51 protein-coding genes and 1 pseudogene (2 of these 52 only partly in view) are annotated in these 55,579 nt (G+C 63.7%); 27 read left to right on the plus strand and 25 right to left on the minus strand.

The annotated features are described in order from the left end of the window. Window positions 1-686: the 3' portion of an acetate/propionate family kinase gene (locus tag AC0L3C_RS22925; protein ID WP_473409045.1), read on the plus strand. It extends 502 nt beyond the left edge of the window; 686 of the gene's 1,188 nt are visible here — the last part of the coding sequence; its start codon lies beyond the left edge, outside the window; its stop codon occupies window positions 684-686. A 231-nt stretch (window positions 687-917) separates the two neighbouring features. Here the strand turns inward: AC0L3C_RS22925 and AC0L3C_RS22930 are convergent, their stop codons facing one another. Continuing rightward, window positions 918-1,757, minus strand: a complete 840-nt coding sequence (locus AC0L3C_RS22930; protein ID WP_473262861.1) for an RMD1 family protein — start codon at window positions 1,755-1,757, stop codon at window positions 918-920. Window positions 1,758-2,086: 329 nt separating this feature from the next. On the opposite strand from AC0L3C_RS22930, the gene AC0L3C_RS22935 reads away from it, so the two are divergent. Continuing rightward, the gene (locus AC0L3C_RS22935; protein ID WP_007607113.1) at window positions 2,087-2,662 is read left to right on the plus strand and encodes a glycosyltransferase family protein; all 576 of its coding nucleotides are present in this window, start codon (window positions 2,087-2,089) and stop codon (window positions 2,660-2,662) included. 62 nt (window positions 2,663-2,724) lie between these two features. Beyond that, window positions 2,725-3,651 carry a bifunctional helix-turn-helix transcriptional regulator/GNAT family N-acetyltransferase gene (locus AC0L3C_RS22940; protein ID WP_473262860.1) on the plus strand — a complete coding sequence of 309 codons (927 nt, stop codon included), beginning with the start codon at window positions 2,725-2,727 and terminating at the stop codon, window positions 3,649-3,651. A gap of 270 nt (window positions 3,652-3,921) precedes the next feature. On the opposite strand, the gene moaB is transcribed toward AC0L3C_RS22940, so the two are convergent. After that, window positions 3,922-4,485, minus strand: a complete 564-nt coding sequence (gene moaB, locus AC0L3C_RS22945) for a molybdenum cofactor biosynthesis protein B (protein ID WP_473409046.1) — start codon at window positions 4,483-4,485, stop codon at window positions 3,922-3,924. Window positions 4,486-4,620: 135 nt separating this feature from the next. Further along, window positions 4,621-5,556, minus strand: a complete 936-nt coding sequence (gene ypfJ, locus AC0L3C_RS22950; protein WP_027516429.1) for a KPN_02809 family neutral zinc metallopeptidase — start codon at window positions 5,554-5,556, stop codon at window positions 4,621-4,623. Window positions 5,557-5,961: 405 nt separating this feature from the next. On the opposite strand from ypfJ, the gene AC0L3C_RS22955 reads away from it, so the two are divergent. From AC0L3C_RS22955 to AC0L3C_RS22965, 3 genes are all read left to right on the plus strand, one after another. Continuing rightward, window positions 5,962-7,092, plus strand: coding sequence for a site-specific DNA-methyltransferase (locus AC0L3C_RS22955; RefSeq protein WP_007607106.1), 1,131 nt, complete (start codon window positions 5,962-5,964; stop codon window positions 7,090-7,092). Window positions 7,093-7,212: 120 nt separating this feature from the next. Then, a complete protein-coding gene (locus AC0L3C_RS22960) occupies window positions 7,213-7,539 on the plus strand; it encodes a hypothetical protein (RefSeq protein WP_473262858.1) in 327 nt (108 codons plus the stop codon). 132 nt (window positions 7,540-7,671) lie between these two features. Continuing rightward, window positions 7,672-8,358 carry a glutathione S-transferase family protein gene (locus tag AC0L3C_RS22965; protein WP_473409047.1) on the plus strand — a complete coding sequence of 229 codons (687 nt, stop codon included), beginning with the start codon at window positions 7,672-7,674 and terminating at the stop codon, window positions 8,356-8,358. A 58-nt stretch (window positions 8,359-8,416) separates the two neighbouring features. On the opposite strand, the gene AC0L3C_RS22970 is transcribed toward AC0L3C_RS22965, so the two are convergent. Together AC0L3C_RS22970 and AC0L3C_RS22975 are read right to left on the minus strand one after the other, a co-directional pair. Further along, on the minus strand, window positions 8,417-10,426 hold the full coding sequence (locus tag AC0L3C_RS22970; protein ID WP_473262856.1) for a HAMP domain-containing methyl-accepting chemotaxis protein: 2,010 nt from the start codon (window positions 10,424-10,426) through the stop codon (window positions 8,417-8,419). A gap of 335 nt (window positions 10,427-10,761) precedes the next feature. Next, window positions 10,762-11,205 (minus strand): nuclear transport factor 2 family protein, encoded by a 444-nt coding sequence (locus tag AC0L3C_RS22975; protein WP_473278944.1) that lies wholly within the window; start codon window positions 11,203-11,205, stop codon window positions 10,762-10,764. A 91-nt stretch (window positions 11,206-11,296) separates the two neighbouring features. On the opposite strand from AC0L3C_RS22975, the gene AC0L3C_RS22980 reads away from it, so the two are divergent. Next, window positions 11,297-12,211 (plus strand): LysR family transcriptional regulator, encoded by a 915-nt coding sequence (locus AC0L3C_RS22980; RefSeq protein ID WP_473409048.1) that lies wholly within the window; start codon window positions 11,297-11,299, stop codon window positions 12,209-12,211. A 198-nt stretch (window positions 12,212-12,409) separates the two neighbouring features. Here AC0L3C_RS22980 and AC0L3C_RS22985 read toward each other — a convergent pair whose 3' ends face one another. After that, complete coding sequence (locus AC0L3C_RS22985; RefSeq protein ID WP_473409049.1) at window positions 12,410-13,030, minus strand: glutathione S-transferase family protein; 621 nt, start codon at window positions 13,028-13,030, stop codon at window positions 12,410-12,412. Window positions 13,031-13,170: 140 nt separating this feature from the next. On the opposite strand from AC0L3C_RS22985, the gene AC0L3C_RS22990 reads away from it, so the two are divergent. Further along, window positions 13,171-14,448: a flavin-dependent oxidoreductase gene (locus AC0L3C_RS22990; protein ID WP_473409050.1), complete on the plus strand. Its 1,278-nt coding sequence runs from the start codon at window positions 13,171-13,173 to the stop codon at window positions 14,446-14,448. A gap of 205 nt (window positions 14,449-14,653) precedes the next feature. Here AC0L3C_RS22990 and AC0L3C_RS22995 read toward each other — a convergent pair whose 3' ends face one another. Then, on the minus strand, window positions 14,654-15,076 hold the full coding sequence (locus tag AC0L3C_RS22995; protein ID WP_473262853.1) for a PaaI family thioesterase: 423 nt from the start codon (window positions 15,074-15,076) through the stop codon (window positions 14,654-14,656). Window positions 15,077-15,100: 24 nt separating this feature from the next. Beyond that, window positions 15,101-16,246: an A/G-specific adenine glycosylase gene (gene mutY / locus AC0L3C_RS23000; protein WP_473409051.1), complete on the minus strand. Its 1,146-nt coding sequence runs from the start codon at window positions 16,244-16,246 to the stop codon at window positions 15,101-15,103. Window positions 16,247-16,368: 122 nt separating this feature from the next. Between mutY and AC0L3C_RS23005 the strand changes: the two genes are divergently transcribed. The 8 genes from AC0L3C_RS23005 to AC0L3C_RS23040 all read left to right on the plus strand — a co-directional run bounded on the left by AC0L3C_RS23005 (window position 16,369) and on the right by AC0L3C_RS23040 (window position 26,036). After that, complete coding sequence (locus tag AC0L3C_RS23005) at window positions 16,369-16,863, plus strand: DUF721 domain-containing protein (protein WP_473262851.1); 495 nt, start codon at window positions 16,369-16,371, stop codon at window positions 16,861-16,863. 127 nt (window positions 16,864-16,990) lie between these two features. Further along, a complete protein-coding gene (locus tag AC0L3C_RS23010) occupies window positions 16,991-17,647 on the plus strand; it encodes a DsbA family protein (RefSeq protein ID WP_007607089.1) in 657 nt (218 codons plus the stop codon). 217 nt (window positions 17,648-17,864) lie between these two features. Continuing rightward, window positions 17,865-21,329, plus strand: a complete 3,465-nt coding sequence (gene smc / locus AC0L3C_RS23015; protein ID WP_473409052.1) for a chromosome segregation protein SMC — start codon at window positions 17,865-17,867, stop codon at window positions 21,327-21,329. A gap of 57 nt (window positions 21,330-21,386) precedes the next feature. Then, the gene (locus AC0L3C_RS23020) at window positions 21,387-22,364 is read left to right on the plus strand and encodes a small ribosomal subunit Rsm22 family protein (protein WP_473409053.1); all 978 of its coding nucleotides are present in this window, start codon (window positions 21,387-21,389) and stop codon (window positions 22,362-22,364) included. A 139-nt stretch (window positions 22,365-22,503) separates the two neighbouring features. Then, window positions 22,504-23,064, plus strand: a complete 561-nt coding sequence (locus AC0L3C_RS23025) for a LemA family protein (protein WP_007595027.1) — start codon at window positions 22,504-22,506, stop codon at window positions 23,062-23,064. A gap of 32 nt (window positions 23,065-23,096) precedes the next feature. Next, complete coding sequence (locus AC0L3C_RS23030; protein WP_473409054.1) at window positions 23,097-24,347, plus strand: M48 family metallopeptidase; 1,251 nt, start codon at window positions 23,097-23,099, stop codon at window positions 24,345-24,347. Between the two features lie 204 nt (window positions 24,348-24,551). Beyond that, window positions 24,552-25,307 carry a P-loop NTPase family protein gene (locus tag AC0L3C_RS23035; protein ID WP_007607084.1) on the plus strand — a complete coding sequence of 252 codons (756 nt, stop codon included), beginning with the start codon at window positions 24,552-24,554 and terminating at the stop codon, window positions 25,305-25,307. Window positions 25,308-25,367: 60 nt separating this feature from the next. Continuing rightward, window positions 25,368-26,036, plus strand: a complete 669-nt coding sequence (locus AC0L3C_RS23040) for a hypothetical protein (RefSeq protein WP_473278937.1) — start codon at window positions 25,368-25,370, stop codon at window positions 26,034-26,036. Between the two features lie 39 nt (window positions 26,037-26,075). Here the strand turns inward: AC0L3C_RS23040 and AC0L3C_RS23045 are convergent, their stop codons facing one another. The 6 genes from AC0L3C_RS23045 to petA all read right to left on the minus strand — a co-directional run bounded on the left by AC0L3C_RS23045 (window position 26,076) and on the right by petA (window position 33,786). Beyond that, window positions 26,076-26,615 (minus strand): adenine phosphoribosyltransferase, encoded by a 540-nt coding sequence (locus AC0L3C_RS23045; RefSeq protein ID WP_007595035.1) that lies wholly within the window; start codon window positions 26,613-26,615, stop codon window positions 26,076-26,078. 8 nt (window positions 26,616-26,623) lie between these two features. Beyond that, complete coding sequence (locus AC0L3C_RS23050) at window positions 26,624-28,789, minus strand: anthranilate synthase component I (RefSeq protein WP_473409055.1); 2,166 nt, start codon at window positions 28,787-28,789, stop codon at window positions 26,624-26,626. 250 nt (window positions 28,790-29,039) lie between these two features. Continuing rightward, window positions 29,040-30,191: a DMP19 family protein gene (locus tag AC0L3C_RS23055; RefSeq protein ID WP_473409056.1), complete on the minus strand. Its 1,152-nt coding sequence runs from the start codon at window positions 30,189-30,191 to the stop codon at window positions 29,040-29,042. A gap of 116 nt (window positions 30,192-30,307) precedes the next feature. After that, on the minus strand, window positions 30,308-30,982 hold the full coding sequence (locus tag AC0L3C_RS23060) for a dienelactone hydrolase family protein (protein WP_473262842.1): 675 nt from the start codon (window positions 30,980-30,982) through the stop codon (window positions 30,308-30,310). 138 nt (window positions 30,983-31,120) lie between these two features. Then, window positions 31,121-33,193: a cytochrome b/c1 gene (fbcH, locus tag AC0L3C_RS23065; protein ID WP_473262841.1), complete on the minus strand. Its 2,073-nt coding sequence runs from the start codon at window positions 33,191-33,193 to the stop codon at window positions 31,121-31,123. A 62-nt stretch (window positions 33,194-33,255) separates the two neighbouring features. Then, a complete protein-coding gene (petA, locus tag AC0L3C_RS23070) occupies window positions 33,256-33,786 on the minus strand; it encodes a ubiquinol-cytochrome c reductase iron-sulfur subunit (RefSeq protein WP_007595042.1) in 531 nt (176 codons plus the stop codon). 289 nt (window positions 33,787-34,075) lie between these two features. Between petA and AC0L3C_RS23075 the strand changes: the two genes are divergently transcribed. The 6 genes from AC0L3C_RS23075 (at window position 34,076) to AC0L3C_RS23100 (ending at window position 37,783) form a co-directional block, all read left to right on the plus strand. Continuing rightward, the gene (locus AC0L3C_RS23075) at window positions 34,076-34,534 is read left to right on the plus strand and encodes a tRNA (cytidine(34)-2'-O)-methyltransferase (protein WP_007595044.1); all 459 of its coding nucleotides are present in this window, start codon (window positions 34,076-34,078) and stop codon (window positions 34,532-34,534) included. An 18-nt stretch (window positions 34,535-34,552) separates the two neighbouring features. Beyond that, window positions 34,553-35,185: a 7-carboxy-7-deazaguanine synthase gene (gene queE / locus AC0L3C_RS23080; RefSeq protein WP_473409057.1), complete on the plus strand. Its 633-nt coding sequence runs from the start codon at window positions 34,553-34,555 to the stop codon at window positions 35,183-35,185. A gap of 17 nt (window positions 35,186-35,202) precedes the next feature. Further along, a complete protein-coding gene (locus AC0L3C_RS23085; RefSeq protein ID WP_007607071.1) occupies window positions 35,203-35,568 on the plus strand; it encodes a 6-pyruvoyl trahydropterin synthase family protein in 366 nt (121 codons plus the stop codon). 16 nt (window positions 35,569-35,584) lie between these two features. Continuing rightward, a complete protein-coding gene (gene hemF, locus AC0L3C_RS23090) occupies window positions 35,585-36,472 on the plus strand; it encodes an oxygen-dependent coproporphyrinogen oxidase (protein WP_473278999.1) in 888 nt (295 codons plus the stop codon). Beyond that, complete coding sequence (locus AC0L3C_RS23095; protein ID WP_473409058.1) at window positions 36,469-37,215, plus strand: HAD family hydrolase; 747 nt, start codon at window positions 36,469-36,471, stop codon at window positions 37,213-37,215. The genes hemF and AC0L3C_RS23095 overlap by 4 nt, the downstream gene beginning before the upstream one ends. A 370-nt stretch (window positions 37,216-37,585) precedes the next feature. Next, window positions 37,586-37,783: a YodC family protein gene (locus AC0L3C_RS23100; protein ID WP_063993490.1), complete on the plus strand. Its 198-nt coding sequence runs from the start codon at window positions 37,586-37,588 to the stop codon at window positions 37,781-37,783. A 1,059-nt stretch (window positions 37,784-38,842) separates the two neighbouring features. Here the strand turns inward: AC0L3C_RS23100 and AC0L3C_RS23105 are convergent. Further along, window positions 38,843-39,148 (minus strand): annotated as a pseudogene (locus tag AC0L3C_RS23105) (winged helix-turn-helix domain-containing protein); the annotation flags it as partial. A gap of 277 nt (window positions 39,149-39,425) precedes the next feature. Between AC0L3C_RS23105 and AC0L3C_RS23110 the strand changes: the two are divergent. Beyond that, window positions 39,426-40,337, plus strand: coding sequence for a DUF1127 domain-containing protein (locus AC0L3C_RS23110; protein WP_473262837.1), 912 nt, complete (start codon window positions 39,426-39,428; stop codon window positions 40,335-40,337). Between the two features lie 183 nt (window positions 40,338-40,520). Here AC0L3C_RS23110 and AC0L3C_RS23115 read toward each other — a convergent pair whose 3' ends face one another. Further along, a complete protein-coding gene (locus AC0L3C_RS23115; protein ID WP_473409059.1) occupies window positions 40,521-41,594 on the minus strand; it encodes a TauD/TfdA family dioxygenase in 1,074 nt (357 codons plus the stop codon). Window positions 41,595-42,017: 423 nt separating this feature from the next. Between AC0L3C_RS23115 and AC0L3C_RS23120 the strand changes: the two genes are divergently transcribed. Further along, complete coding sequence (locus tag AC0L3C_RS23120) at window positions 42,018-42,233, plus strand: hypothetical protein (RefSeq protein WP_473262835.1); 216 nt, start codon at window positions 42,018-42,020, stop codon at window positions 42,231-42,233. A 95-nt stretch (window positions 42,234-42,328) separates the two neighbouring features. Here the strand turns inward: AC0L3C_RS23120 and AC0L3C_RS23125 are convergent, their stop codons facing one another. The 3 genes from AC0L3C_RS23125 to AC0L3C_RS23135 form a co-directional block, all read right to left on the minus strand. Then, window positions 42,329-43,411, minus strand: a complete 1,083-nt coding sequence (locus AC0L3C_RS23125; protein WP_473262834.1) for a two pore domain potassium channel family protein — start codon at window positions 43,409-43,411, stop codon at window positions 42,329-42,331. Between the two features lie 39 nt (window positions 43,412-43,450). Then, window positions 43,451-44,644, minus strand: a complete 1,194-nt coding sequence (locus AC0L3C_RS23130; protein ID WP_473262833.1) for an L-dopachrome tautomerase-related protein — start codon at window positions 44,642-44,644, stop codon at window positions 43,451-43,453. 169 nt (window positions 44,645-44,813) lie between these two features. Continuing rightward, complete coding sequence (locus AC0L3C_RS23135; protein ID WP_473409060.1) at window positions 44,814-48,596, minus strand: LuxR C-terminal-related transcriptional regulator; 3,783 nt, start codon at window positions 48,594-48,596, stop codon at window positions 44,814-44,816. 129 nt (window positions 48,597-48,725) lie between these two features. Here AC0L3C_RS23135 and AC0L3C_RS23140 point away from each other — a divergent pair, with 129 nt between their 5' ends. Further along, window positions 48,726-49,055 (plus strand): nuclear transport factor 2 family protein, encoded by a 330-nt coding sequence (locus AC0L3C_RS23140; RefSeq protein ID WP_473295099.1) that lies wholly within the window; start codon window positions 48,726-48,728, stop codon window positions 49,053-49,055. Between the two features lie 52 nt (window positions 49,056-49,107). Here AC0L3C_RS23140 and AC0L3C_RS23145 read toward each other — a convergent pair whose 3' ends face one another. Further along, window positions 49,108-49,875 (minus strand): sulfite exporter TauE/SafE family protein, encoded by a 768-nt coding sequence (locus AC0L3C_RS23145; RefSeq protein ID WP_473409061.1) that lies wholly within the window; start codon window positions 49,873-49,875, stop codon window positions 49,108-49,110. A gap of 139 nt (window positions 49,876-50,014) precedes the next feature. After that, window positions 50,015-50,908 (minus strand): outer membrane protein, encoded by an 894-nt coding sequence (locus AC0L3C_RS23150; protein ID WP_473262830.1) that lies wholly within the window; start codon window positions 50,906-50,908, stop codon window positions 50,015-50,017. Window positions 50,909-51,199: 291 nt separating this feature from the next. Here AC0L3C_RS23150 and AC0L3C_RS23155 point away from each other — a divergent pair, with 291 nt between their 5' ends. Further along, window positions 51,200-52,183 (plus strand): AraC family transcriptional regulator, encoded by a 984-nt coding sequence (locus AC0L3C_RS23155; RefSeq protein WP_473409062.1) that lies wholly within the window; start codon window positions 51,200-51,202, stop codon window positions 52,181-52,183. Window positions 52,184-52,191: 8 nt separating this feature from the next. On the opposite strand, the gene AC0L3C_RS23160 is transcribed toward AC0L3C_RS23155, so the two are convergent. The 4 genes from AC0L3C_RS23160 to AC0L3C_RS23175 are packed head-to-tail and all read right to left on the minus strand — an operon-like array spanning window position 52,192 to window position 54,997. Further along, a complete protein-coding gene (locus AC0L3C_RS23160; protein ID WP_473409063.1) occupies window positions 52,192-53,448 on the minus strand; it encodes a CCA tRNA nucleotidyltransferase in 1,257 nt (418 codons plus the stop codon). Between the two features lie 9 nt (window positions 53,449-53,457). After that, window positions 53,458-53,721: a DUF6111 family protein gene (locus AC0L3C_RS23165; protein ID WP_018454951.1), complete on the minus strand. Its 264-nt coding sequence runs from the start codon at window positions 53,719-53,721 to the stop codon at window positions 53,458-53,460. Further along, window positions 53,718-54,389, minus strand: a complete 672-nt coding sequence (locus AC0L3C_RS23170; protein WP_027568565.1) for a CoA pyrophosphatase — start codon at window positions 54,387-54,389, stop codon at window positions 53,718-53,720. Before AC0L3C_RS23170 ends, AC0L3C_RS23165 begins: the two co-directional genes overlap by 4 nt. Next, window positions 54,386-54,997, minus strand: coding sequence for a DUF1285 domain-containing protein (locus AC0L3C_RS23175; RefSeq protein ID WP_473409064.1), 612 nt, complete (start codon window positions 54,995-54,997; stop codon window positions 54,386-54,388). Before AC0L3C_RS23175 ends, AC0L3C_RS23170 begins: the two co-directional genes overlap by 4 nt. A gap of 280 nt (window positions 54,998-55,277) precedes the next feature. On the opposite strand from AC0L3C_RS23175, the gene AC0L3C_RS23180 reads away from it, so the two are divergent. After that, window positions 55,278-55,579: the beginning of an AAA family ATPase gene (locus AC0L3C_RS23180; RefSeq protein WP_473262825.1), read on the plus strand. 697 nt of this gene lie beyond the right edge of the window; only the first 302 of its 999 coding nucleotides appear in the window; it begins with the start codon at window positions 55,278-55,280; its stop codon lies off the right edge, out of view.

Raw genomic sequence — 55,579 nt, forward strand, 5'->3', positions numbered from 1 at the left:
GTTATGAAGAGCGCGGCGTCCGGCGCTACGGATTTCATGGCCTCTCGTTCGAATATGTCGCGGGACGGCTCGCCCGAATCGCGCCGCAGCTCGTACCGAAGCGCACTGTGATCGCGCATCTCGGCAACGGCGCGAGCCTGTGCGGCTTGCGCGACGGCCGCAGCATCGACACAACGATGGGGCTGACGCCGCTCGACGGGCTGGTGATGGGCACGCGCTGCGGCAGGATCGACCCGGGCGTGCTGCTCTATCTGCAACAGCACGAGAAGATGTCGGTCGAAGATGTCCAGCACCTGCTCTATCACGAATCGGGACTGCTCGGCGTCTCCCGCATCGCTTCGGACATGCGCACGCTGCTTGCAAGCAGCGAAGCTGCGGCACGGGAGGCGGTCGAGCTCTTCACCTTCCGCGCCGCGCAGGAAGTGGCGGCGATGGCGACAACGCTTGCCGGGCTGGACTGCCTGGTCTTCACCGGCGGCATCGGCGAGCATGCCAGGGAAATCCGCAGTGCGATCGGTGAGCGTCTCGACTGGCTCGGAGTGCGCATCGATGCGGCTGCGAATGATGCGGCGCGCGAGCGCATCAACAGTGGCGATAGCACGGTCGATGTCTTCGTCATTCCAACGGATGAGGAACTGATGATCGCACGGCATTGTGCGGCGGTGCTGCGGGCCGTCTGCTCGTGATCAACGGCGTACGGTCGGCGTTGCTTCCCTTCTCCCTTGCGGGAGAAGGTGGCGCGAAGCGCCGGATGAAGGGTTCTTTCGTCGCTTACATATGCATGTGAGTATGCGGAGACATACCCTCACCCCTGTGAGTTTGTGTCTCATCGCGGTGCTGCCCTCTCCCGCAAGGGGCGAGGGCGCAGTCACGAGCATCTCGATCGCAGGGTAAATTGATCCGGCGGCCCGCGCATTCTAGTGCGTCCCCGACCAAATCTGGAAACACCCGATCGCGACCTCGATCACGATCAGCACCACCACCGCGATTTCGAGGCGGAGCGAGCGCTGGGTATCGATGATGTCGGTAAGCGCGTTTGCGGTCGCGGACACGGCGGCGAGCTTGCGCTCGAGCGTGTCCAGGCGCTCCTTCAGTTCGTACTCGTCTTCAAGGCGGGCATAGAGCCGGTCGAGTTCGGGTTTCTCCCAGAGCACGTCGGGTTTCTCGGCCACCGCAACACGGCCGGCGACGCGCTGCTGGACGAGAAGCGCATTGCCGATCAATTGCAAGATGCCTTTGCGCCGGGGCGGCGTGCGGCCCTGCTCGGCGAGCTTGCGCGCAAATGGCTCGATCACGTCGAAGACCGCGGCGACGCGGCGCTCGTCACGTGCGAGCGAGGTGCTCTTTGCAAGCGCGTCCGCGATCAGCAACAGCCGGTCGTCGGAGAATTTGGCGAGGCAGATCGGGCCGCCCGGCTGGATAGCCTCGGCGCTTTCGTCCTTGCAGAGTTGCGCATGTGCGATCTCTTCCTCGTAGGGGCTGAACTCGCCGATCACGCGGGGCTTCAGGCTGTCGATCAGCACTTTCTCCTCCGAAGGGAGGAGACCGATCAGCACCACGACGCCGTAGCGGAAGATGACCGCAAGGCCGGCATGGACGCGGAAGGCGGCCGGCGTCGATGAGACTGTCGCGCCCATTTCGAGTCCGGAGGGATTGATGCGTTCACCGAGCATCACGGCGCGTATCCGCAAGGTCGGTGCGCCGTCCGGCCTGGGAGATGTGGCTGGCGAGTTAACAGCAAGTTGATCGGCGTTCATTCGAAGCCTCTTCAGCAGCACCATTGCACGTTTTTCCTGTTCTCGCGCTCGTCCGCTATCGCATCCTCCTCTTGCAGGATTGCGAACGGCCGGTGCGCCGGGCAATGTTGCGGCACATCTCCGGACTAATACGGACAGGACAGGCTTGGGGCGACAGATTGGCAATATCGCGGCCCTGTACGGGGCATATTTGGATGCGGCAGCTGCAGCGGTTTACCATCGTATACCGAAGCGGGGCCGGAAAGTTGCACTCGGCAGCGTCACATGTTTTATGACTCCATCATAATGAGCTACGCTTCTCCCGAAGTGTGGACACTGAAGCTTCAATCATGCTGAGCGTCATCATTCCGACCGAAGGCGTCGAGCAGACCGCGGTCGCAACTCTGGCCGCGCTGGTACCCGGTGCCGCCGCAGGCATCATCCGGGAAGTGCTCCTGGTCGACGGCACCCGCAACGGCGTCATCGAGCGCGTTGCCGACGTCGCGGGCTGCCGTTTCATCGGCTTCGAAGGATCCACGCAAGGCGCCGCGCTTGCCGCCGGCGCACTCCAGGCCCGTTCGTCCTGGCTGATGTTCCTCCCTGCCGGCGCCGTGCTGGAAACCGGCTGGATCGAGGAAACCACCCAGTTCATCCAGTCGGTCTCGACCAGCGGCCGGGATCGTGCGGCCGTCTTCCGCTATGCGCGCTCGCCCTACGCAGATGCCGGTTTCCGCGATATCCTCCGGGCCCTGATGCGCAAGCTCGTTGGGCCCTTCGGCGATCAGGGACTTTTGATCGCGCGTGATCACTACGACCGCATCGGCGGCTACCCGCCCCAAGCCCGCCGCTCCGAGGCGCGGCTGCTGCGGCGGCTCGGTCGCTCGTCGCGCATCATGCTGCGCAGCCGGATCGTCATGGTCGGCTGAGGCACCTAGATACTTGCCAAAGTCAAATAATTATTTGACAATGGCAAATATCGAGGTGACCCATGTCGTTCAATCCTTCCAACGACCACATCGCAGCGGTCCGCGCCTTCAACCGCTTCTACACCCGCAAACTTGGCGTGCTCGACCAGCACCTTGGAAAAAGCCCGTTCTCGCTCAGCGAGGCCCGCGTGCTCTACGAGCTCGCGCAACGGGACGACCTGGCCGCAAAGGAGATCGGCAACGAGCTTGGCCTTGACCCCGGCTATCTGAGCCGGATCGTGCAAAGCTTCGATGAAAAGGGCCTGATCACCCGCAAGCCCCTGCCCGCGGATCGCAGGCAATACCAGCTCAGCCTCACCGCCAAGGGGCGCCAGACCTTTGCCAAGCTGAACCTGGGCTCGCAAAATGAGGTCGCCGCAATGCTGGCTCAGCTTTCGGCCAGCGATGCAACGCGGCTCACACAGGCTATGGCGACCATCGAGGCCGTGCTGGAGCGTCGAAGCCAGCCCGCGGCTTTCATGCTGCGCAGCCATCGCGTCGGCGACATGGGCTGGGTCATCTCCCGGCAGGCCGCCGCCTATGCGGCCGACTACAACTGGGGCATCAGCTACGAGGCCCTGGTCGCCGAGATCTGCGCACAGTTCATCAAGAACTATGACGCCGCGCGCGAGCACTGCTGGATTGCGGAAGTGGGCGGCGAGCCGGTCGGCTCGATCTTTCTGGTCAAGGCTACGGACCAGATCGCCAAGCTGCGCCTGTTGCAGGTGGAAAAGAAAGCGCGGGGACTCGGTGTCGGCCGCGCGCTGGTCCAGCAATGCATCCAGGGCGCACGCGAGAGGGGCTACAGCAAGATGACGCTGTGGACGCAAAGCATCCTGGTCGCCGCGCGTGGCATCTATCAAAGTGCAGGCTTCAAGCTCGTGAAGGAAGAGAAGCACCACAGCTTCGGGCAGGATCTGATTGGGGAAACGTGGGAGCGGGATCTGTGATGCTGCAACAGCGGGCGAGATGCGCATGAATGTGCCCTCGCCCCCCTTGCGGGAGAGGGCAGCGATGCTGGTAAACCCAAGCTCACTTGGGTGAGGGGTTGTCTCCGCAAGCATCTGTGCAAATGGACAGATACCCCTCATCCGGCGCCATAGCCGAAGCTTCGCTTCGGCGTTCTCTGAGAACGACGGCCCAAGGCCGCCTATGCCACCTTCCCCCACATCCGCCTTCGCTAAAGCTTCGGCGGACATGAGCGGAGAAGGAATGTCCAACTACACCGTCGCGCCCTGCGCCTTTGGCCGGCGCAGGTGCTCGTCCAATCGCGGCATGATCTCGACGAAATTGCAGGGACGCGTGCGGTAGTCGAGCTGGGCTTTGAGGATGCCGTCCCAGCCGTCGCGGCAGGCACCGGGCGAACCTGGGAGGCAGAAGATGTAGGTTGCGCCCGCGACGCCGGCCGTGGCGCGGCTCTGGATCGTCGACGTGCCGATCTTGGCGTGGCTCAGCATGTGGAATGCGATCGAGAAGCCGTCCATGCGCTTCTCGAACAAGGGCTCGATCGCCTCCGGCGTGACGTCGCGCCCCGTGAAGCCGGTGCCGCCGGTGGTGATGACGACGTCGACGCCTGCGTCCGCAATCCAGCGGCGGATGACGGCGCGGATCGTCTCGACGTCGTCGGTGACGATCTCGCGCGCGGCGAGATGATGGCCGGCAGCGGCGAGACGGTCGGCGAGCGTCTGGCCGGACTTGTCGTCAGCCAGCGCGCGGGTGTCGGACACGGTGAGTACCGCGATGTTGAGCGGAACGAACTGTTTTGTTTCGTCGGTGGAGGTCATTGCAACTCACCTTCTTTCACCGCCCAATGCGTCATCCTAAGGTGCGCGCTCTTGCGCGCCTCGAAGGAGGGGCCACGGGCTCGCCATCCTTCGAGGCTCGCCAATTGGCGAGCACCTCAGGATGACGGATACCCCCTATTGGCCGCCGCCAAACGTGTTGCAGGCTTGGACGGTGCCCTGCTGGTAGCCGGTCATGAACCATTGTTTGCGTTGCGCCGCCGAGCCGTGGGTGAAGGAATCGGGTACGACGCGGCCCGTGGACTGGCGCTGCAGCGTGTCGTCACCGATTGCGCTCGCCGTGGTGAGTGCGGCGTCGATGTCGCCAGGCTCCAGGAAGTTCGGCCGCTTCTTCGCCTCGCGATTGACCCAGACGCCGGACAGGCAGTCGGCCTGCAATTCGACCTTCACCTGGAGTGCATTCGACTCTGCCTTGCTGCCGGCCTGCTGCTGCAGCCGCGTCACGCGCGGAATGATGCCGAGCAGGTTCTGGATGTGATGGCCGGCCTCATGGGCGATGATGTAGGCGGTGGTGAAGTTACAAGCGGACTTGCCGGAGCAGCCGCGAAAACGCGTCTCGACCTCGCGGAAGAAACCGGTGTCGAGGAAGATGGTCCTGTCCGGCGGACAATAGAACGGTCCCATCGCCGATTCCGCCCGGCCGCAGCGCCCGCCGTTGGTGACGTTGCGGAACAGCACGACCTTCGGACCGGTAAAGGACTGGCCCGAGGCCTGGAATATCTCGCTCCAGCGATCGTCGATCTCGCCGAGGATGCCGGAGATCATGCTGCCCATCTCGTCGGTCGGCGCGCCGCGCTTGGCGTTGGACGACGATTGGCGATCGGTCTGGTAGGACGGCGCCTGGCCGCCACCGGTGAGGATCTCGGCGCCGCCGATCAGGATGCGCGGATCGATGCCGAAGGCGTAGCCGACCAGGCCGAGTACGATGATGGTGCCGATCCCGAGCCCGCCGCCGCCCATGGGGAGGCCGAACCCGCCTCCTCCACCGCCGCCGCCACCATCGTCGCGACGATCCTCGATGTCGTCGCTGCGGCGGAAATCATCGTAGCGCATGGCGGCTTCCCTCGGTCCTGGCTCAATTCGGCGCAAGAGCGCGAAAGCTCAACGCGCCACATACGTAAAATTTCCCTTGCGTTAATCAATATCCCGCTCGGCAATTATTGCCTAGTACGACAGCAGGGCAATGCCAGCAATTTTTTCCGGGCGTCGAGCAATTTTTTCCGAGAGAAATTTGGAGTCTTTTTGCGCTCCGGTTACTCCCGCAACGCGAACAAATACGAAATACACTACAAAACATGGAGAATGCGCGGAGCGAACCGCGTGCAAGGCGCGATGTGAGGGCTGTTCACGAAAGCCACGGGTTAAGTCGATTTTTACTTTGCCGCTTCAATGTAACGGTCAGTCGGTTGTTTGGTCCCGCGTCGCCGACAGCGTCGCCTGAGTCAGAGTTCTTGAGTCATGGTAGAGTCGCGTCGCGGGGCGTCTGCAAGGGCGCCCCGCACAAATTTTGAGTCTCCTTCGCACAGCATCGTCCTCGGCGATTGCGTCGCAGAGATGTCGAAGCTTCAGGCTGGTTCGGTCGACCTGGTGTTCGCCGATCCACCCTACAATCTCCAGCTCAAGGGCGATCTCAAGCGCCCCGACGAATCCCATGTCGATGCCGTCGACGACGACTGGGACAAGTTCGATTCGTTCTCCGCCTATGACGATTTCACCCGCGCCTGGCTGCTCGCCGCCCGCCGCGCGATGAAGCCGTCCGCGACGATCTGGGTGATCGGCTCCTATCACAACATCTTCCGCGTCGGCGCGATCATGCAGGACCTCGGCTTCTGGCTCCTGAACGACATCGTCTGGCGCAAGACCAATCCGATGCCGAATTTCCGCGGCCGCCGTTTCACCAATGCGCACGAGACCATGATCTGGGCCGCGCGCGACGAAAAGGCCAAGGGCTACACCTTCAACTACGAGGCGCTGAAGGCCGCCAACGAGGACGTGCAGGCACGGTCCGACTGGCTGATCCCGCTCTGCACCGGCGAGGAGCGCCTCAAGGGCGCCGATGGCAAGAAAGTGCACCCGACGCAGAAGCCGGAAGGCCTGCTCGCGCGCGTGCTGCTGTCGTCCTCCAAACCCGGCGATCTCGTCATCGACCCCTTCAACGGCACCGGCACCACCGGCGCGGTCGCAAAGCGCCTCGGCCGCTCCTATATCGGCTTCGAGCGCGACAAGACCTATGCGAAAGCGGCTCAAGCGCGCATCGCCGCGGTCGAGCCGTTGCCGGAGGCAAGCCTCGCCCCGTTCATGACGGCGCGCGAAGCGCCGCGGGTTGCGTTCTCGGAATTGATCGAGCGTGGCATGATCATGCCCGGCACCAAGCTGTTCGACGCCAAGAAGAAGCTCGGTGCGCTGGTCCGAGCCGACGGCGCCATCATGTTCGGGGACAAGGTCGGCTCCATCCACCGCATGGGCGCGGTGGCGCAAGGCGCGCAAGCCTGCAACGGCTGGACCTTCTGGCACATCGAGACCAAGAAGGGTCTCAAGCTGATCGACGAGCTTCGCGCCGAGATCCGCGCCGGCATGGCGGCGGGGTAGCCTTTCTTTCGTATCCCGGAGCGCACCTCGTGGCGCGACCCCGGAATGACGAGACTGGTTGAACACGGCCGCCGCCGGGACTAGATTAATCTCCTGCGCCCCGTCCTGACCGGTCGAGCCATGCGACGACAGTCCGAGACATTGCTGCTGGTGCCGCTGCTGCCGATCTTTCTGGTCGGCATGTTTCCGATGTTCCTGATCGCGCTGCTGGGATTCTTTGGCCTCGCCTTGTTCGGCGTGCTCGTGGTCTGCGTCGGGCTCGCCAGCAGCAACGAGGCCCATGACAGCTTCAATCACGACGTCATCGTTCACGGCTACGCGCGCGGATCGGACCGCAAGGCGCGGGCCTCCGACATGCATATCGCCACCCGGCTCGGGCTGCGCCTGGAGCTCGTGGGCGCGGCCATGGTCATTACGGCGGCGATCGGCCTTTGTTACGCCGGCTGATCTGCGTGACGCGCAGATACCGCCCGGCAAACTCGCCGGTTGCCCTCCCCGATAAGGTTCAGGCAAGACAAGGCCGCTTGCGGACATGTTGCTGCCTCCACTCTCAGCCAACAAACACAGGGGAGATGCCCGATGCTCAAATTCTATTTCAATGGCTCGCCGAACCCGACCAAGGTCGCGCTTTTTCTCGAAGAGGCCGGCCTGCCCTTCGAGCCGGTGAAGATCGACACCCGCAAGGGCGAGCAGTTCGCGCCGGACTATCTGAAGATCAATCCGAACGGCAAGGTGCCAGCGATCGACGACAACGGCACCATCGTGTTCGATTCCAACGCCATCCTGCTCTATCTCGCCGAGAAGACCGGCAAATTCTTGCCGGCCGCCAATTCTCGCGGCGAGATGCTGTCATGGCTGATGTTTGTCGCCACCGGCGTTGGTCCGTATTCGGGCCAGGCCGTGCACTTCAAGCATTTCGCGCCGAAGGACCAGAACCACGATTACGCGCATAACCGCTACCAGTTCGAGACCGATCGCCATTACAAGATTCTCGACGGTCACCTCAAAGGCCGCCGCTACATGGTCGGCGACAGCTATTCGATCGTCGACATGGCGCTGTGGGGCTGGGCGCGGATGGTGCCGTTCAAGCTCGGCGACGATGCCTTCGCGCGATATCCGAACGTCAAGCGGCTGGTGGACGAGGTCACGGCGCGGCCTGCGGCGACGCGCGCGATCGCGCTGAAGGACAAGTTCACCTTCAAGGCGGAGATGGACGACGAGGCCCGCAGCAACATGTTCAAGCACATGACGACGAAAGTCGCCTGACCGCGCCAGGTCACAATGCGAGGCCACGCGCATGCGCGTGGCCTTTTGTTTTTGAGGCTCAGGCGGCGTGGACCGAGTTCAGGAAGTTGGCGACTTCCTGCTTCAAGCGGTTGCTGTCGGCCGACAGCGAGCGTGCCGCCGAGAGCACCTGCGAAGAGGCCGAGCCGGTCTCGGACGCGCCGCGCTGCACGTCGCCGATGTTGGACGATACAAGCTGCGTGCCCTGGGCCGCCTGCTGGACGTTGCGGGAGATCTCCTGCGTCGCCGCACCCTGCTCCTCCACGGCGGCGGCGACCGTCGACGAGATCTCCGACAGCCGCTCGATGGTGCCGCTGATTTCCCTGATCGAGCCGACCGATTCCTCCGTCGCGGCCTGGATGCCCGAGACCTGCTGGGCGATCTCGCCGGTGGCCCTCGCGGTCTGCTCCGCGAGCGCCTTGACCTCCGAGGCGACCACCGCAAAGCCGCGGCCGGCTTCACCCGCGCGCGCCGCCTCGATGGTGGCATTCAGCGCCAGGAGGTTGGTCTGGCCGGCGATGGTGCTGATCAGCTCGACCACGTCGCCGATGCGGGCTGCAGCCTTGGACAGCTCGCTCACGCGCGCGTTGGTCTTGCTCACCTGACCGACGGCTTCGCCGGCGATGCGCGCCGATTCCTGCACCTGGCGCGCGATCTCCGTCACCGAAGAGGACAACTCCTCGGTCGCGGAGGCGACCGCCTGCACATTGGCCGAGGCTTCCTGGGAGGCGGATTGCACTTCGGTGGAGAGATCCTGAGCGCGCCTCGCGGTCGCGGTCAAGGTGCCGGCCGAGCCCTCGAGCTCCTGCGATGCCGAGGATACGGTGTCGACGATCTCGCCCACCGCCTGCTCGAACTGACTGGCGAGCCGGGCCATGTCGGCCTTGCGGCTCTCGGCCTGGCGGGCCTCGGTTGCCGTCTGCTCGTGGCGCAGCCTTTCGGTCTCGATCATGTTGGTCTTGAAGACGTCGATCGCCTTGGCCATGTCGCCGATCTCGTCGGCCTTGCCGCGCGAGGGGATCTCGACGGCGAGATTGCCCCCGGCAAGCAGCCCCATTGCGCGCGTCATCGAGGTCAGCGGCCCCACGATGCTGCGGGCGGTCAGGAAGGCGACGACCAGTCCGAACAGGACGGCGAGGCCCCCGGCGATCCCCTGCAGCGAGGTCGTGCCGTCGATCACGGCATCGGCCGCGGTGCGCGAATCGTTGTAATCGGTCTTCAAGGTGGTTTCCGCGACCTTGAGCTTGGCGATGCTCGCAGAGATGAGCGGTGCGAGATCCTTGTGGTAGATCTCGTCGGACCGCAGCATCGCGGCAGAGGTCGTTTCGAACGCGGATTTGTAGATACCGAGGGCGGTCTTCACAGGCGTCAGAGACGAGCGAAGGTCCGCCGCCTGCGGGCTCCTTTCGACGGCTGCCAGCCGCTGCACCGCCCTGTCGACATTGGTTCTGAAGGCGGTGGGCCCGTTGGTGTCGCGCAGAGCGAGGAAGCGCCAGTTCGCGATTCGAACCAGCAGGACCCGGGACTCGAGGTCCGCGACGAGCGACACCGTGTCGTCGTCAGCGGCGGCGCGGGCCACATCGACCAGCTTGGCCATCTTGACGGTCAGCTCTTCGCCACTCGGCAACAGCGTCGCCTTGCCGGTCCGGGCCTCGTTGACGGCGTCGCCGAGACTGTCACGCAGGCTTTTCATTTTGGCGATGTCGGCGATCAGATCGTTGTAGAGCTTCCGCCGATCCTCCGAGAGGGTGCCCTTTGCTCCGAGCTGCAACAGCCCGGTCGCCGCGTTCTCTCGCTCGGCAGCCTCCCGCATCGCAGGCTCGTTGGCGTCGTAGACGTAGCGCAGATTGGCTCGCTGGATGGCCTGAAGATGGGTCGATATCTCCAGGATGCGCGCCGTGCTGTCCGACAATTTGGAGAGTTTTGCGACCTGATCCTGGACGGACTGCAAATTCCAGATGGCGACCACCGCCATCACAAGACCAACCGCCACCAAGGCCATGAAACCCGCGTACAGGCGTCCCCTGATCCGCAAACGAAACTTCGGCATTCCCACTGTCCACTCAGAAGCATGTGAATTCGGGCGGACGAACAACTCCGGCCATTGTCGCGCCGCCCTGGCAGCCGCGCGTCGCGTCTTTCGCGACCCACGCTGCACCGCGACACAATGGGGGACACTCGTTAATTGAACCTTCAAATTTTTCGCGCGCGTATGCGCCAGGCGGCACAACATCTGCTGATTTTATCGGCAGGTGAGCAAGGTTTTGGTGCGAAACCCGCAGCGGCCTGCATGCCGCTGCAGCCTACCGGCCTGCGCGACCAACACGCCCCTCGCCGACCGCAGCGGACGGCACCGGCCGGCGGACGCGACGCCGCTCGATCCGCTCAGCTCGCGGCCCTCACGATCGTTTGCGGAAACGGGCCGAGGGCCTTCTCGGTCAGCACCGAGTCGCAATATTCTCGGATCTCCTTGATCTTGCCGTCCTCGAGCCGAAACACGAGACAATAGTCGTTGTCGTAGCGCACGCCTTCTGGCGTGACATTGTCGCCCTTTGCTTCGACGACGACGATATCGCCGTCGGCGATGAAGCGGTGGGCGACCGTCCGTGTCCGGTCGACAAGACGGGTCCGCACATAACCGTGCAGATCGTTGAGGATCGCCTGTTTGCCCGAAAAGGTGCGCGACCAGGAGTACTGGCCGGTCACGATCCATTTGGCGTCGTCGGCAAGACTTTCGGTGAACAAGCCGCGGTCGCGCGCAGCCGGATCGAGGCTGGCGGCGGCTGCAAAGATATCCTGCATCAGTTTCTTGTTGGCGCTCGCGTTCATGGCGGCATCTCCCTTGGTGAGAACAATCGAGATCATCGCCGCCGGCTCTAAATTCTTCAAATCGATAGTGGATATGATATCTATTCGCTCTATGAATTTGAATTCGCTCGACCTCAATCTCCTGACCGCGCTCGACGCACTGTTGCGCGAGGTCAGCGTCAGCCGCGCCGCCTTGCGGATCGGGCTGTCGCAGCCGGCGGCGAGTCATGCGCTCCAGCGTCTGCGCGACATCTTTGGCGATCCGCTCTTGGTACGCACAGGTGCCCGGATGGAACTGACGCCGCGGGCGCAAGCCTTGCGCGCGCCGCTGGCGCAGGCGCTCGATCAGGTGCGCGGGCTGTTCCTATCGGATGAATTCGACGCGGCGCGCAGCGAGCGGCAATTCCGCCTGATGATGCCAGATCTCGCGGTCGAGCTGTTGATGCCGCCCTTGATGGAAAAGGTGACCCAGGCCGCGCCCAATGTCCGAATCGACGTGGTGCCGTGGCGGGGGCCTGCGATCTTCCACGCGGAGTTCGCCCGCACCATCGATCTCGTGATCTCGATCGGCAACGCCTTCAAGGGCTTTCACCGCCAGCTGCTCTACACCGACAGCGACGCGCTGGCGGTACGGCGCGGCCACCCCGTGGCCACGAAGCTGAAGCGGCGCGAGATGTTTCTGGCCGCACGCCATGTCGGCGTAATCATCCGCGGCCAGCCGGAGGACCTGATCGACACCTGGCTACGCACCAAGGGCATCGACCGGCACATCGCTCTCGTCGTCCCGGGTTATCTCGAAGCGCTGCACGTCGCCGCCCGCACCGACCTCGTCGCCTTCGTGCCGCGCCGGCTGATCGCGGCGCTGTCCAAGCAGCTCGGCCTCGTCACGGTGACGCCACCGCTCGACCCCGGCATCGACGAGCAGTTCATGTTCTACCCGACCCGCGCACAGATGGATCCGGGCTCGATCTGGCTCAGGCGGCTGATGCTGGAGACGGGACGGCAATTGGAGAAGAAAGCTTCTTAAGAGGCGGCTTCACCAATCTCGGTGTCGTCCCGGACAAGCGCAGCGAAGCGGAGCGCTGATCCGGGACCCATAACCCCAGGGCGTAGTTTGACGAAGACTGGTCGTTCGGTACTTCAACCGAGCACAATCGATAGATTCCGCGGTATGGGTCCCGGTCTGCGCTTGCGCTTGCGCTTGCCCGGGACGACATCGAGTTTGTCACGCCTTCTGCGCGTCCATCACCTTGCGCACGGCGGGACGGTCGGACATGCGCTTGAAATGATCGGCGATCTTCGGCGTCGCGTTGATATCGACGCTATCGCCTTCGAGCCAGGTCGACAGGGTGTAAAGATAAGGATCGCAGATCGTGTACTGTTCGCCCATCACCCAGGGTCCCTTGTACATCTTCTGCTCGACCAGGGCGAAGCAGGCGCCCATGGTCTTCGGGATCATCGCCTTCATGTCGGCGAACGAGCTTTCTTCGCTCGCCCAGCGCGCGCCGCGCATCTTGTGGGCATGGTTGATGTGCACGGTCGAGCAGAGGTAGGAGTTGAAGGACTGCACCTGGGCGAAGTCGAAGGGATCGTCGAGCGGCGCGAGCTTGGCCTTGGGGAACGTCTGCGCGAGATAGGCCAGCATCGCCGGGGTCTCGGTCAGGACACCGCGATCGGTCACCAGCGCGGGGACGCGGCCTTTCGGGTTGATCGCGAGGTACTCCGCGCTGTTCTGCTGGTTGGTCTTGAAGCTCAGCCGCTCGGCCGCGTAGTCGGCGCCGGCTTCTTCCAAAGTGATGTAGGTGGCGAGCGCGCAGGTGCCGGTGGCGTAGTAGAGCTTGAGCATGTCGGACCTCATGGGAAAGCCGGAAGTTAACGGCTGCGGGCCCCGAGGTCCATAGCATGGCGTTTTCGGTGCTCTTGCTCTTCGCAGTTGCCCACCGGCGGCCGGCTGTGCCAAGACGCCCCTAGTTGGAGGGCTTTCCCATGACCGTACTCATCGCCGGTGGCGGCATCGGCGGGCTGACGCTTGCGCTCAGTCTGCACGGAATCGGCATTCCCGTGAAAGTGTTCGAGAGCGTCGCCGAGCTGCGGCCGCTCGGTGTCGGCATCAACGTGCTGCCGCACGCCGTGCGCGAGCTGATCGAGCTCGGGCTGATGGACAAGCTCGATGCCGCCGGCGTGCGCACACGTGAGTTGGCCTATTTCTCCAAGCACGGCAAGCCGATCTGGAGCGAGCCGCGCGGGCTGGAGGCCGGCTATAAATGGCCGCAGTTTTCGATCCATCGCGGCACGCTCCAGCAATTGCTGCTCGACACCGCGATCGAGCGCCTTGGCCGCGACAACATCCTCACCAGCCATCATCTGACCGGCTGGAGCGAAACCGCCGACGGCGTGCGCGCCGATTTCATCGACAAGGCCACCGGCAGGGCCGCGGGGACTTACGACGGCACGATCCTGATCGCCGCCGACGGCATCCATTCCGCCGCGCGAGAAAAACTCTATCCCGACGAAGGCCCGCCGATCTGGAACGGCCGCATCCTCTGGCGCGGCGTCACCCCTGCAAAAGCCTTCCTCAGCGGCCGCACCATGATCATGGCCGGCCACGAGATCCTGAAATTCGTCTGCTATCCGATCTCGAAGGCGCCGGACGCCGCGGGCAACCATCTGATCAACTGGGTTGCCGAGCGCCACATGCCGCCGACATATCAATGGCGGCGCGAGGACTACAACCGCACCGCGCGGCTGGAAGAGTTCTTGCCCTGGTTCGAGAGCTGGCAGTTCGACTGGCTCGACGTGCCCGGCCTGATCAAGAACTGCCCGCATGCCTATGAATATCCGCTGGTCGATCGCGATCCGGTGTCACAATGGACTTTCGGCCGCGTCACGCTGATGGGCGACGCCGCACATCCGATGTACCCCATCGGCTCCAACGGCGCCTCGCAGGCGATCCTCGATGCCCGCACCATCACCCGCGAGATCCTGGCGCACGGCCCGACGCAGGCGGCCCTGCTCGCCTATGAGGCCGAGCGGCGGTCCGCAACCACCAGTCTCGTCCTGCTCAACCGCAAGAACGGCCCCGAACAGGTGATGCAGCTCGTCGAGGAGCGCGCGCCCGACGGCTACAAGGTCGTCACTGACGTGCTGTCGCAACAGGAGCTCGAGGATGTTGCCGCCAACTACAAGCGCGTCGCCGGCTTCCAGGTGGAAGCGCTGAATGCGAAGCCGCCGATCGTGAGCGCGGGTGCGCGCGCGACGAAATGAGTATTCGCACGAAGCGAGACGCACGTTGATGGGCCCTCGCCCCTTGCGGGAGAGGGCAGCGACGCCGGTAGACGCGGACTCACTCAGGTGAGGGGTCTGTCTCCGCGAAACCAACTCGCATTAGAACTCGCTGAACCAACCCCTCATCCGGCGCTTCGCGCCACCTTCTCCCACAAGGGGAGAAGGAAGGAAGAGTGCGCGGCAGCTATTTGCCCACCACCCTCGCCGCTTCGAGCAGCCGCTCGCTCGCGCTTGCCGTCGCCAGCACCGTTCCGTCTTCCGCCGTCAGCCTGGCCTCGACGAATGCAATCGTCCTGCCGAGCTGCGTCACCTTGGCCTCGCCGATAATCGGTCCGGGCTTGGCGGGCGCCAGGAAATTCACGGTCATGCTGATGGTAGTGGTGTAGAGCCGGCCCTCGCTCATCACCAGCACGGCGGGGCCCATCGTGTCGTCCAGCATGGCCGAGAGCATGCCGCCCTGGATGAAGCCGGCTGGATTGCAGAACTCCGGCTTGCCGTCGAAGGCGAGCTTGATCCAGCCTTCCCCGGGACGGGCATCGAGCAGGCGCCACCCCAATAGCTCGGCACAGGGTGGCCTGGGAAAGTTGTCCAGCGCGGTCTTGATCATGCGAGCCTCCGTTGCCGGCCACAGCTAACGCAGGCCTGCTGCCAGCATCTTGTCAGCAGGATGGGCTGCTAGGGGGTCCAATCCATGCGCAATCACCTTACGCATGACGTTGGGCAATGCTTCGTCGGCCAGAGTGGCGATGGGCACCCAGCGCATGCCGGCGGGTGCCCGCGTCCGCGCTTCCACACTCGCCGTGTAGACCACCAGTTCCAGCGGAAAATGCGTGAAGACGTGGGTGACGACGCCGACCTTGCGCTGCCAGCGCGACAACCCCTTCAACTCGGGCGCCTGCTGTTTTGCCTTGGCGTCGTCCTGTCCGGCCAGCCAGTCCGACCCCGGCACCTCGGTCATGCCGCCAAGCAGACCCTTTTCGGGGCGGCTGCGGACGAGAAGCTCGTCGCCGCGCGTGACAACGAAGGCCGCGCCGCGCCGTAACGCGCCGCTCTTCTTCGGCGCCTTGCGCGGAAACGTTTCCTGCGTTCCCAGCGCGCGCGCCGTACAATCCTCATTGAGTGGGCATAGCGAGCAGGCCGGCTTTTTCGGCGTGCAAATCGAGGCGCCCAGATCCATCAGCGCCTGCGCGCTGTCGCCGGCGCGAGAGTCCGCAAGCAGCGTCGCCGCCAACTCCTGAATCAGCGGCTTGGCCTGCGGGAGATCTTCTTCAACTGCAAAGAGCCGCGAGACCACGCGCTCGATATTGCCGTCGACCGGCATGGTGCGGCGGTCGAACGCGATCGCCGCGATTGCTGCCGCCGTATAGGGCCCGACGCCCGGTAGTGCGCGCAGACCCAGTTCGGTGTCGGGAAAGGTGCCGCCATGCTCGCGCGTCACCGCAACCGCGCAGGCATGGAGATTACGAGCGCGAGAATAATAGCCGAGCCCGGCCCACATCCGCAGCACGTCCTCCTGCGAGGCCCGTCCGAGCGCGGTGACATCCGGCCAGCGCGCGACGAATTTTTCGAAATAGGGCCCGACCGCCTTCACCGTGGTCTGCTGCAGCATGATCTCGGACAGCCAGACGCGGTAGGGGTCGGATGCCTCGCCGGGCGCAGCGCGCCAGGGCAATCGGCGGCGGTGGCGGTCGTACCAATCGAGCAGCGCGAGTGGGCGCGACGAGGTCTCCGGCTGAAGCGGTTCCGATTTCGCTTTAAGGGCGGATTTGGGGCTCATGCTCGCACTGTAGCGGCAATGCACCGATCTCTCCACGTCATGCCCACGCTGGGCGCGGGCATCCACGTCTTTCTTCGCGGCGAAGAGCCTGTGGCCGACGCCCCGGAGTGCTATAAGGTCCCATGTCCAAGCTTCGCCCCATCAAACCAGGGCCCATCAGCGCCAAGCCGCTGTCGCTCCTGCTCAACGACGTCTTTGCCGAGGCCTATGCCAAGCAGGGATTTGCTGCCCGTGAGTTGGTGACGCGGTGGGCGCAGATTGCCGGGCCGGAGATCGCGGCCCATGCCGAGCCGCTCAAGATGCAATGGCCCCGGCCGGTCGAGGGCCAGCCGCAGGAGCCGGCAACGCTGGTGCTGCGGGTCGAAGGGCCGATGGCGCTGGAGATCCAGCACTCCGCCGATGTGATCCTGCAGCGGGTCAACCGGTTCTTCGGCTGGAGCGCGGTCGGCAAGCTGGCCTTCCGCCAGGCTCCGCTGTCGCGCGCCCGACGGCCAACCCGGCCCGACCCGCCGGATGCCAAGTCGGTGGCCGAGGTAGCTGAGCGCCTGGGCGACATCGAAGATGAACAATTGAAGTCGGCGCTGGCGCGCCTCGGGGCCGCCATCAAGCGAAATTGAGCCTTATTCTGCGGCCAAACTGGACCTGTCCTTGCCGCTCGCCATTGCCTCAAACGACGTTTCAAGCTAGCGACAGGCCGTCTGAATAGGAATTTCGGGCGACACCACGCCAATCCGGGAGCCGACCTTGATCATCACCCGCCGCGCCTTCAACACGATGCTGTCGCTGACCGGGCTTGCCGCGGTCGCCGGGCTCTCACCGCTGCGGTTCATCTCGGAAGCTATCGCGCAGGCCGCTGGCGACGTCGCCAAGCCGGTGTCGCTGCCCGACATGGCGCTGGGCCCGAAGGACGCCGCCGTCACCATCACCGAATACGCCTCGATGACCTGCCCACATTGCGCGGCCTTCAACGAGCAGGTGTTTCCCAAGATCAAGTCGGAATACATCGACACCGGCAAGGTGCGTTACGTCTTCCGCGAGTTCCCGCTCGACATCAAAGCCGCCGCCGGCTCGATGCTGTCGCGCTGCATCGCCAATGGCGACGCGCCGAAATACTTTGCCGTCACCGACATGCTGTTCCGCCAGCAGAACGACTGGGTGGTGAAGAACACCACGGAGACCCTGACCCGGATCGGCAAGCAGGCCGGTCTCACCCAGCAGCAGGTCGAGGCTTGCCTGAAGGACCAGGCGCTGCTCGACAAGATCGCCGCCGACCAGAAATATGCCAGCGACGTTCTGAAGGTCGATTCGACGCCGACGTTCTTCGTCAACGGCGAGAAGATCAAGGGCGAGACCTCGTTCGAGGAATTCGCCAAGAAGATCAATCCGCTGCTCAAGAGCTGATTCGCTCGTCAATATCCTGATTCGCATCTCGATAGCCGTATCTTTCCCGGCATAAATCCCTTGGGAAAAGCGGCTTTCGCCGGTTGCCCTCGCGGCACACCGCGGCCATTGTCCAGCCGCATGAGGCGCCTCGCGCGACTCGCCCGGATAGCGACACTGCCTTCCATGGTATTGTCCCGGCAGGGGGATTCGCGCCTGCCAACAGAGATGCGTGCTTATGAAAATCACCCGCCTGCGCCTTCATGGCTTCAAGTCCTTCGTTGAGGCCACCGACTTCGTCATCGAGCCTGGCCTGACCGGCGTGGTCGGCCCCAACGGCTGCGGCAAGTCGAATCTCGTCGAGGCGCTGCGCTGGGCGATGGGCGAGACCTCCTACAAGTCGCTGCGCGCCGCCGACATGGACGCGGTGATCTTCGCCGGCTCCGGCAATCGCCCCGCGCGCAACCACGCCGAAGTGACGATGACGATCGACAATTCCGATCGCACCGCGCCGGCGGCGATGAACGACAGCCAGCTGCTCGAAATCTCCCGCCGCATCGAGCGCGAGGCCGGTTCGGTCTACCGCATCAACGGCCGCGACGTGCGCGCCCGCGACGTGCAGATTCTGTTCGCCGACGCCGCCACCGGCGCGCGCTCGCCGGCCCTGGTCCACCAGGGCAAGATCGGCGAGATCATTCAGGCCAAGCCCGAACAGCGCCGCCGCGTGCTGGAAGACGCCGCCGGCGTTGCCGGCCTGCATGCCCGCCGCCATGAGGCTGAGCTGCGGCTCAAGGCCGCCGAAACCAATCTCACCCGCGTCGAGGACGTGATCGGCCAGCTCGCAGGCCAGATGGAGGGCCTGAAGAAGCAGGCCCGCCAGGCCGTGCGCTATCGCGAAGTTGCGGCCAAGGTGCGCAAGGCCGAAGCGACCTTGTTCCATCTGCGCTGGATCGGGGCCCATGCCGACGTCAACGAATCCGGCCAGACCCACGATCTCGCCGTCCGCGAGATGGCTGAGCGTACTCAGCACCAGGCCGAAGCCGCACGCATCCAGGCGATCCGCGCTGCCGAAATGCCGGCGCTGCGCGATGCCGAAGCGCGCGCCGCGGCGGGGCTGCAGCGCCTGACAAACGCCCGCGAGCTGCTCGATCGCGAGGAAGAGCGCGCCAAGGAGCGCGTCGCGGAACTCGAGCGGCGCCTCGCCCAGTTCGAAGGCGACATCTCGCGTGCCCAGCAGCAGACCATGGACGCCGATGTCGCGCTGCAGCGCCTCGACGCCGAAGATGCCGAGCTGAAGGAAGAGATCAAGTCGCGCGTCGAGAAGCGCTCCGGCGTCGACGAGCGTGTCGCCGAAGCCGAGGCGGTGCTGACCGAGACCGAGCAGCAGTTCGCCGAGCTCACCACCGCGCTCGCCGACCTCACCGCCAAGCGCAATCAACTCGAAGCCAACGTTCGGACCCACCGCGACAAGCTCGCCCGGCTCGACCAGGAGATTTCGAACGTCGCGACGGAAGAGCAGAAGCTGACCGAGGCGACCGGCGGCTTCGGCGATCTCGACGAGCTGACCGCGACGGTCGAGAACGCCGAACAGACACTGGCGGCCTCGGAAGCCGCGGCTCAAGCCAGCGAGGCAGCGCACGTCGCCGCGCGGCAGACGCTGGAATCCTCGCGCTCGCCGCTCGTCGAAGCCGACAAGCGCGTGCAGCGGCTCGATACCGAGGCGCGCACGATCTCCAAGATCCTCAACGGCGAGACCAAGAATCTGTGGCCGCCGATCATCGACGGCATCACCGTCGACAAGGGATTCGAAAAGGCGATCGGCGCAGCGCTTGGCGACGATCTCGACGCCCCGGTCGATCCGTCCGCGCCGATGCGCTGGACCAATGCCGGCGTCACCGACGGCGATCCGGAACTGCCCGAAGGCGTCGTGCCGCTCGCCAGCCACGTGCAGGCCCCGGCCGAGCTGACCCGCCGCCTGGCGCAGATCGGCGTGGTGCCGCGCGAGCGCGGCGCCGAGCTGGTCTCGCAGCTCAAGACCGGCCAGCGGCTGGTTTCGCCCGAAGGCGACGTCTGGCGCTGGGACGGTTTTGTCGCAGCCGCCCACGCGCCGACCGGCGCAGCACGGCGGCTTGCCGAGCGCGCCCGCCTCATCGACATCGAGAACGAGCTGGAGCAGGCCCGCATCGACGCGCAGATCAAGCGTCAAGCGCTGGAGAACGCCGAGGCCGAGCTGCAGATGGCCGCCAGCACCGAAGGTGCAAGCCGCGAAGCCTGGCGCGCAGCACAGCGCGAGCTCAACGTCGCGCGCGAGCGGCATGCCATGGTCGAGCGCGAGATCAGCCGCCACGCCGCGCGCAAGGCGACGCTGTCGGAAGCCCACAGCCGTCTGGCCGCCGACCGTGCCGAAGCCGAAGCCGCCTGCGAATACGCTGAAGCCGGGATCTCCGAGCTGCCGTCGAGCGAGGACACCGAAACCCGTCTCGCCGCCGTCCGCAGCGACATCGAAGGCCATCGCCGCATGGCCGCGCAGGTCCGCGCCGAGGCCCAGGCGCTGGCGCGCGAAGCCGAGCTGGCCGACCGCCGCGTGCAGGCGATCCTCGCCGAGCGCACCGAGTGGCAGAACCGCAAGGAGAGCGCGGCCTCCCATATCGACACCATCCAGGCGCGCATCGCCGAAGTCTCGATCGAGCGCAGCGATCTCGAGAACGCGCCGGCGGTGTTCGCGGAGAAGCGCAGCGCGCTGATTACCGAGATCGAATATGCCGAAAACGACCGCCGCATGGCCGCTGACGCGCTGGCGACCGCGGAAAACGCGATGGCCGAGACCGATCGCGTCGCCAAGCTGACGCTGGAGGCGCTGTCGAGCTCGCGCGAGGCGACCGCCCGCGCCGAGGAGCGCATGGAAGGCGCGCGGCGCCGGCTCGAGGACATCGAGCGCGAGATCCGTGACATGCTCGAAGTCGAGCCGCAGGCCGTCGCCGGCCTCGCCGAGATCGAGCCCGGCGCCGAGCTGCCGCCGCTGCATGACATCGAGGAAGACCTCGAAAAGATGCGCCGCGACCGCGAGCGCCTGGGCGCGGTGAACCTGCGCGCCGAGGAAGAGCTGCGCGAGGTCGAGACCCAGCACAACGGCCTGGTCACCGAGCGCGATGACCTCGTCGAAGCCATCAAACGGCTGCGCCAGGGCATCCAGAGCCTCAACAAAGAGGCGCGCGAGCGGCTCCTGACCTCGTTCGAGGTCGTCAACAACCACTTCAAGCGTCTGTTCGTCGAGCTGTTCGGCGGCGGCGAAGCCGCGCTGCATTTGATCGAGAGCGATGACCCTCTCGAAGCCGGCCTCGAAATCATCGCCAAGCCGCCGGGCAAGAAGCCGCAGACACTGTCGCTGCTCTCGGGCGGTGAGCAGGCGCTGACCGCAATGGCGCTGATCTTCGCGGTGTTCCTCACCAATCCCTCGCCGATCTGCGTGCTGGACGAAGTCGACGCGCCGCTCGACGACCACAACGTCGAGCGCTATTGCAATCTGTTGCACGAGATGACCGCCTCGACCGACACGCGCTTCATCATCATCACCCACAACCCGATCACGATGGCGCGGATGAACCGCCTGTTCGGCGTCACCATGGCCGAACGCGGCGTCTCGCAACTGGTGTCGGTGAATCTGCAAGAGGCGGTGGACATTCTCGACCAGAACGTGGCGTGAGGCTGCGCCCGTCACGCACCCATTGACGTCATCATCCGCGAAAGCGGATGATGAAACATGATCTCACCTACCCTCCCCGCGGAACTGAAGGCGGCCCTCGACGGCAAGCTGCAGGGGTTCTCACGCACCGATGCTGCGCAGCGATCGCAGAAAATCTCGACCACCTATCGCGCAGGCGGCGGCTCCGGCACGATCAAATCCGAGGCCGATGCGCTCGCCTATGCGCTCGCGCGCATGCCGGCGACCTATGCGGCGGTGGCGGCAAGTCTGAATGCGCTGACCGAGATCGCACCGGACCTCGCTCCGGAAACACTGCTCGACGTCGGCGCAGGTCCGGGCACCGCGAGCTGGGCCGCGGCGGAGGCGTTCTCCTCGCTGCAGGATTTCACCCTGCTCGACGCCAACGCCACGCTCAGCCGTCTCGCGCTCGAACTGGCGCGCGACAGCACGCGTCTGGCGGATTGCCGCTATCTGCCGGGCGATGCCGGCGCGAACCTCGCTGAGGTCTCGCAAGCCGATCTCGTCGTCGCGAGCTATGTCATCGGCGAGCTCAGTGAGGGCGATCAACGCAAGCTCGCGGAAGCGATGTGGGCGAAAGCCCGCCACGCGCTGGTCGTGATCGAGCCCGGCACGCCCGCCGGCTACGCCCGCATCCTCGCTTTGCGCCAGCAACTGATCGCGGCGGGCGCCTACGTCGCCGCACCCTGCCCGCACGAAAAGCCGTGTCCGCTGACGGCGCCCGACTGGTGCCATTTCTCGCGACGCTTGCCGCGCTCGCAGGCTCATCGCCAGATCAAGGGCGCCGAGGTGCCGTTCGAGGACGAGCGATTCATCTACGTGGCGCTGACCCGTACGCCGCCCGCAGCCCGCGCCGCGCGCGTGCTGGCGCCGCCCGATGTCGGCAAGGCCGAGATCACGGCAAAGCTCTGCGCTGAGGGCGGTGTCGGACTCGCCAGGATCCCGCGCCGCGACAAGACCGCCTATGCAAGCGCCCGCCGCTGGCGCTGGGGTGATGCCGACCTGTCCGAAAGTTAACCTCCTCCGGGGCTTTCGCCTTGAACTCGGATGGTCCCTCATCCGACCAAGTCTTACCTCCCCTCTGCGCCGGGGCTCTCGCTCCGCGCCAATTTGGTCTACCCTAGCGCCCGCCTTCTTCCCCCTTCAGGAGTTCTCCATGTCGACCGGCTGGATCGTCCTCGGCGTTATCGTCGTCCTCGTGTTCTTTGCCTTCGCCGCCTACAATCGGCTGGTGGCGCTGGGCCAGCGCGTCGGCCAGGCCTTTGCCGACATCGACGTGCAGCTCAAGCAGCGCCACGACCTGATCCCGAACCTGGTCGAGACGGTGAAGGGCTACGCATCGCATGAGCGCGGCACGCTCGACGACGTCATCAAGGCGCGCAACTCGGCGATGTCGGCGCAGGGGCCGGCGCAGGTGTCCGCGGCCGAGAACCAGCTCTCCGGCGCGCTTGGCCGACTGATCGCGCTGTCGGAGGCCTATCCCGACCTCAAGGCCAACGCCAATTTCCAGCAACTCGCCAGCGAGCTGTCCGACCTCGAGAACAAGATCGCGGCCAGCCGCCGCTTCTTCAACAGCGCGGTCCAGGAATATAACACCGGCATCCAGCAGATGCCCGCCGCTCTGTTCGCCGGTATGTTCGGCTTCACCAAAAAGGACTTCTTCGATCTCGGTGCCAGCCGCTCCGAGGTCGAAGCCACGCCGCAGGTGAAGTTCTGAGTTGAGCCGATAGGTCGGCAGGGCATCGCGTCATGGCCGCGTATGGTCTCTACACGCACATCGCCTCGAACAAGTTTCGTTCGATGCTGCTGCTCGCCGGCCTGTTCGCGCTGGTCTATGTGCTGGTCTATGCCGGCGCGCTGATCGCTGAAGTCGTCATCAATGGCGACGAGACCGTCGTCGATTATCTGAGACGCGCCTTCTATGATCTGAAAGTCGCCGCACCGGTTGCGACCGTCGTCGCAGCGGCCTGGATCGTGATCGCCTATTTCTTCCACCAGTCGATGATCGATGCAGTGACCGGCGGCCACGACGTCACCCGGCAGGAGGAGCCGCGGCTCTATAATCTGCTCGAAAATCTCTGCATCTCGCGCGGCATCACGATGCCGAAGCTGAAGATCATGGAGAGCCCGGCGCTGAACGCGTTCGCGACCGGCCTCAACCCGCGGCAATATTCGGTTACCGTCACCACCGGTCTCCTCAATGCGCTTGATGACAAGGAGATCGAGGCGGTGCTCGGCCACGAGCTGACCCATATCAAGAACGGCGACGTGCAGCTCATGGTGGTCGCCGTCATCATCGCGGGCGTGGTCGGGTTCTTCGGCGAATTGTTCTTCCGCCTGTTCACGAATTTCAGCTGGAGCTCCGGCGGCTCCTGGTCGTCGGGCTCCTCCTCGTCACGATCGTCCTCGTCGTCGAGTGACAGCAAGAGTTCCGGCGGCGGCGCGGTGATCGTCATCATCATCGCTATCGTACTGATCGTGGTGGCCTGGCTATTGTCGCAGGTGGTGAAGCTCGCGCTGTCGCGCTCGCGCGAATATCTCGCGGACGCGGGCTCGGTCGAGCTGACGAAAAACCCGGACGCCATGATCTCGGCGCTGCGCAAGATCGAGAACCGCGGCGAACTGCTGGGCGCAACCTCGGCGGTGATGGAGCTCTGCGTCGACAATCCGCGCGAGGGTTTTGCCGATTTGTTCGCGACCCACCCCTCGGTGCAGTCGCGGGTCGACGCACTGGTCAAGTTCGGCGGCGGCCATGATCCTGGCCCGCTGCCGCCTCCCGCCGACGAGGCCGAGGAGCCGGACACGCAAGCCGACCGGCAGAACACTCCACCGCCGCTGCGCCAGGGTCCCAGGCAAGGTCCTTGGAACGACGCAGGCGGCGCAGCCAACCCGCCGCCCGTGCCCGCACCCAGCTCCGCCGGAACCGCCAGCAGCAACCCGATAGGTAATTCCTTGGGCAATCCCACAGGAAATCCTATGGGTCCTTGGGGCCGCCATTGAGCGGGATTTGACGCCATGCGCGGCAGGATTGGTCGCGATTGGGAAAAACCTCGGGAATTGGCGTAACTGCATGCCGAGCAATTGAATTCTCCCTTGTTTCTGCCATGTTCGCGCCCAACAGCAGACTTGGGACATGTTTGCGACATCGATTTGGGGCCCGGCCGATTGCGACTTCGCGATCGGGGGGCGCGTTAGGGGACAGCAATGGCAAAGCCGGCAGTGGTTGTGGTGGGCGCGGACAAGGGCGGGGTCGGCAAGACCACCGTGTCGCGCACCTTGCTCGATTATTTTTCCGCCAACAACGTGCCGACGCGTGCCTTCGACACCGAATCGCCGCGCGGAACCCTGAAGCGCTTCCACCCTGACATCACCGAGATCGTCGACATGACGACGACGTCGGATCAGATGAAGATCTTCGATACGCTCAACGCGACGAGCCCGTCGGTCACCGTGATCGACGTCCGCGCCGGCCTGCTCTCGCCGGCACTCGCCTCCTTGCGCGACATCGGTTTCCTCGACGCCGCCAAGGCCGGCCAGATCACCTTTGCCGTATTCCACATCCTCGGACCCTCGATCGCCTCTCTGGACGAAATCGCCGAGACCGCGGGCTTCATGGGGGGCGCCAAATACTTCCTGGTGAAGAACTTCATCAACGATACCCAGTTCTTCCAGTGGGATCAGGCGACCTACCAATCGTATTTCAACCGCATCAAGGACGCGACCGAGCTGACCATCCCCAAGCTCAACGAAATGGCCTATGAGCAGGTCGAGGTGTCCTCCGTCCCATTCCTGAAATTCGTCGCCAACAAGGGCATCAACGACGAGGCCGCGAACTACTCGTTCGTGCTGCGCGGTTATGTCCGACACTGGCTTGCGAACGTCTGGAGTGAGTTCGACCGGATCCGGCTGACCGATATCGTCGGCTCGACGAAATCCGGGGCCCGCAACAGCGAAAAATAGTTGCGCAAGCCGGGCGGATACGGCTGGATTGGTCGCCAGGTTCGACTGATATAGCTAGCGATGTCCGCGACGCCCCTCTACATCATTTGCTCGCCCCGCCCGCAGGTCGGTAAGACCTTGCTGGCGCGGCTTTTGAGCGAATTTTTGCTGCTCAAGAACGGCAACGTCGCCGCCTTCGACGTCAACCTGAAGGAGCCGTCGCTGCTCGACTATCTGCCAACGATCACCGAGACCGCCGACGTGATCGACACCTACGGCAAGATGCAGCTGATGGATCGCGTCATCGTCGATGACGGGGTTGCCAAGGTCATCGACCTCGGCTTCCACGCCTTTGACGAGTTCTTCAAGATGACCGAGGAGATCGGCCTGTTGAAAGAGGCGGCGCGCCGCCACGTCGCGCCGATGATCCTGTTCGTCGCCGACACCGACCGCGTCTCGGCCCGCGCCCACGAGATGTTGCGCGAACAAATCCCGCGGATCAACCTGATCACGGTGGACAACGAGCACATCGTGCGCGGCGAACTACCGGCCGCGATGGCTACCGGACGGGTATTCCGACTGCCCGCGCTGCCCGGATTCCTGAAGACCTATATCGGCCGGCTGAATTTCTCCTTCACCGGTTATCTGCGCCAGGAGAAGGATGCCTCGACCGAGCTGCACCAGTGGACCCGGCGGAACTATCTCGCGTTCCGCGAGCTGGAGCTCAGCCTGATCCTGCAACGGTCCTAGGCGAGAATTTACCCGGCCGATACTCGTCTGCGTCCTGGCTCAGTGCCCCTCGAACGTCATCAGCGTGCGCACCGGCACGTCCATCGCGCGCAGCTTGGCGGCGCCGCCAAGATCCGGCAGGTCGATGATGAAGCAGGCGGCGACCACATTGGCGCCGATCTGACGCAGCAATTTCACCGCGCCTTCCGCGGTGCCGCCGGTGGCGATGAGGTCGTCGACCAGGATCACGCGCTCGCCGGGCTGGATGGCGTCGACATGCATCTCCATCTCGTCGATGCCGTATTCGAGAGAGTAGGCGATGCGCACGGTGGTGTGTGGCAGCTTGCCTTTTTTCCGGATCGGCACGAAGCCGGCCGAAACTTGGTGCGCCACAGCGCCGCCGATGATGAAGCCGCGCGCTTCCATGCCGGCGACCTTGTCGATCTTGTTGCCAGCCCAGGGATTGACGAGTTCGTCGACCGCGCGGCGGAACGCACGCGCATCTGCGAGCAGCGTGGTGATGTCGCGGAACAAGATCCCGGGTTTCGGGTAGTCCGGGATGGTGCGGACGCTCGCCTTCAGATCGTGGTCAAAAGTCATTGTGCCTCTCAATCAGCGCGCGCATCCAGGCGGAACGCGTTCTCGACAATTCGTAAGCCCACCTCGCCGCTGAGCGACATCAGCGATTCCGGATGGAATTGCACGCCGGCGACCGGCAGGGTCTTGTGCTCCAGCGCCATGGCGACGCCGTCCTCGGTGCTGGCGGTGACGGATAGCACCTCCGGCATGCTGTCGCGCTCGACATAGAGCGAGTGATAGCGGCCGATCACGATCTCGTTCGGAAGATTGCGCATCAGCCGCCCGCCGCGCACCTGCACCCGCGAGGGCCGGCCGTGGGCGGGATGCGTGAGCTGCCCGAGTTCGCCGCCGAAATATTCGCCGATCGCCTGGACGCCGAGGCAGACGCCGAACACCGGCAGCTTGTTCTCCAGTGCCGCGTCGATGGTCTTCTTGATCCCGAAATCCTCAGGCCTGCCGGGGCCCGGCGACAGCACCAGCAAATCCCAGCGCTTCTGCTCGAGCATGTCGAGCGCATGCACATGGCGGACCACGGTGACGTCGGCGCCGACCTGGCGGAAGTAATCGGCCAGCATATGCACAAAGCTGTCGTCATGGTCGATCAGCAGTACCCGCTTGCCGCTTCCGGTGGCATCGGGCGCAAAGGCCGACAGCGGCTTCGGCGGATCGCCGCGTAGCGCCTGGAACAGGGCCGCGGCCTTGACCTGGCATTCGCGGTCCTCGGCGGCGGGATCGGAGTCGAACAAACAGGTGGCCCCCACGCGCACTTCCGCAAGGCCTTCCTTCATCCGGATGGTACGGATGGTGAGGCCGGTGTTGATGCTGCCGTCGAAATTCACCGCCCCGATCGCGCCGGCATACCAGCGACGCGGCGAGCGCTCGTGATCCTCGACGAACTGCATCGCCCAGAGTTTTGGTGCGCCGGTGACGGTGACGGCCCAGGCATGCGTGAGGAACGCATCGAGCGCATCGAAGCCGGGACGCAGCATGCCTTCGACATGGTCGACGGTGTGGAAGAGCTTTGAATAGGTCTCGATCTGCCGCCGCGCCAGCACCTTGATCGTGCCGGGGACGCAGACGCGCGCCTTGTCGTTGCGGTCCACGTCGGTGCACATGTTGAGCTCGAACTCGTCCTTCTCGGAGTTCAGGAGCTGGCGGATCTGCTCGGCATCGCCGATCGCATCGGTACCGCGCGCGATGGTGCCCGAGATCGGGCAGGTCTCGACCCGGCGTCCGTCCGAGCGCACGAACATTTCCGGTGAGGCCGAGACGAGAAATTCGCCCTCGCCGAGATTCATCAGGGCGCCGTACGGCGACGGGTTGATGACGCAGAGCCGCTGGAACACTTCCGCCGGCGAGCGGTCGCAGGGCTCGGCGAAGAGCTGCCCCGGCACCGCCTCGAACAGATCGCCACGCGCAAAGGCGGCGCGCGCGGTCTCGACCGTAGCCTGATATTCGCCGGGCGCGTGATCGGCAAAACCCTGGCGCGGTGTCTTGAGGTAGGGGCTCTCGGCGGTCTCATGCGGCAAGCCCGCGGTGGACTTGCCCTTCCACGCGAAATCGTAAATGAGCACGACGCCGCGGCCGGTGGCGCGGTCATAGGCGAGCAGGCGGTCGGGGACGTAGAGCACGATGTCGCGCTGGTCGCTCTCGCGCGCGCGCTTCTGCACGAGGTCCTCGATCTGGAACACGAGGTCGTAGGCGAAGGCGCCGAACAGGCCGAGCACCCCATCGTCATTGGCGGAGAAAGCGGCGACGAGATCACGCACCAGCGACATCACGCTGGCGCGCCGCGTGCGCTGGTCTTCGTCGATTGGGGCTTCGCCGCGGACAATATGACCGGCAAGGCGCGTCGGCGTCTTCTCGGAGATCACGGCACAGGGTTCGCGCAAGACGTCGGCGAGAAAGGCGATCAGCACCTCCCCACGCGCGTTCAGCGCTTCCAGCTTGAAATTGACGCCGGTGGTCTCGAGCTTGAGCGGCGGATCGGAGAAGCCGAGGTCAAAACTCTCGTAACGGCCGGGCACGGTCGTACCCGACGACAACACCACGCCGCGGCGACGGTCGAGCAGGTTGACGAGATCGTCGAGCCGGTTGGCGCCGCCGGAAAACTGCTCCGCCACGCGCGTGACCGCAAGCCCCGCGCGGGTCACATAGTCGCTTCGAGCCGGAAGGGCAAAGACGGTCCTGTTCATGGGGTCCTCTTACGAAACTTGTCGAGGGAACGCCACACAGGACAAACGATCAGGCCGCCGCACTGCGTGGGCGACCTCAGACGATTTTGGGAGAATAAATCGCACCGGCCACCTCTCAGGAGGTGCGCCACCAAAGACGGGATGGGCGGACGGCGGTGCTCATGGCCGGATACTCACCATGGCGCGGGGACGGCGTCAAGGGTGGCTGGAGCCGCCTCGACCGGCAAAATGGCGCATATCGCAACGAGGGCTATTGCCGGTCTCGCAGGCTGTCGCGCCCCACGGCCGCGTCTGCGGCATGACGCTCGATTTCGTCTCGCATGACCTTGAGCACGAGCTCGCCACCAGATCCGATGACCTGGGCGCGGTCGCCCAAGGTTTCGACCAAAACGCGGGTCTCTCCTGTGACCGCACACCAAGTGGCTCGATCGTCGCTCACGCTCAAGGCCGTGATCACCGCGGTGGGACCCAGACTTAACTTCCGCAACAGCAGGTCGATCGCTTCGGCCGCAAAGTTTTTCTCGGCAATTCTCAAGAAATTCTGGATCGTGTCAGTCCCCACAGTCGACAGCCGCGCGCCCACTATCGTAGGGGGCTTCGCAAGTTCATAAAGTCGCCCAGCCGCCTCGTCAAAGACGCATAGCCGCGAGCCCTTGTTGGTCCTGACGCCGAACGCCGTGCATTGCTGCCCCTCCACATCCGTGTCGAATCCTGGAAGCACCATGACCTTGAGCTCCGGGTCAGGCCTCACCGCCCCGCAGGCCGCCGCGACCGTGATCTGCAAGTCGTCAGTCATCTGGAAGCTGATGTGGCGAACGCTTTGCCAGATCCGGCGGTGGGACAGATGTGGGTTAAGCTGCGCAAGCCGCTCGATTTCGGAAGCATACTGCTCCTGCGAGACGGCGTGCAATTCGGGCCAGCTCGCGATCCATCGGGCCGCGAGTGGTATCATTGGTTGCTCTCGTTCTACCGCATAGAAGCGCTTATCAAGCGCGCTGAGCGCCGCGGCGCGGTTTTCGAATCCGGTCTGCAGCGCAGCCTCGTCGGGATGAGCCTCTACCCAGGCGATCATCTCCTGCAAGATCTGGTGTTGCGCGCTCGCTCCCATCGCCTCCAATCCAGCGAGTGCATCGCCGGACGTCGTTGGGAGCATCGCGACCCCTGTGTTGCCGATGAACTGGCTGTGACCGCCGTTGCAGACCTGAGCGAGATAGAAGTCGGCATGATAGGCCTGTATGGCCACGGCCGGGAGCTCACCTCTCGTGTAGACGCCGAAGTGCTGAATTTGGCTGACATAGTCGACCACAGCGCCGGTTAGATAATCGGCCTTCTCGGGGTCCCGAGCCGCTTCCAGCGCTTTGCTGGGAACCACAACCTTGGTCAAGCGGCCATCCACAATCATCGTGCTCTCCTGCAGTCGCATGGTGGAAAGCCCTGCGACTGCACTCTATGATTGCGGTGATTGACTTTCAATCGTGGCGCGGCAGTAGCGCTGATCGCGGTCCGTCGGCGACCAGCCTACCCCAGATGCTTCCGGAAAAACTCCGTCGCCCTGCCCCAGGCGAGCTCGGCGGCTTCACGATCGTGGACGGCCTGGCGCTGCTCGTTGACGAAAGCGTGCTCGGCGTCATAGCGGAACAGCTCCAGCGACTTGCCGGCGGCCTTCATGGCTTTTTCGAAGCCGTTGACCAGCTCCGGCGTGCACCAATCGTCCTTGTTGGCGAAATGGGCCTGGAGCGGAATCTTGACGTCGGCGGGCTTGGCGGCCTGCTCGGGCGGAATGCCGTAGAACACAACGCCCGCCGTGAGCTCCGGGACATGCACCGCGCCGATGATGGTCACGGCACCGCCGAGACAGAAGCCTGTTAGCCCGACCTTGGCGCCGTTGCGCGACAGATATTGCGTGGCGCCGCGCACCGTCTGGGTGGTGGCGTCCATGAAGTCGAGCGAGTTCATCTCTTTGCCGGCGGCGTCGGTGTCGTGATACGGCACCACCTTGCCCTTGTAGAGATCGGGCGCCAGCGCATCGAACCCGGCCAGCGCGAAGCGGTCGCACAGGCCCTTGATCTGGTCCGACAGACCCCACCATTCCTGGATGACCACCACGCCCGGCGCGTTGCCGCGCGCGGCATTGGCGAGATAGCCCGATGCGTCCTTGCCGTCCGGGCGCTTGAAGGTGATGGCGGTTCCCATGGTGTCCTCCGACGAGTTTTTGGATTCGCGGCATTTTGGCGTTTGAGCGCGCGATAGGCAATCGCGCCTGACAACACACTCTCGTGCCCAACAAAAAAGCCCCCTTGCGGGGGCCTCTTCATTCTCGGCTCGGGCCGCTCAGTGCGAGTCGGCCCAGACCTTCTTCTTGGTGAAGTACATCAGGCCGGCGAAGATGATCAGGAAGATGAACACCTGGAAGCCGAGGCGCTTGCGCGCTTCCATGTGCGGTTCGGCGGTCCACATCAGGAACGTGGTGACGTCCTTGGCGTATTGCGCGACCGTGGTCGGCGAGCCGTCGTCATAGGTCACCTGGCCGTCGCTGAGCGGCTTCGGCATCTTGATGGCGTGGCCCGGGAAGTACTTGTTGTAGTAGGACCCCTCGGGGATGGTAACGCCTTCGGGCGCCTTGTCCTCAAACCCCTGGAGCAGCGCCGAAACGTAGTCCGGGCCCTGCTCCTGATACTGGGTGAAGAAGTCGACGATGAACATCGGGAAGCCGCGGCCGTAGGAGCGCGCCTTGGTGATCAGCGACAGATCCGGCGGCGCCGCGCCGCCGTTCGCCGCACGCGCGGCCTGCTCGTTCGGGAATGGCGAGGGGAAATAATCCGCCGGCCGGCCCGCGCGCTCGAACATGTCACCCGCGTCGTTCGGGCCGTCCTTGACCTTGTAGTCGGAGGCGAAGGCTGCAGCCTGCGCGACCGAATAGCCAGGACCGCCGGCTTCAGCGAGGTTGCGGAAGGCGACGTAGGACAGGCCGTGGCAGTTGGCGCAGACTTCCTTGTAAACCTTCAGGCCGCGCTGGAGCGCACCGCGGTCGTACTTGCCGAACGGACCGGCGAACGACCATTTGTTGCCCGGCGGCTTGTCGCTGCCTTCGGAGGCACGCGCGCTGTCGGCTGAGCCCGCAAACAACGCGCCCGCCAGCGCAAGCACGATCGCGCTCGACACCATCGGCGTCGACCTGCTCCCGGTCTTGGCCAGGACGGCGTCCGAGATCGAGTTCGGCACCGGCCGCGGCTTCTCGATGCGCGAGAGCAGCGGCAGCACGATCAGGAAGTAGGCGAAGTAGCAGAACGTCAGGACCCGGCCGGCGATCACATAGATGCCTTCCGGCGGCTGCGCGCCGAGATAACCGAGCAGGATGCAGACCGCGACGAAGATCCAGAAGAACTGCTTGGCCAGCGGACGGTACTTCGACGACTTCGTCCTGGCGGCATCGAGCCAGGGCAGGAAGCACAGGATGATGATCGCCGAGAACATCCCGATCACGCCCGCGAGCTTGTTCGGGATCGAACGCAGGATCGCGTAGAAAGGCAGATAATACCATTCCGGCACGATGTGCGGCGGCGTCACGCCCGGGTTCGCCGGAATGTAATTGTCGGCGTCGCCGAGATAGTTCGGCATGTAGAAGATGAACCAGGCGTAGAGCAGCATGAAGCAGGAGACGCCGAACATATCCTTGATGGTCGCATGCGGCGTGAACGGAACCGTGTCCTTTTCCGTCTTGGGCTCGACGCCGTCAGGGTTGTTCTGGCCGGAGACATGCAGCGCCCAGACGTGGAGTACGACGACGCCCGCGATCAGGAACGGCAGCAGATAGTGCAGCGAGAAGAAGCGGTTCAGCGTCGGGTTGCCGACCGAATAGCCGCCCCACAGGAGCGTCACGATGCTCTCGCCGACATAGGGAATGGCGGAGAACAGGTTGGTGATGACGGTAGCGCCCCAGAAGCTCATCTGGCCCCACGGCAGCACGTAGCCCATGAAGCCCGTCGCCATCATCAGCAGGTAGATGATGACGCCGAGGATCCAGAGCACCTCGCGCGGCTCCTTGTAGGAGCCGTAATAGAGGCCGCGCAGCATGTGGACGTAGACGGCGACGAAGAACATCGAGGCGCCGACGGCATGCATATTGCGCAGCAGCCAGCCGTAATTGACGTCACGGACGAGCAGCTCGACCGACTTGAAGGCGAGGTCGGCATGCGGCGTGTAGTGCATCGCCAGGATCACGCCGGTCAGGATCTGGATCCCCAGCATGAACGAGAGGATGGCGCCGAAGGTCCACCAATAGTTCAGGTTGCGCGGGGTGGGATAGACCACGAACGAGGAGTGCATGAGGCCGAGGATCGGCAGACGTCGCTCGATCCATTGCAGGGCCGGATTGCTCGGCTGGTAGTCGGATGGTCCGCTCATGATGCGATCCTGAGGAAATAGTACGACGAGACGGCGCGAAGCTTCGGACGAGGGCCCGAAGCTCAGCCGATCTGGATTTTGGTGTCGGAAACGAACTGGTACGGCGGCACCGGCAGGTTCGCGGGCGCGGGCCCCTGGCGGATGCGGCCGGACGAATCGTACTGCGAACCATGGCAGGGGCAGAAGAACCCGTCGTAATTGCCTTCGTGGGCGATCGGGATGCAGCCGAGATGGGTGCAGATGCCGATCACGACCAGCCACTGGTCATGGCCGGACTTGACCCGGGCCTCGTCGGACTGCGGATCGGGCAGGCTCGCCACGTTGACGGCGCGCGCCTCGTCGATCTGCTTCTTGGTGCGGTGGCTGATATAGATCGGCTTACCGCGCCAGAACACCTTGATGTCCTGCCCCTCGGCGACCGGGCTGAGATCGACCTCGATCGGCGCACCGGCGGCGATGGTCGACGCATCAGGATTCATTTGGGAGATAAAGGGCCAGAGCGCAGCTGCGCCCCCTACTGCTGCAGCTGCCCCCGTTGCAACGAATAAGAAATCACGGCGTGTCGGATGGTCCGCCGAAGACGCTGTCGTCACGATTCCAACCCTTTCTTCTTATGCGGCCGGCGGAACCGCTCCAGGAGCCCCCAAGGTCCCCAGAACAGCCTGCCGGCGCCCGCGGCCCCCCGCGGCGGCAGAACTTCACGTGCCCCCACCAAAACAAGGCGAAAACAGCAGTCCAGAATCGTTCTATTGGCACCCTTGCCGGGCGAGCGCAAGCCCGCTATCGGCGCGGGAGCGTGCAATGCACGAATTCCGCGGCCAGCGATGTTTTATTGAGACATTTCCGGCCCGCACCGAACCCGGCACAGCCCATGCACAGCCCATGCAGATAGCGCTTTTCCAACCCGACATTCCCCAGAACACCGGCACGATTCTCAGGCTCTGCGCCTGTCTGGGCGTGGCCGCCCATATCATCGAACCGGCGGGCTTCCCCGTCTCCGACCGGCATTTCCGCCGGGCGGGAATGGACTACCTCGATCAGGTCAGCATCGTCAGGCACGACTCCTGGTCGAAATTCGAGCAATGGCGCGCGGCCCAAGGCGCCCGCCTGCTGCTGTTCACCACCAAAGGCGCGACCGACTACCGCGATTTCCGTTACCAGACGGCGGACATCCTGCTATTCGGGCGCGAGAGCGCCGGCGTCACCGAGGCGGTGGTCGAGGCGGCGGACGCGCGGCTGGTGATCCCGATCGCTCCGGGGCTGCGGTCGCTCAATGTCGCCATGACCGCGGCGATGGCCGCAGGCGAAGCGCTGCGGCAGCTCCGGAACCCGCAAGTTTGACATGTTGAGGAGAGACGGTTGAGTTACGCGGTCAAGGAAATCTTCCTGACCCTGCAAGGCGAAGGCGCCCATGCCGGGCGCGCGTCCGTATTTTGCCGTTTTGCCGGCTGCAATCTCTGGAGCGGGCGCGAGGCGGACCGCAGCGCGGCGACCTGCAAATTCTGCGACACCGACTTCGTCGGTACCGACGGCACGCTCGGCGGGCGCTACGCCTCGGCCGCGGAACTCGCCGGCACCATCGCGGCGCAATGGACGGCCTCCACCGACAACCGCTATGTGGTGCTCACCGGCGGCGAGCCGCTGCTCCAGGTCGATGCCGCGCTGGTCGACGCGCTCCATGCCCGCGGCTTCGAGATCGGAGTCGAGACCAACGGCACGATCGCCCCGCCCGAGGGGCTCGACTGGATCTGCGTCAGCCCGAAGGGCGGCAGCGATCTGGTGATCCGGCGCGGCCACGAGCTGAAGCTGGTCTATCCGCAGCCGCTCGCGATGCCGGAAGCCTTCGCGGATCTCGCCTTCGAGCGCTTCTCGCTGCAGCCGATGGACGGGCCCGAGGTCGCCCAAAACACTGCGGGCGCCATCGACTATTGCCTCAATCATCCGCAATGGCGGCTCAGCGTGCAGACGCATAAATCGCTCGGTATCAGATAGGATTGGTTTTCGAACAGATGTGGGAATTGACGAAATCGTTTCGCTTCGAGGCGGCGCACTCATTGTCGGGAACGACGTTCGGCGCGGCCAGCGAAGAGATCCACGGCCACTCCTTCCGCGCCGAGGTGACGCTGCGCGGCACGCCCGATCCCAAAACCGGCATGGTGGTCGATCTCGGCCTGGTCCAGCGCGCCATCGAAGACGTGCGCATGATTCTGGACCACAAGTATCTCAACAAGATCGAGGCACTGGGCACACCGACGCTGGAAAACCTCTCGCGCTTCGTCTGGGAGCGGCTGGCGCCTATCGGCAAGCTCACCCGCGTCAGCATCCACCGCGACAGTTGCAACGAGAGCTGCACCTATTACGGTCCGCAGGGTTGAGAGAATGACATCCACAATGGACCCGAGCTTGATCGAAGACCGCAAGACGCGCGCACGCGCCTGGTTCGAATCCTTGCGCGACGACATCTGCACGAGCTTCGAGCGGCTGGAGGACGATGCCCCGCAGAGCCTTTATTCGGGCGAGCCGGGCCGCTTCAAACGCACACCGTGGCAGCGCACCGATCATACCGGCGCGGCAGGCGGCGGCGGCGTGATGTCGATGATGTCAGGCCGCCTGTTCGAGAAGGTCGGCGTGCATTGCTCCACCGTGCACGGCGAATTCGCGCCCGAGTTTCGCGCGCAAATTCCCGGTGCGGCGGACGACCCGAAGTTCTGGGCCTCCGGCATCTCGCTGATCGCGCATCTGCGCAATCCGCACGTGCCCGCAGTGCACATGAACACACGCTTCGTCGTCACCACAAAGGCCTGGTTCGGCGGCGGTGCCGATCTCACGCCGGTGCTCGACCGCCGGCGCACGCAGGACGATGCCGACAGCATCGCCTTCCACGCCGCAATGAAACAGGCCTGCACGCAGCCGAACGGCGTCGCCGATTACGACAAGTACAAGAAGTGGTGCGACGAGTATTTCCACCTGCCGCACCGCAAGGAGGCGCGCGGCATCGGCGGCATCTTCTACGACTGGCACGACAGCGGCGACTGGGACGCCGACCTCGCCTTCACCCGGGACGTCGGTCGCGCTTTCCTGAAGATCTATCCCGACATCGTGCGGCGCAATTTCGCGACGAGCTGGACCGCGGAGGACCGCGAGGAGCAATTGATCCGGCGCGGCCGCTATGTCGAGTTCAACCTGCTCTACGACCGCGGCACCATCTTCGGTCTCAAGACCGGCGGCAATGTGGATTCGATCCTGTCGTCGCTGCCGCCGGAGGTGAAGTGGCCATGACGACGATGAAGCCTGCAATGAGGCCGCTGCCGCGCGCCATGCTGATCGATATGGACGACACCATCCTGTCGGCCTATGCGCGGCCCGAGATCGCCTGGAACACGATCACAGCAGAGTTCGCGGAGGAGCTCGCGCCGCTGCCGCCGCAACTGGTCGCAAGCACCGTCCTGGCCTTCGCGAAAAACTTCTGGGCCAATGCGGACGCTTCGTGGCGGATGAAGCTCGCCGAAGCCCGCCATCTCACGGTCAAGGGCGGTTTTGCCGCGCTCGCGGCCGCCGGTCATCGCGCCCTGCCCGACGACCTCGCCGTTCGCCTCGCCGACCGCTTCACGGCCTATCGCGAGGAGGAGATGTTCGTCTTCCCCGGCGCGCACGACGCCATCGACAGGCTCAAGGCGCTCGGCATCAAGCTCGCGCTGGTGACCAACGGCGCCGCCGACACCCAGCGCGCCAAGGTCGAGCGCTTCGAGCTGGCGCATCGCTTCCACCACATCCAGATCGAGGGCGAGCACGGTTTCGGCAAACCCGAGGAGCGTGCCTATCTGCACGCGATGGACGCGCTCGGCGTCACCGCCGAGGATACCTGGATGATCGGCGACAATCTGGAATGGGAAGTCGTGACGCCCCAGCGTCTCGGCATCTACGCGATCTGGATCGACGTGCATGGCGACGGCCTGCCCGAAGGCTCGATCGTCAAGCCCGACCGCATCATCCGCTCGCTGACAGAACTGGTGCCGGGCTGACTGCAATCCGGGTGCGCAAGCAAAAACATCGAAAACAACCCCATGCACAGTAGACGGCCGCAGCAGAATCAAGGACTTGCGGAAAACGCAAACTGCGGATCTGACAAAATCGGTTGCTCCGTCGGGCAAAACAGGCGCATGGTGTCATGGTCGCGACGTACGGGACGGAAGAGCCCTTGCGCCATCCATCGAACAGGCGCCATTGCCTCTCGTGATGGGATCGCTCCGGCCTAAAGCTCTCTGATCGATTTCAGCAGCCCGGCCGGCGCATGCGCGCTACCGCAACACATCCACTGACCGAGTAGCCCGTGATCGGCATGTCATGCCGTTTTGCTAGCTTCTCCCGTCATTCAAACCGAAAGGACCATCCATGGAACTAAAAGCCGGCGACATCGTCATGCTGAAATCCGGCGGCCAGCCGCTCACCGTCGCTGACGTGAAGGGCGACGACGTGATCTGTCTCTGGATGGGCGCGGAAGGCGATCTGTTTCGCGAGACGCTGCCGCTCGCGGTGCTCGATCGACTGGAAGAGCTCGACGAAGACGAGGACGACGAAGACGAGGAGTAAGCGCGGCTGAGCCCGCATCCTAGTTTGATCGGAGCGCACAGCTTCCGGCGCGTGTGATGTCCGCTTCGTCGCCAACTATGGCGCGATAGCGGACATCGCTGCATTGCGCAGAACGGCCGACGGGACGTCGTCCAAATTCATCCTCTTGTCAGCATCCGTTACCTTGCTGAAGGGATTCCTCGGCGAATACTTTCAGGATCATCGTGTCTCGCGTAAGGGGTGCAGCCAGCACCGTCATGATGATTTCCCATTTGTCGCGTCGGCCGTAAGCCGAGATCAGCTTGTGTAGGCTTGAAGGCCCGCGCCGATGTTTAACGATCGGCTACACGGTTCGATCGCTTCTTCGTATTGACGGAGCTGCAGGTGCGCAACACAGAGGAGCCGCACCGTGATGTTCTTCTGCAAAATGGCCAGATCTGTCCGATCGCTGTCGAACCGGTCGGACCATATGTCGCGCGCAGTCTGAAGATCGGTCAGGGATACGCTGATCCGCACCTGATCTCCGTTGCCCCTCACCGCGCCGCGCACGGCCCAGCGGGCGCCGAGATCCGTTCCAAGCTGCTTCAGATCGATCGACTTATTCTTGTAGGCAAGGGCGGCCTCGCGTCCGATGACGAAAGTGGCGGGCGCTCGCGCAAGATCGGTCGTCAAATCTGTCGTGATGGCATCGGCAAGGTGATCCTGCTCTGGATCGTTGTTGAGGTTGATGAAGGGCAACACGATGAGAGAGAGACGATGCGCGATCTCGGGCCTGACTATCGGTTGTCCTTGAAGCTCTCGAGCTTCCCGAAGTGGGTCAGTACGGAGCGTCTTCCAAACATTCCAATAACCAAGAAGGCCGCCGGCAATTGCACCGATCGCCGCAACCGACGCCAGCGTCCCGCCAACGAACTTCAGAGGGCCTCTGATGTGACGCACCCAGTTCTTGGGCCGCCGTTTGCAAGCTACTTTTTCGGAGAACTCCGGGACCAAAACCGCTGCCTCGGCGGTTGCGCACGCAAAATTCGACGATTCTGCGAGGGCGCCTGATATCACCGCAGTTTCGGGACATCGCTCGTCATCGTGGACAGCGCCCACGAAACGAAAGCCCTTTCGTGGAAATGTCTTGATAAGACGTTGTTGCGCGCCGGAGTCGCCGATCGCGCGTCGGACCGCGTTCAATCGGGTGGTCAGCGCCGCATCAGAAACGATCCGACCATTCCAAATTGCGTTTATGAGATCATCCTTGCTGACGACGCGATCCCTGCTGCGGATCAAATAGCCGAGCAGATCAAGTACCTGTGGCGTCGTAGGAACGGCATCGGGCCCGCGCCACAACTCGCGCCGGTCGGTATCCAGCACACAGTCCTCGAAGAAATAGCGCATGGCACCATTCCCCAGGCGTGCCCTCTACTTCCGAGAGCGCCGCAGCGATTGTCCAGAGAAGATAGGCCTTCGAAACGGAAAATGTAAGCCGAATATCAAGTGTGCCTTGCCCCAGTGTCGCGGGATCGGCGGACGTCAGCCGCACGGAAACGCCCCGCACCGGCTGGAACGCAAAGAATAAGCCGCCGGTAAGAGAAATGTAAGCCCCTCGTCAAGCGTACCGGACCGAGCATTGGCACCTTAGCCCTCGGTGAGAAGCAAGCCAAAGGAGATTGCGATGAGCGCGATCTATGGCGCCGCGTGGATGCGACGGCCCTTCGGATCAACGCAGCGCGTTGTCAGCCTCGTCCGGCAATTCTTGAGCGCATGGCGGGAGCGCCGCAGACGCCGGAGCGTACAAGCGACCCTGTGCGGCCTCAGCGACAGGGAGCTCATGGACATCGGCACGACGCGCGGCGAGATCGACTACATCGCCTCGCACCGAAACATCGCGAGGCCGAGTCGTTCGACAGAACGGGACAGCGGCGTTATTGCCCTGCTGCTCTGTAGCGCCCTTATCCTCGCTTTCGCAAGCGAGGCCAAAGCTCAATGCACCGCGCAGGACGTTCTACGGAATCACCTGGACCTCAAGACCGCTGCTCCGGTGCCGAGATCGCGGACTCCCGTCAGTTCGGCCGCCGATGTTCGGCCCTGGAAGACGATTGCGACAGGGACGTTCAGGGACATGCGCGCCCTTCGCAAGGCGATGAGTGCAATGGGCTGCGACGTCGGAAGCGCAGCTGCTGAAGTCCTTGCGCGGCCGGCTTTTACTCTGAGTGACAAGAAAACGGACGTAGAGCTCGTCCCTCTCTCGCCCGCTGAGCTCGGCTTCGAGGGCGAGACAGCGTCGCTGACCGAAATCCATGCGCGCGCGCAACGGCTGGGCTTCGGACTTGCGCCCGCAGAAATCGCTCCGCAGCTGAGACTTCAGTACTTGGACCAGCCAATCGGTGAGTTTCTCATCATCGGGATGGAGCCGATCAGGACATGGGCGGGTGAACCGGTCATCCTGACGGTAGCCAATGGTGGAGCAGGCCTCATTCTCATCGGCCAGAGCACCCGCGAGAACGCGGAAATTCCAGTGAACTCCACCATTGTATTCGTGCGGCCAAGTACACCCGCCCCGGCCGAGACCGCATCATTCAAGTAGCTCGGGTGATGCGTATGTCCGCTTTACGCCAACAAGCGGCATTTGTGGGTACTCGCCCTGGTCGCGTCGAGGCACCTGAGAGTTTCAGCCTGGCGCTGTCGAAGGGATTGTCCGGGCTGATCATGCGGCTTGAGCTTGCGAGGCTAGGTGGGTCCGGGCTTCCGGTTCAACCCATTCGGAACGTCAATCCAACGGGACGTTCAAACTGGTACCTTTGGTGATGATGCCGCCACGGTTGCCAATCTCAATCGAACCATAGCGCTGCTTGAAACAATCGGGCAGCGGCCGGTCGCCTTCCATGCTGAGCCAAAGGCGCAACAGATGACGCTTTTGGCCTGCATCGGGCCAATCGCGGAATCCGGTCCGGTCATGCAGCAAGGCATGATTGTAAACGAACTGCATGTCACCCGGCTGAAGCCGCATGCCGAAATGCAGCGCGGGATCATTTGCGAGCGCGTCGAAGAGATCGAGCGCCTCGACGTGAGCCGGCGTCAGTCTCGGCGCATCGGGAAAGCGTTGCGCACTATCGATATACGGGCGCTGATAGAACCCGGTCAGGAACCCCGCATGCCAATTCAGCACCGGGATTTCAAGATATGGCTTTTCGTTCTCCGGCACCTCGCCTCGCCGGTCTGTCGCGATCGGATGAAACAAGAGAGCGGCAAGGTCGGGACGTCTGTCAAACATCTCGTTGTAGATCGTCGTCGTACTGACCAGGAGGGAATCCCCTCCCTCCATCGCCTCGCGAATGCATAACAATCCAACCACGTCGGACGAATCCGTGTGGAATGTCTGCCGTTCCGAAGTTTGATAAATTCGGGTGTTCGGATCCTTCGCATCGGCGCCGGTGTCACGGACGTGACCGAGAATGTGACCCGCTGCATTCTGGGACCGCGCCGATCCAAGATGCGCGCCTACTCCGCAAAAGATCGTAGCGGCGAACTCCTGGCTATATTTTGCCACCGGGAGGCCGCGGATGACTTCGAAGCCAAGGCCAGCCAGGAGCGTTGTCTTAACCTCTTCCAGATGCGCGCCGAAGCGGGGAAGCGGAAAGCTTTCCTTCGTGATCTCGGCGATTTTTTTGTTTCTGCCAAGAAATGTTTCAGCCGCGCCCTCAAGCTCGGCGATCTCGCCGGCCGCAAGCGATATCAACCATCGATCGGGATTGGCTTTCATCTCACCGCCCTGCCATGCGGATGGGATATCGACCTTCCCTGGAGGGCGATGGATCCCGCCGGGCACTGAGACCACATTCATCGTGTTGGCTCCTGGGGAGATTGGACGTCAGACATGGGGGCGGAAGACGTGGGAGCGGAAGACATAGTGGGCGGAAGAGATGCGGGCGGACGATCGACGATATTGTGCCGACCGCTTGTTTGCAACTTGACTGAAGCGCAGCCGTGAGCCGAGTGCACTATCGCCGCGACGAGGTCCGTTCCAGGCAGTCGCGTGTTAGGTGAGCCGCTTCCGCCAAAATGATTACAACACGGCCGCTCGTTCGACCGATCAAAGCCCGGGAAAAAATGGAAACAGCCGGAACGTTCGAGAAGCTGATTGAGTTGAAAGTCATGCGCCTTGCGCTTTGGTCAAGGCCGCACCAAGCGGCCCGATCAAGCTCCTGGAAAAGGCGAAAACTACTCTCCGGCGTGCCTTCTGCAGCACGGCCGCGCGAGGATCGCGATGTACACGACGGCGATATACGATGAGCTGAGCCAGATCGAGCGCGACGTCGTCGAAGGAGAACGGCGGCTCGCCGAGCAGGAGGCGCTGATCATTGAAATGAAGCGCCAGAATCAGGACACAGCCAAAGCTGAAGGCGAACTCGAACGAATGCGGATGGAGCAGCGAGATCGCGATCAGGATCGACAACGTCTGCTCTCACGGCTCCAACCCTGAAACAATTCGCCTCATGAGGCTGATCCGCCGAAGGCGTCGCGTCGCTGAGACGCGAGACCAGGCCAGGCGCGCTCGGCGAGAAGTACGGCAGGGGTTTACGCCCTTAGTATCGCCGGATCGATGTCCGAGGGCCTGTAAGCCATGGAATTGCCAAGCACGCAAACCAGAGAGTCCCACCTTCTTCGCTGTTCCATGTAGGATTCGCACGAATGCGGAAGATCGTCGGTGACACTGATACCTGCTTGCCGCAGCCGCCGTCGTGCATTGTCGAACCGGATCCGCCAGAGCTGCCGATCTCGGTCGTCGGCTTCAGCCGATGCTTTCTCGTGCAGGAAAACGTTGTTGAGGGTGGAAAGGAGCAGCAGCGCGGAGGACCATAGTTGGGTGACCGCGCCGGATTGCTTGAGCCAATCGGCGTCCTTCGGCAATGCACTTCGGATCAGCGAGACGGCATCGAGCACGATGAGTGACGACCGGGCGACGGAGTAGAACGGTTCAGGAAAGCGGAAGTAGAACAGGACGGGATAGAAGTGGTGAGCTTCTTTGGTATCGGTGACCTCCGCGGCCAACTCGGACAGATTGTTGTAGCCCGCGCTCAGCTGGTTATTTGCGAACAGATGCGCGAGCAGGTCCGCTGCATCGCCGGTCTCACCGCAAAGCGCGTGAATGTTGAGGCAAAGCGAGTTCCTGCTCCTGAGCGCGCCATAGATCTGCATCAGGTAAGTGATGGTGAGCGAAATGACCGACGTCCCGATCACCGAATTCAGGAGAAACAGGAGTTTCGCTCCGGCACTTTGCGGACCAAAGTTGCTGCCGCCTACGATCGAGAGGCTGCTTCCCGCCACGTAAAGCGCAGTCACGAAGTCGGTTGGAGTCTCCTGGTGGCTGCTTGTAATGCTGGTCCCGAGCTGAGGGTGCACAATCAGTGCAGCCCCGAGCGCGAGCAGAATCGACCAGGTGAGCAGCAAGGCGACCAGGATCAACGGGCCGCAGAATGAAAGCAAATGGCTGCCATTGCAGAGCGAGGAAAACCGGCGCAGTGCAAGCCAAACCAGTCTGGCCAGGCGGTCGCTGATAATTCCGGTGCCGGCGCGTGCGTAGAGAACCGTGAGGAATACGTCGGCAAGGACAAGTGCCATCAGCAGCGTGCCGGCCACAGGCTCAACCCAATGGGCCATCTGTCCTCCTCGTCCTAAGCCGCCTCCCGAGCCGCGCGCTTACTGCCGGTTCGGCTCGCGACTTGACCCGACGGTGTTCGCGTCGCTTGGCATGAACTTGAAAAGCGTGAAGTTCTTGTCCGTCCAGGCCATGTGGAACCAGGGTGAATCCTGGATATGCGACGCGGTGACATAGATTGCGCCGTCAGGACCTTGCGAGAAGGTGTCCGGCCAGCGCAGGCGCGAATCCGTCAACAGCTGTCGCACGGTCCCGTCGCTGGGGTTGAGGACCTTGACGGCATTGTCGGCGATCGAGCTTAGATAGATTTCGTCATGTTCGCCGGTCCAGAGCCCATCGACGGGCTCCGTCGTTGCCACTGTTTCCGGGCGAGCGTGAGCCGCCGCGTCCGCACTCTGGATGCTGGACGTGGCGATCCGGTAGAGCGTCTTTCCGGTCAGGGCCTGCCAATAGAGGGTGTTGCCGTCCTTCGACAGCGCCAGACTGTCGGCATTGAACAAGGGCTGCCGTCCGTCCGGCCGCCGCAACGGCTGGCCATCTGTCATCACGGTGACGCTCGGATCGAATTGGGTAGAAGGATCCTCGCTCAGCACCCGCCAAGCCTGCCCGGACTCGATGTTGAGAACAACCAGGCCGCCGGGCGAACCGGAATCGGTCAAATAGGCGAATTTTCCGTCGGGGGCGATACGGATGTCGTTGAGATAGCTGGCCGGACCAGCGACATCCGCCGCGATCGGAAAGATCCGCTTCACAGCGTTCGACTTCAGATCGACCTCGACGATCTTGGGTCCACCCTTCACAGTCTTCTCGGCATTGGGAGCCGCGGGATCGACGACCCAAAGTGATCCGCGCCGGTCCGCTACGACGCTTTGAACGCAGACGAAGTGATCATTGGGCGATACTTCTGACATTCGCGCGTTGCGCCAGCCGTTCCATTCCTCATTGGGATATGGCTTGGTCGAGCCGTCCGGCATGAGTTCGGCCACCGAAACCGGCGTATCCTCCGTCCAGCGCGGGAAGTTCACGAAGATGCGGCCGTCCGGGGCGACGGTGACGCCGGTCACCTGATGCTCGAATGTTGCGACCGATTGCAGCCGGCTGTCGCGACTTTCGACAAGAGGCGCGACAAGGCGCTGGGCCTTGGACTTGATATCAGCCGTTGCGGATTGCGCATGAACCGCGGACGAAATGGATAGCACGACTGCTACGCAGGAGCTGAACGCGATTGCACGCATGAGAGGCCCTTTCAAAAAGTTTAGGGCCCAATCCGGCTTTCCTTCGATCGTTCCTAGCACATCTGCCAACGCGCCTTTGACGGCTAGTTCCATCAAGCGGTCCAGCGATGATCGTTGCCGAGGTATATGGCAGGGCGAGCGAGACCATCGCCGCCATCGCGATCACAGTTCAAATCAGCAAATCATGATGCGCAGGTACAATCGCTTGATGCGCGCCGTTGTTGCCGTGATCGTCCGCGTGTCCGTTCAGTGCATGAGGGACGGGCTTGGCGAGGTCCTCCGCTTGACCATGCGGAACGTGCGGATCGAGCGTATTATTGAGCTGTTTCAGCTCAACGACCCCGACGAGAGTAGAAGGAGTTGGTCCGCTATCGAAGCGGAACACCGCTCCTTGCTCGAGGTCGCCGGTCTCCACCGCAGCTTTGGCGGGGTGTGCGTCTTCTGATGCACTTGCAGCAGGTTGCGCAACGTGTTGCGAGTTGCCGCGTCCAGCGTTACCGCCGGCTGCGACGCTCGGCTCTCCGATATCGGCTGCTTGCGATGCGTTGGCAGAGGTTGAGTGTAACTCGTCCTCCGAGTTGCCGTGGTCCACGGTGGTTGGTTCTGTCGTCTTCACTGCCCCCGCAGCGTGCGAAGCCGAAGCGTGATGCTCGCCGCTATCGCCCGTGCCGTTGCCCGGTTTGGACCCAGCTTCAGTCGATTCGGTGGATGCCACCTTTGCAGAGCCTGGCTCTGAAGCGTGCTGCGAGTTGCCGTGACCTCCGCTCGCGGCTATCGCGACGTCCGGATCGGTCTCAGCTGCGTCCGATGCGTTTGCAGCGGATGAGTGCCCGGACTTGCCGTGTTCCGCGGCACCTGGTTCTGCCGTCTTCGCTGGTCCGTGCGCAGCGTCAGAGGCCGAAGCGTTATGATGATCGGCGCCATAGGCGTTGCCCGGTTCGGAGCCAGCTTCAGTCGATTCGCTGGCCGCCGCCTTTGCAGACCCCGGCTGCGAAGTGTGCTGCGAGTTGCCGTGGCCTGCGCTAGCAGCCGCTGCGGCGCCCGGATCGATGTCGGTTGCGTCCGGCGCCGTTGAGTGCCCGGATTTGCCGTGTTCCGCCCCCGCTGGGTCTTCCTTCTTCGCTACCCCTCCCGCAGCCTCCGAGGCCTTATCGTGATGCTCGGCGGCATTGCCGACGCCCTTGCCTGGTTTGGAGCCAGCCTCAGTCGATGGCTCCGACGCATGCTTCGAGTTGCCGTGGCCTGCACTGGCAGCCGCTGCGGCGCCCGGATCGATATCGGCTGCGTCCGGTGCGTTTGAGTGTCCGGCTTTGCCGTGTTCCGCGCCCGCTGGCTCTTCCTTCTTCGCTGCCCCTCCCGCAGCCTCCGAGGCCTTATCGTGATGCTCGGCGGCATTGCCGACGGCGTGGCCCGGTTTGGAGCCAGCTTCAGTCGATTCGTCGGCTGTCGCCTTTGCAGACCCCGGCTCCGAAGCATGCTTTGAGTTGCCATGACCCGCGTTGGCGGCCGTTGCGACGTCCGGATCGGTCTCAGCTGCGTCCGGTGCTTTTGCAGCGTTTGAGTGCCCGGCTTTGCCGTGTTCCGCGCCGTCTGGTTCTGCCTTCTTCGCTGACTCTCCCGGAGCCTCCGGGCCCTTATCGTGATGCTCGGCGCCATTGCCGACGCCGTTGCCTGGTTTGGAGCCAGCTTCAGTCGATGGGTCCGAAGCGTGCTGCGAATTGCCGTGCCCCGCGCTGTCGGCGGTGACGACGCTGGGTTGGCCGATCTCGTTCGGTGCAGTCGATGAAGCCCCGGCGCCTGTGTTGATCGGCCCATTGTTCGATGTCACATTTGCGATTGTCGGGGCCGGCGCGCTATGCGCAAGCTCGATGGATGATGCGTGAGCCGACGCGGCGGACGCACCATCGCTCCCTTCCGTTGCATCCGCCGACGCGTCTGTGGAGCTTCCGAACCTCGTTGACGTTCCCAAGCCGGTCCGGGCCTGCCCGAACTGGAAACCCGAGCCGTTATTGGCCAGAAGGGCCCAGGCTCCAGCCGTCCCGAGCGAGCTCTCGCTCCCCTCGATAGTGGTTTGGACATGGTCCTTGCTCGAAACAGTCTCATCGGTTTCGGTCGCCGATATCAGCACTGCTTCGAGCTGCTCCAGGGTAGCCACGACAGCCGCGCTATCCGGCGCGGAGGCGGCATCCGCCTCCGCAATGGATACAATCCCCTCCAGATGGATTTCCAGCAGGCCGCGATCGCCGACATCAAGCACACGATCGGTCGCATTCACGTAGACGATCGTTTCGTTGCTTGCGGAGTCGTAGACCCAGGCGAGTGTATGTGGCGGTATAGACTTGGCTGCCGCCGTCACATGCAGCCAGGCAAGCGCTCCGAAAGCCGCAAGATTGATCCTGCCCGGCCCAGATGCGAAGTCGAACACGGTGTCGGAAGCTGTCGACTTGGAGTCGATCGGGGAACGATAAACTACGTTTCCAACGTTGCCGCCTACGCCGATACTGGCATCGTGACCAAGGTCCGCGCCAACAGGTTTGTGAAGATTGTCACCCGCATCGTCCGCGCCCCTTTGGCCCGGAGCGCCTTCTTGAGCGGCGTTGTCGTGTCCAGTGGTCACACCGGCGGAAGACAGGCGGATGTCGTGCGAAAGGAACCCCGGCGCTGAATTGTCGTCATGATTGGCGGCAGCATGGCTGATCGCGGCCAGTTTTGTGGTCGCACTCTCTTGGGTGACGGCCAGGATGCTGTCGATCGAGGCTTCACGGAGGTCATGCGCGTGCGCGGCGAGATGAGGGTCCTGCAGTGCGTAGATCAACGCACCGGTGAGAATAGCAAAGTTGCCAGATCCTCCGTGCATCGACATCGCATTGGAAAGAAGCCGCGGGAATTGATGTTCCGGGGCCGGGTCGTCACCGGTCTGTATGTCGATCGCTTCTCGCAGTAAGCGCGCAGGAAGATCGGGCGCGCTCGATCCAGCAGGAGCGTGGTGCGTCCACGGTGTCGCGCCTCCGGATTGCTCGGCCGTGCGCAGCGCTTCCATTGCCGCCGCCGGGTTCGTGATTTGGGCGGCCTTGGCGAACAGATCTCTCTGGGCTTGCGTCGGCGTCTCGCCGGATTCCCAGACCACGAGGTGCCGGAGAATTCCTTTTTTCCAGGGCTCGTACGCGGCGTGCTCGTCCGCGTGGCCGTTGCCGTTCTGATCCGAAAAGATGTCGTTCGCTTCCGACGCCTTGAGTTCGTCCGCAATAGCGAACGCCAGAAAGGCCAGCGAGAGCGCGGCCAGGCCGGAGGGGCGTTGCAGCAACGCAATGGTCGCGAGCACAGTCCTGTTGGTGATCTCAAGCTTCTGGAAAATATTGTAGAGGTGGACTTTGACCGTCCCGTCGGACACGTTGAGCTGGCGCGCGATCTCCTTGTTCGACAGTCCTTCCGCCACGAGTCGTGCGATTTGACGTTCCCGTTGCGTCAACAGCTCCAGCATCTTTTCGACTTTGCCGTCGCCGTCCGCTTCCTTGCCGGCTGCCGAGAGATCGGACTTCGCCAGTGCCACACCGCTCTTCGTCATCAGCCGCAGCGATCGCAGCATCGTGGCGGGAGAGGCATATTTCGAAATTGCGCTGCAGGCGCCGGCTGCGATGGCGGAAGTCAGATCGTGGTCGGTGTCGGACTCGGTAAAGAACACCAGGCGCGTGGAGAGCTTCTCAGCTTTCACGATCGCGAGGATCTCGGCGACCGTCAGATCCGGCACCTTGTCGGCAAGAAGCGCGACGTCAGGTGTCAGCTTCCGGATTGCTTGGAGGCAGCTTGTCCGATCGCTGGACGCTGCGACAACGTCGAAATCCGGCTGCGTCCCGAGGACCGACCTCAGTCCCTGCAAAACGATCGGCTGTGGATCGACGAGCAGAAGCCGGATGGGCTTGAGTATCCCCTGCCTGGCGGACGCGTCCAACATCGATCTTGCCCTCGGCCCGGTCCTCTATGTCCTTCGGCATATGGCCGTGGCCGGGTGGGATATTAAAATCATAGGAGGCTTGGTGGTTCCCCGGCCTGAACCAGATTTGGACGCATGTGAGTGAAAAATATGTCCTTTGACCCCATGGCCGTTGCAGTCGACTGGCTTGATGCCTATCGCGCGGGCGATATCGAAGCGATTTTGGAACTTCATGCCGAGGACGCCGTGGTCCACTGCGGCTGCGCCGGCGGCCGAACCATCACCGGCCGTGAGGCACTTCGTGCCTATTGGGTCGATCACCTCCGAAAATATCCGGCAGGCACGTTGGATGATCTCAATCCCTGGCGCAACGACGGTACCATTATCTCTTACCTCACCAGTGCCGGCGTCATGAGTGCACTTTTGGCGTTTGACGCCGCCGGCAGGATCAAGGAACTGGACTGCAGTCCCTCACGCTAGACCTGCGGCGTGATTCAAGCCGGCAGCGGGGCACGTGCCACATCCGACTTGATTAGATGAGCTGCCTCGCCGCAGCCGAGATCATCACCAGCCCGCCGGCGATCACGGCGACGTCGAGGATCGCGGTGTGGATGTGCACCGGCATCCGCTCGACGAAGGCCTTGGCCAGGAACGCGCCAGGGATCGCGATTGCTCCGATCAGCAATGCAAAGGCGAGCACCTGCGCGGTGACGGCACCGGCGAGGCCGAACACCGAGATCTTGATGAGGCCGGTGCCGAGCGAGATCATGGCATCGGTCGCGATCACGGCGGCGCCTTCGAGGCCGGCGGCCATCAGCAGCGACAGCAGGATCACGCCGGAGCCGGAGGTGCCGCCGACCAGCACGCCATAGCCGACCGAGCCGGCCGCGAGACCGGTGTCGCCGATCCTGACCTGGCGGCGGCGGAGCACACGGCGCAGCGGCACGCTCAGGATCAGCATGGAGCCGATCACCAGCGCCGCGCCGGCATTGGTGAGGCGGGTATAGCCGTAGGCACCAAGCGCTGTCGTCAGTGCCGCACAGGCCAGCACGATCAGCGCGCGGCGGCGATCGGCATAACGGAGATAGGCAAGCGCGCGGCTGGAATTGGTGAAGATCGCGGAGATCGCGATGATCGGCACCACGGGCTCGGCGCCAACGAGAGGCACGAGCACCAGCGGCATCAAGGCGCCGGTGCCATAGCCGGCGAGACCACCGATCACGGACGCAAACAACGCCATCGACGCGACCAGCAGGAGCTGGAAGATCGAGATGCCGGCGAAGCCCGAGATGATGGTCAATGTTTCCGTTCGCGGTTGATGCGTGGAAGCGGGCGCGGCTTCCTCTAGTGGAAAATCCGCCGCAAGCCAAGCGTCTTCGGCGCGTGTCAACAAGCAGCCGGCCGCCGGATGGAGCGCCGCTTTGGCTGGCGCGAGTGCGTCAGAACCGGAAGTTCACTCCCATGCGCACGATGTCGTACGCGTTGCTGAACCTGACATTGACGAAGCCATTGCCGGTCGCCGGGCTCTGCACCGTCAGCTTCACGTTCTGGTGGCCGAGGTCCATGTGCAGATATTCGGCCTTGATCGTGACGTTCGGGAGCACCGCATATTCAAGGCCGCCACCGGCTGTCCAGCCGACCGACGTCTGTGACGAGGAGCCCGCGAGGCAGGTCGTGAAGCCGGGACAGAAAATCTGCGTGGCGAATCCGGCGCCGACGCTCCAGCCCAGCGGACCAATGATCGCGATGGCAGCCTGTGCCTTCGTTCCACCATAGGCGAGGCCGCCTGTGCCGAAAGCGAGGAGGCGATCGCTCAACAAATAGCCGATCCGGCCGCGCAGGGTGCCGTACCAGTCGAGTTGATGGGAAGACGCGGCCGAGAGCGTGACACCGCCCTCATCGGGCGCTCTGAACAAGCTATTGCCCTTGATGTTGGCGTATTGCAGGTCGGCTTCGAAACCCGTGACCCAGTTGCGCTCGATCTGCCAATTGTAGCCGATCTGTCCGCCACCGGTGAAGCCGGACGCGCGAAGAGGTTGCCGGTAGGCGGGATGGTTATCGGCCGCGTCTTCGTCCCCGTGCGACGAACTCGTCACCAACTCATCGCTGAACACAGTGCCCGCGCCGCCGCCGAGATTCGTCACCGGATCGGCAAAGTAATCGCCGGTGTAAGCCGCGCTCTTGTCTTGCCAACCGTAGCCGGCATTCACGCCACCGTACCATCCGGTCCAGCCATAGACAGGGACCGGGTTTGCCTTCACTGGCAGGTCGGCTGCCGATGCCGACGACAGCATCATGCCTGAAACAACAGCGGCCGCGATCGATTTTCTCATGTTTATGAATTCCCAATAAGTCCGTCGCTCGGAATGACTACCGGGCCGCGCCTGGGCCGTCTTGTCCGCGAAGGTGCTGGGCTTGATCGAAACGGTACGGCAGTGGGATCGCTGGCGAATGTGTTTTCGGCGCAACGCTCGGCAGCCGAAAACTTGACCTATCCGGCACTGAACTTGACCTGGAATGCACAGCGGTCCGCTTTTGCATCACATCGATGGACAGGTACCACGATGCCTTTCACGCCGCCTCATGGTACCAATGGAACCGGCACGCGAGGATCATCGACGGACATGCCGAAGGTAGAATTTTCATCGGACCAGCTTCCATCCTACCTGAATGACAAGGCCCGTTTCCGGCTGTGGCACGAGATATGGATGGAGCAACTCGGCAAGGCGGAGATGAAGCACGCCGAGGACAAGCCCTTCTACACCGCGTCGAAGAATGTCCTTCTCGGCGAATTGAGCGTCGGCCGGTTTACCACCACGACGGGGCACTACGTGCGCACGCGCAAGCACGTGGCCAACGATCGCGATGACATCCTGGTCGGCTTTTATCGCAGCCCCCAGCCGCAATTATGGACAGTGGGAAACCAGGGCTTCGAGCTGAAATCGGGAAGCGTCGTCGCCTTCAACATCGCCCAACCGGTCTCGAGCTTCACGGACGGCCTCACGGCGTGGAATTTGGCATCGATACCTCGTGCGCAAATTCTGAAGCTTGTTCCGCATGCCGATCATCGCGCGGCCATGTTGCTCGACCCGGCCAATCCGGCGGTACGGCATCTCGAGCGCACCATCAATTTTCTCCTCGAAGCCGATGAAGTCTACGAAGACCCGGAGCTGATGCGGCGCGCCAAGGCCATGCTGGGAGACTTGATCGTGTTGGCGCTCGGCGCGCGCGGCGAAGTCGCGGAGATTGCGGCGGAACGTGGCTTGCGCGCCGCGCGGCAGCGCGAGCTGATCGCAATGATCGAGAAACGCTTCGCCGAGCCGTCTCTGTCGACCACGGCGATCGCGGATGCCCTTAAGCTGTCGCGCCGCTATGCGAGCGATCTGCTGCTCGAGAGCGGCGCGACATTCTCCGAGCGCGTCCTTGAACTGCGCCTGCAGAAGGCACGCGCCATGCTGTCGGACGTTCGCTACGACCACACCAAGGTGAGTGACATCGCCTTTGCCTGCGGCTTCAATGAAGTGACTTACTTCAATCGCCGCTTCCGCGATCGCTTCGGCTGCTCACCGACGCAATATCGGATGGGACCGAACCACGGCGCCACATGAGACGATGGTCACGTTCTCTCATCGCGGCTGATGCGTGCCGCAGCTTGATCGGCGATGGAAGCGAGGGCGGCTTCCTCTAGGGGAAAATCCGCCGCAAGCCAAGCGTCCTCGGCGAGCGTCAACACATGTCCGAGCGAGGGTCCTTCCGCCATGCCGCGCGCGATGAAGTCGGCGGCGCGAAGCGGAAATTTCGGCGCGGTCCAGCGCTGCGGCAGCTCGGCGAGCGCACGCCATCGCGACGCCCCGACGTCGCCGCCGGCTCGCGCCCAGCCCAGCAACACGCGATCGTGATAGCGCTCCGCGCCGAGCCGGTAGAGCAGCCGCCGCGCATCGGCTTCGCGCTTGGTGGCCAGGCGCCACCAGCGATGCCCCATCGAATCCAGCGCCTTGGTTTCCGCATTGGAGAGCCTCAAGCGCGTGGCGACGCGCTTGGCGTCTTCGGTCACAGCGACCGTCAGCGCGGCGAGCCGGCGCGTGCTGCTTGCGGTAAGGCCGAGCTCGCGCTCGATCGCGATCATCGCCGAGAGCGGCCCGGTGTAGACCACGCCGCCGGTCAGCGCCTGCAGCAATCCGCCATCCGCCATGGCGAGCGCGGCGGCAGAGGCGCCCTGAGCGACCAGCAGCTTCAGCATCTCCATGCGCAGCCGCTCGGCCGACAGGCTCGCTATGCCCGCGCGTCCTCGGATGCAGGCGAAATAGCCGTCGCGGTCGGGATCGCCGGCACCGAAGGCGGCGTGGATGCGGAAGAAGCGCAGGATGCGCAGGAAATCCTCGGCGATGCGCTGGTCGGGATCACCGATGAAGCGCACGCGCCGCGCCGCCGCATCCGCGATGCCTCCGACGTAGTCGTGGACGACACCGTCGGCATCGACCGACAGCCCGTTCATGGTGAAGTCGCGGCGTTCGGCGTCCTTCACCCAGTCGCGGCCGAACGCGACCTTGGCCTTGCGGCCGAAGGTCTCGGTATCCTCGCGCAGCGTCGTGACTTCGTACGGTTGGCTGTCGATGACGAGCGTGACGGTGCCGTGGTCGATGCCGGTCGGCACGGCCTTGATGCCGGCGCTCTTGGCCCGCCGCATCACCTCGTGCGGGAGCGCCGTGGTCGCGATGTCGATGTCACCGGGCACGAGGCCGAGCAGCGCGTTGCGCACGGCGCCGCCGACGACCCGTGCCTCCTCGCCATCCGCGTTGAGCAATTGCAGGACGCGCGCGGTCCCGCCCGAAATCAGCCAGGGCGCATCGGCGAGCATGGGCACCGCGCTCATCGGCCGGCCCTATCTTTCCACGCCCGGCACGAGCTTGCCGTTCTCGACGTGGGCGGGGACATAGGTCGAATCCGGCGCCGCGCCGGAGAAATGCGCAAACCCGATCAGCCCCGCGATCACCAGCACGAGCGCCGCCAGCATGAGACGCGCGACGATGGTGATCGGCCAGGACGATTGCACGAACAGGCCGGAGCGCGTGGCGGCCAGGAACAGCGCATAGACGGCAAAGGGAACGAGGAAGATTCCGATCTCGGTCAGGATCGGTCTGATCATGATGAATAGATCCGCTCATAGAGCACACGGAGCATGCCGGCCGTCGCACCCCAGATGTAGCGTTCGGCAAACGGCATCGCGTAGTAGGACCGCTCCATGCCGCGGAATTCCTTGCTGTGCACCTGGTGGTTGGCCGGGTTCATCAGGAAGGATAGCGGCACTTCGAACGCGTCATCAACCTCGGAATGGTTGATCGTCAGCTCAAAACCCGGGCGCACCCTGGCAACCGTCGGCAGGATGCGGAAGCCGAAGCCGGTGCCGTAGAGATCGAGATATCCGATCGGCTCGACGAAGTCTCTGGACAGCCCGACCTCCTCCTCGGCCTCGCGCAGCGCCGCATCGAGCGGCGAGCGGTCAGTCGCGTCGATCTTGCCGCCGGGAAAGGCGATCTGGCCGGCATGGTCGTTCAGATGCGCCGAGCGCTGCGTCAGGAGGATGGTCGGCTCGGGATGATCGACCACCGCGATCAGGACCGCCGCCGGCCGCACCGGCTGCTCGCGCGCGATGATCTCGAGCATCTTGTCGGTGCCGGGATCGCCCGAGGCCGGAATGATGTTGGGATCGTAGAGTCCGGGCGGAACGTCGAAGCCGAGACGCGCGGCAGAGCGGGCGAAGAAGTCGGCCGCACCGATCACGGCGGGATCGTTCCTGGAGATAGGCTTGTTCAAAGCGCGGCCCTCACCTGCTCCGCATCGGCCATGGCGAAGAATTCGCCGGCCGATTCGACACCGAACATCGGCTGGCCATCGACCATCCGCTCCTCACCCATGTCAACCAGATCGTAATAGAGCGCGCGGGTGACCTTGGCCCAGAGCTCGGCGCGGACATGCAGATAGGGCGTCAGCCCACCGTCTCTGGCCTGCACGAAGCGCAGCCGGTGCGCCGCATCGCAGGTGACCCAGTCGTCGACATTGGTGCGGAAGCGGAGCACGCGGTGGTTGTCCTCACCGTCCTTCTGCATCTCGACCGCCATGAACGGCGCGTCGTCGACGCGAATGCCGACCTTTTCCACGGGCGTGACGAGGAAATGCTTGTCGCCTTCACGCTTGAGGATGGTCGAGAACAGGCGAACCAAGGCATGACGGCCGATTGGCGTCCCCAAGTAGAACCAAGTACCATCCGACGCGATTCGCATGTCGAGATCGCCGCAGAACGGCGGATTCCACAAATGCACCGGAGGCAGGCCCTTTTTGGCACCTTCGGCATCGGCAGCAGTTTTGGCAGCGGCAGTCAGCCCCTCGAGACCGCGATCGACGCTCTGCCCTTGGTTCGCCATGGTTTGCCCTGACTCTGTCACTTGGCACGATCGGTTATTTGGCACGATTGGTGCAGGTTTACGTTGTATCCGGGTGCTCGGTTCCACCCCGCATTCGTCCGGTGTGGAGGTCGCCACTTCGTGATGCCCTACATATCCCTAAGCCGATAAGGTGGGGATAGGTTAATTCAACGAATACATGGCCTTCCTGCAAGTCTAGCATAGGGCCCACGTCTCGAGTTGAGGACGTGATGACATGACGACGCAAGCGAGCCGCATGGCAGGCTGAAGGAGCTAACGGATGGCGGAGAGTGTCGAGAAGCTCGAAGACGGTGTCGTCCGTTCGGCCGAGCAGGTGTCGAGCCAGATTCGCGCGGCAAAGGATGCGATCGCATCCGTCATCTTCGGTCAGGATCGCGTGATCGAGAACACGCTGGTCACCATCCTCTCCGGCGGCCATGCGCTGTTGATCGGCGTCCCCGGTCTCGCCAAGACCAAGCTGGTCGAGACGCTCGGCATCACCCTCGGCCTCGATGCCAAGCGCATCCAGTTCACGCCCGATCTGATGCCGTCCGATATTCTCGGCGCCGAAGTGCTCGACGA

Source organism: Bradyrhizobium sp. WSM4872, from assembly GCF_055811715.1.

What these genes read in the sequence shown, in the direction of transcription:
- AC0L3C_RS23020 (WP_473409053.1), top strand. Translation starts at nt 21,387, where the DNA reads ATGATCTCACCTACCCTCCCCGCGGAACTGAAGGCGGCCCTCGACGGC.
- AC0L3C_RS23085 (WP_007607071.1), top strand. Translation starts at nt 35,203, where the DNA reads ATGTGGGAATTGACGAAATCGTTTCGCTTCGAGGCGGCGCACTCATTG.
- hemF (WP_473278999.1), top strand. Translation starts at nt 35,585, where the DNA reads ATGGACCCGAGCTTGATCGAAGACCGCAAGACGCGCGCACGCGCCTGG.
- AC0L3C_RS23100 (WP_063993490.1), top strand. Translation starts at nt 37,586, where the DNA reads ATGGAACTAAAAGCCGGCGACATCGTCATGCTGAAATCCGGCGGCCAG.
- AC0L3C_RS22970 (WP_473262856.1), bottom strand. Translation starts at nt 10,426, where the DNA reads ATGCCGAAGTTTCGTTTGCGGATCAGGGGACGCCTGTACGCGGGTTTC.
- AC0L3C_RS23110 (WP_473262837.1), top strand. Translation starts at nt 39,426, where the DNA reads ATGAGCGCGATCTATGGCGCCGCGTGGATGCGACGGCCCTTCGGATCA.
- AC0L3C_RS23025 (WP_007595027.1), top strand. Translation starts at nt 22,504, where the DNA reads ATGTCGACCGGCTGGATCGTCCTCGGCGTTATCGTCGTCCTCGTGTTC.
- AC0L3C_RS23175 (WP_473409064.1), bottom strand. Translation starts at nt 54,997, where the DNA reads ATGGCGAACCAAGGGCAGAGCGTCGATCGCGGTCTCGAGGGGCTGACT.
- AC0L3C_RS23075 (WP_007595044.1), top strand. Translation starts at nt 34,076, where the DNA reads ATGCAGATAGCGCTTTTCCAACCCGACATTCCCCAGAACACCGGCACG.
- AC0L3C_RS23125 (WP_473262834.1), bottom strand. Translation starts at nt 43,411, where the DNA reads ATGGCCCATTGGGTTGAGCCTGTGGCCGGCACGCTGCTGATGGCACTT.
- mutY (WP_473409051.1), bottom strand. Translation starts at nt 16,246, where the DNA reads ATGAGCCCCAAATCCGCCCTTAAAGCGAAATCGGAACCGCTTCAGCCG.
- AC0L3C_RS22940 (WP_473262860.1), top strand. Translation starts at nt 2,725, where the DNA reads ATGTCGTTCAATCCTTCCAACGACCACATCGCAGCGGTCCGCGCCTTC.
- AC0L3C_RS23135 (WP_473409060.1), bottom strand. Translation starts at nt 48,596, where the DNA reads ATGTTGGACGCGTCCGCCAGGCAGGGGATACTCAAGCCCATCCGGCTT.
- AC0L3C_RS23130 (WP_473262833.1), bottom strand. Translation starts at nt 44,644, where the DNA reads ATGCGTGCAATCGCGTTCAGCTCCTGCGTAGCAGTCGTGCTATCCATT.
- fbcH (WP_473262841.1), bottom strand. Translation starts at nt 33,193, where the DNA reads ATGAGCGGACCATCCGACTACCAGCCGAGCAATCCGGCCCTGCAATGG.
- AC0L3C_RS22965 (WP_473409047.1), top strand. Translation starts at nt 7,672, where the DNA reads ATGCTCAAATTCTATTTCAATGGCTCGCCGAACCCGACCAAGGTCGCG.
- AC0L3C_RS23140 (WP_473295099.1), top strand. Translation starts at nt 48,726, where the DNA reads ATGTCCTTTGACCCCATGGCCGTTGCAGTCGACTGGCTTGATGCCTAT.
- AC0L3C_RS23035 (WP_007607084.1), top strand. Translation starts at nt 24,552, where the DNA reads ATGGCAAAGCCGGCAGTGGTTGTGGTGGGCGCGGACAAGGGCGGGGTC.
- AC0L3C_RS23120 (WP_473262835.1), top strand. Translation starts at nt 42,018, where the DNA reads ATGTACACGACGGCGATATACGATGAGCTGAGCCAGATCGAGCGCGAC.
- AC0L3C_RS23030 (WP_473409054.1), top strand. Translation starts at nt 23,097, where the DNA reads ATGGCCGCGTATGGTCTCTACACGCACATCGCCTCGAACAAGTTTCGT.
- AC0L3C_RS22960 (WP_473262858.1), top strand. Translation starts at nt 7,213, where the DNA reads ATGCGACGACAGTCCGAGACATTGCTGCTGGTGCCGCTGCTGCCGATC.
- AC0L3C_RS22995 (WP_473262853.1), bottom strand. Translation starts at nt 15,076, where the DNA reads ATGATCAAGACCGCGCTGGACAACTTTCCCAGGCCACCCTGTGCCGAG.
- AC0L3C_RS23095 (WP_473409058.1), top strand. Translation starts at nt 36,469, where the DNA reads ATGACGACGATGAAGCCTGCAATGAGGCCGCTGCCGCGCGCCATGCTG.
- AC0L3C_RS23040 (WP_473278937.1), top strand. Translation starts at nt 25,368, where the DNA reads ATGTCCGCGACGCCCCTCTACATCATTTGCTCGCCCCGCCCGCAGGTC.
- AC0L3C_RS23155 (WP_473409062.1), top strand. Translation starts at nt 51,200, where the DNA reads ATGCCGAAGGTAGAATTTTCATCGGACCAGCTTCCATCCTACCTGAAT.
- AC0L3C_RS23055 (WP_473409056.1), bottom strand. Translation starts at nt 30,191, where the DNA reads ATGATTGTGGATGGCCGCTTGACCAAGGTTGTGGTTCCCAGCAAAGCG.
- AC0L3C_RS23160 (WP_473409063.1), bottom strand. Translation starts at nt 53,448, where the DNA reads ATGAGCGCGGTGCCCATGCTCGCCGATGCGCCCTGGCTGATTTCGGGC.
- ypfJ (WP_027516429.1), bottom strand. Translation starts at nt 5,556, where the DNA reads ATGCGCTACGATGATTTCCGCCGCAGCGACGACATCGAGGATCGTCGC.
- AC0L3C_RS22980 (WP_473409048.1), top strand. Translation starts at nt 11,297, where the DNA reads ATGAATTTGAATTCGCTCGACCTCAATCTCCTGACCGCGCTCGACGCA.
- AC0L3C_RS23060 (WP_473262842.1), bottom strand. Translation starts at nt 30,982, where the DNA reads ATGGGAACCGCCATCACCTTCAAGCGCCCGGACGGCAAGGACGCATCG.
- moaB (WP_473409046.1), bottom strand. Translation starts at nt 4,485, where the DNA reads ATGACCTCCACCGACGAAACAAAACAGTTCGTTCCGCTCAACATCGCG.
- AC0L3C_RS23045 (WP_007595035.1), bottom strand. Translation starts at nt 26,615, where the DNA reads ATGACTTTTGACCACGATCTGAAGGCGAGCGTCCGCACCATCCCGGAC.
- smc (WP_473409052.1), top strand. Translation starts at nt 17,865, where the DNA reads ATGAAAATCACCCGCCTGCGCCTTCATGGCTTCAAGTCCTTCGTTGAG.
- AC0L3C_RS22930 (WP_473262861.1), bottom strand. Translation starts at nt 1,757, where the DNA reads ATGAACGCCGATCAACTTGCTGTTAACTCGCCAGCCACATCTCCCAGG.
- AC0L3C_RS23150 (WP_473262830.1), bottom strand. Translation starts at nt 50,908, where the DNA reads ATGAGAAAATCGATCGCGGCCGCTGTTGTTTCAGGCATGATGCTGTCG.
- AC0L3C_RS22935 (WP_007607113.1), top strand. Translation starts at nt 2,087, where the DNA reads ATGCTGAGCGTCATCATTCCGACCGAAGGCGTCGAGCAGACCGCGGTC.
- AC0L3C_RS22985 (WP_473409049.1), bottom strand. Translation starts at nt 13,030, where the DNA reads ATGCTCAAGCTCTACTACGCCACCGGCACCTGCGCGCTCGCCACCTAC.
- AC0L3C_RS22990 (WP_473409050.1), top strand. Translation starts at nt 13,171, where the DNA reads ATGACCGTACTCATCGCCGGTGGCGGCATCGGCGGGCTGACGCTTGCG.
- AC0L3C_RS23005 (WP_473262851.1), top strand. Translation starts at nt 16,369, where the DNA reads ATGTCCAAGCTTCGCCCCATCAAACCAGGGCCCATCAGCGCCAAGCCG.
- AC0L3C_RS22975 (WP_473278944.1), bottom strand. Translation starts at nt 11,205, where the DNA reads ATGAACGCGAGCGCCAACAAGAAACTGATGCAGGATATCTTTGCAGCC.
- AC0L3C_RS23165 (WP_018454951.1), bottom strand. Translation starts at nt 53,721, where the DNA reads ATGATCAGACCGATCCTGACCGAGATCGGAATCTTCCTCGTTCCCTTT.
- AC0L3C_RS22955 (WP_007607106.1), top strand. Translation starts at nt 5,962, where the DNA reads ATGGTAGAGTCGCGTCGCGGGGCGTCTGCAAGGGCGCCCCGCACAAAT.
- AC0L3C_RS23115 (WP_473409059.1), bottom strand. Translation starts at nt 41,594, where the DNA reads ATGAATGTGGTCTCAGTGCCCGGCGGGATCCATCGCCCTCCAGGGAAG.
- AC0L3C_RS23050 (WP_473409055.1), bottom strand. Translation starts at nt 28,789, where the DNA reads ATGAACAGGACCGTCTTTGCCCTTCCGGCTCGAAGCGACTATGTGACC.